55 protein-coding genes (2 of these 55 running past the window's edge) are annotated in these 56,453 nt (G+C 74.0%); 31 read left to right on the plus strand and 24 right to left on the minus strand.

From position 1 onward, the window contains the following. The 4 genes from DPM19_RS35385 to DPM19_RS22085 form a co-directional block, all read left to right on the plus strand. Positions 1 to 1,227, plus strand: partial view of a MinD/ParA family ATP-binding protein gene (locus DPM19_RS35385; protein WP_158566849.1) — the 3' portion only. It extends 423 nt beyond the left edge of the window; only the last 1,227 of its 1,650 coding nucleotides appear in the window; its start codon lies off the left edge, out of view; the stop codon is at positions 1,225 to 1,227. Between the two features lie 96 nt (positions 1,228 to 1,323). Beyond that, positions 1,324 to 5,331 carry a type VII secretion protein EccCa gene (eccCa, locus tag DPM19_RS22075; RefSeq protein ID WP_111869871.1) on the plus strand — a complete coding sequence of 1,336 codons (4,008 nt, stop codon included), beginning with the start codon at positions 1,324 to 1,326 and terminating at the stop codon, positions 5,329 to 5,331. Continuing rightward, positions 5,328 to 5,729, plus strand: a complete 402-nt coding sequence (locus tag DPM19_RS22080; RefSeq protein WP_111869872.1) for a hypothetical protein — start codon at positions 5,328 to 5,330, stop codon at positions 5,727 to 5,729. Before eccCa ends, DPM19_RS22080 begins: the two co-directional genes overlap by 4 nt. Next, positions 5,726 to 6,715: a DUF6177 family protein gene (locus tag DPM19_RS22085; protein WP_111869873.1), complete on the plus strand. Its 990-nt coding sequence runs from the start codon at positions 5,726 to 5,728 to the stop codon at positions 6,713 to 6,715. Before DPM19_RS22080 ends, DPM19_RS22085 begins: the two co-directional genes overlap by 4 nt. A 4-nt stretch (positions 6,716 to 6,719) precedes the next feature. Here DPM19_RS22085 and DPM19_RS22090 read toward each other — a convergent pair whose 3' ends face one another. The 3 genes from DPM19_RS22090 to DPM19_RS22100 form a co-directional block, all read right to left on the minus strand. Continuing rightward, complete coding sequence (locus DPM19_RS22090; protein ID WP_233510631.1) at positions 6,720 to 8,846, minus strand: SpoIIE family protein phosphatase; 2,127 nt, start codon at positions 8,844 to 8,846, stop codon at positions 6,720 to 6,722. A gap of 85 nt (positions 8,847 to 8,931) precedes the next feature. After that, positions 8,932 to 9,564 carry a TetR/AcrR family transcriptional regulator gene (locus DPM19_RS22095; RefSeq protein WP_111869875.1) on the minus strand — a complete coding sequence of 211 codons (633 nt, stop codon included), beginning with the start codon at positions 9,562 to 9,564 and terminating at the stop codon, positions 8,932 to 8,934. Positions 9,565 to 9,578: 14 nt separating this feature from the next. Further along, complete coding sequence (locus DPM19_RS22100; RefSeq protein WP_111869876.1) at positions 9,579 to 11,159, minus strand: MFS transporter; 1,581 nt, start codon at positions 11,157 to 11,159, stop codon at positions 9,579 to 9,581. A gap of 229 nt (positions 11,160 to 11,388) precedes the next feature. Between DPM19_RS22100 and panB the strand changes: the two genes are divergently transcribed. Further along, positions 11,389 to 12,258, plus strand: a complete 870-nt coding sequence (panB, locus tag DPM19_RS22105; protein ID WP_111869877.1) for a 3-methyl-2-oxobutanoate hydroxymethyltransferase — start codon at positions 11,389 to 11,391, stop codon at positions 12,256 to 12,258. A 68-nt stretch (positions 12,259 to 12,326) separates the two neighbouring features. On the opposite strand, the gene DPM19_RS22110 is transcribed toward panB, so the two are convergent. From DPM19_RS22110 to npdG, 5 genes are all read right to left on the minus strand, one after another. After that, on the minus strand, positions 12,327 to 12,605 hold the full coding sequence (locus tag DPM19_RS22110; protein ID WP_111869878.1) for a hypothetical protein: 279 nt from the start codon (positions 12,603 to 12,605) through the stop codon (positions 12,327 to 12,329). A 104-nt stretch (positions 12,606 to 12,709) separates the two neighbouring features. Continuing rightward, positions 12,710 to 13,387 carry a hypothetical protein gene (locus tag DPM19_RS22115; protein WP_111869879.1) on the minus strand — a complete coding sequence of 226 codons (678 nt, stop codon included), beginning with the start codon at positions 13,385 to 13,387 and terminating at the stop codon, positions 12,710 to 12,712. Further along, complete coding sequence (locus DPM19_RS22120; protein WP_111869880.1) at positions 13,387 to 13,728, minus strand: helix-turn-helix domain-containing protein; 342 nt, start codon at positions 13,726 to 13,728, stop codon at positions 13,387 to 13,389. The genes DPM19_RS22115 and DPM19_RS22120 overlap by 1 nt, the downstream gene beginning before the upstream one ends. A 135-nt stretch (positions 13,729 to 13,863) precedes the next feature. After that, on the minus strand, positions 13,864 to 14,895 hold the full coding sequence (locus DPM19_RS22125; protein WP_111869881.1) for a potassium channel family protein: 1,032 nt from the start codon (positions 14,893 to 14,895) through the stop codon (positions 13,864 to 13,866). Between the two features lie 14 nt (positions 14,896 to 14,909). Continuing rightward, positions 14,910 to 15,596, minus strand: coding sequence for an NADPH-dependent F420 reductase (gene npdG, locus DPM19_RS22130; protein ID WP_111869882.1), 687 nt, complete (start codon positions 15,594 to 15,596; stop codon positions 14,910 to 14,912). 97 nt (positions 15,597 to 15,693) lie between these two features. On the opposite strand from npdG, the gene DPM19_RS22135 reads away from it, so the two are divergent. Then, positions 15,694 to 16,278, plus strand: a complete 585-nt coding sequence (locus DPM19_RS22135; RefSeq protein ID WP_199485216.1) for a hypothetical protein — start codon at positions 15,694 to 15,696, stop codon at positions 16,276 to 16,278. Between the two features lie 24 nt (positions 16,279 to 16,302). On the opposite strand, the gene DPM19_RS22140 is transcribed toward DPM19_RS22135, so the two are convergent. Beyond that, positions 16,303 to 16,485 carry a hypothetical protein gene (locus tag DPM19_RS22140; RefSeq protein WP_407642566.1) on the minus strand — a complete coding sequence of 61 codons (183 nt, stop codon included), beginning with the start codon at positions 16,483 to 16,485 and terminating at the stop codon, positions 16,303 to 16,305. 43 nt (positions 16,486 to 16,528) lie between these two features. Between DPM19_RS22140 and map the strand changes: the two genes are divergently transcribed. The 4 genes from map (at position 16,529) to DPM19_RS22160 (ending at position 19,884) form a co-directional block, all read left to right on the plus strand. Then, entirely contained in the window at positions 16,529 to 17,377 is an 849-nt protein-coding gene (map, locus tag DPM19_RS22145) for a type I methionyl aminopeptidase (RefSeq protein ID WP_111869884.1), read from the plus strand. Positions 17,378 to 17,445: 68 nt separating this feature from the next. Further along, a complete protein-coding gene (locus DPM19_RS22150; RefSeq protein ID WP_111869885.1) occupies positions 17,446 to 18,150 on the plus strand; it encodes a ComEA family DNA-binding protein in 705 nt (234 codons plus the stop codon). A gap of 175 nt (positions 18,151 to 18,325) precedes the next feature. Then, positions 18,326 to 19,066: an IucA/IucC family C-terminal-domain containing protein gene (locus DPM19_RS22155; protein ID WP_111869886.1), complete on the plus strand. Its 741-nt coding sequence runs from the start codon at positions 18,326 to 18,328 to the stop codon at positions 19,064 to 19,066. A gap of 101 nt (positions 19,067 to 19,167) precedes the next feature. Further along, the gene (locus tag DPM19_RS22160) at positions 19,168 to 19,884 is read left to right on the plus strand and encodes a metal-dependent hydrolase (RefSeq protein WP_199485217.1); all 717 of its coding nucleotides are present in this window, start codon (positions 19,168 to 19,170) and stop codon (positions 19,882 to 19,884) included. A gap of 24 nt (positions 19,885 to 19,908) precedes the next feature. On the opposite strand, the gene DPM19_RS22165 is transcribed toward DPM19_RS22160, so the two are convergent. The 6 genes from DPM19_RS22165 to DPM19_RS22190 form a co-directional block, all read right to left on the minus strand. After that, positions 19,909 to 21,003, minus strand: a complete 1,095-nt coding sequence (locus DPM19_RS22165) for a baeRF3 domain-containing protein (RefSeq protein ID WP_111869887.1) — start codon at positions 21,001 to 21,003, stop codon at positions 19,909 to 19,911. 100 nt (positions 21,004 to 21,103) lie between these two features. Beyond that, entirely contained in the window at positions 21,104 to 22,819 is a 1,716-nt protein-coding gene (locus DPM19_RS22170) for an AMP-binding protein (protein ID WP_111869888.1), read from the minus strand. A gap of 132 nt (positions 22,820 to 22,951) precedes the next feature. After that, positions 22,952 to 24,949, minus strand: coding sequence for a cytochrome c oxidase assembly protein (locus DPM19_RS22175; protein WP_233510632.1), 1,998 nt, complete (start codon positions 24,947 to 24,949; stop codon positions 22,952 to 22,954). Then, positions 24,942 to 25,553, minus strand: a complete 612-nt coding sequence (locus DPM19_RS22180) for a copper resistance CopC family protein (RefSeq protein WP_111869889.1) — start codon at positions 25,551 to 25,553, stop codon at positions 24,942 to 24,944. The genes DPM19_RS22175 and DPM19_RS22180 overlap by 8 nt, the downstream gene beginning before the upstream one ends. A gap of 77 nt (positions 25,554 to 25,630) precedes the next feature. After that, on the minus strand, positions 25,631 to 26,821 hold the full coding sequence (locus DPM19_RS22185; protein ID WP_111869890.1) for a DUF5685 family protein: 1,191 nt from the start codon (positions 26,819 to 26,821) through the stop codon (positions 25,631 to 25,633). Positions 26,822 to 26,893: 72 nt separating this feature from the next. Further along, positions 26,894 to 28,156, minus strand: coding sequence for a helix-turn-helix domain-containing protein (locus DPM19_RS22190; protein WP_233510634.1), 1,263 nt, complete (start codon positions 28,154 to 28,156; stop codon positions 26,894 to 26,896). 326 nt (positions 28,157 to 28,482) lie between these two features. Here DPM19_RS22190 and uraD point away from each other — a divergent pair, with 326 nt between their 5' ends. The 13 genes from uraD (at position 28,483) to DPM19_RS22255 (ending at position 41,100) form a co-directional block, all read left to right on the plus strand. After that, the gene (gene uraD, locus DPM19_RS22195) at positions 28,483 to 28,998 is read left to right on the plus strand and encodes a 2-oxo-4-hydroxy-4-carboxy-5-ureidoimidazoline decarboxylase (protein ID WP_111869891.1); all 516 of its coding nucleotides are present in this window, start codon (positions 28,483 to 28,485) and stop codon (positions 28,996 to 28,998) included. Continuing rightward, a complete protein-coding gene (uraH, locus tag DPM19_RS22200; protein ID WP_111869892.1) occupies positions 28,995 to 29,321 on the plus strand; it encodes a hydroxyisourate hydrolase in 327 nt (108 codons plus the stop codon). The genes uraD and uraH overlap by 4 nt, the downstream gene beginning before the upstream one ends. A 3-nt stretch (positions 29,322 to 29,324) precedes the next feature. Next, the gene (gene pucL / locus DPM19_RS22205; protein ID WP_111869893.1) at positions 29,325 to 30,197 is read left to right on the plus strand and encodes a factor-independent urate hydroxylase; all 873 of its coding nucleotides are present in this window, start codon (positions 29,325 to 29,327) and stop codon (positions 30,195 to 30,197) included. Beyond that, the gene (locus DPM19_RS22210) at positions 30,194 to 31,096 is read left to right on the plus strand and encodes an FAD binding domain-containing protein (RefSeq protein WP_233510635.1); all 903 of its coding nucleotides are present in this window, start codon (positions 30,194 to 30,196) and stop codon (positions 31,094 to 31,096) included. The genes pucL and DPM19_RS22210 overlap by 4 nt, the downstream gene beginning before the upstream one ends. Then, positions 31,068 to 31,541: a (2Fe-2S)-binding protein gene (locus DPM19_RS22215; protein ID WP_111869959.1), complete on the plus strand. Its 474-nt coding sequence runs from the start codon at positions 31,068 to 31,070 to the stop codon at positions 31,539 to 31,541. The genes DPM19_RS22210 and DPM19_RS22215 overlap by 29 nt, the downstream gene beginning before the upstream one ends. Next, positions 31,538 to 32,878, plus strand: coding sequence for an 8-oxoguanine deaminase (locus DPM19_RS22220; RefSeq protein WP_111869894.1), 1,341 nt, complete (start codon positions 31,538 to 31,540; stop codon positions 32,876 to 32,878). Before DPM19_RS22215 ends, DPM19_RS22220 begins: the two co-directional genes overlap by 4 nt. Continuing rightward, positions 32,875 to 35,184, plus strand: coding sequence for a xanthine dehydrogenase subunit D (gene pucD / locus DPM19_RS22225; RefSeq protein WP_111869895.1), 2,310 nt, complete (start codon positions 32,875 to 32,877; stop codon positions 35,182 to 35,184). The genes DPM19_RS22220 and pucD overlap by 4 nt, the downstream gene beginning before the upstream one ends. A 189-nt stretch (positions 35,185 to 35,373) precedes the next feature. Beyond that, complete coding sequence (locus tag DPM19_RS22230) at positions 35,374 to 36,570, plus strand: glycerate kinase (protein ID WP_111869896.1); 1,197 nt, start codon at positions 35,374 to 35,376, stop codon at positions 36,568 to 36,570. After that, complete coding sequence (gene allB / locus DPM19_RS22235) at positions 36,567 to 37,877, plus strand: allantoinase AllB (RefSeq protein ID WP_111869897.1); 1,311 nt, start codon at positions 36,567 to 36,569, stop codon at positions 37,875 to 37,877. The genes DPM19_RS22230 and allB overlap by 4 nt, the downstream gene beginning before the upstream one ends. Then, positions 37,874 to 38,908, plus strand: coding sequence for an allantoicase (alc, locus tag DPM19_RS22240; protein ID WP_111869898.1), 1,035 nt, complete (start codon positions 37,874 to 37,876; stop codon positions 38,906 to 38,908). Before allB ends, alc begins: the two co-directional genes overlap by 4 nt. A gap of 67 nt (positions 38,909 to 38,975) precedes the next feature. After that, on the plus strand, positions 38,976 to 40,112 hold the full coding sequence (gene ald, locus DPM19_RS22245; protein WP_111869899.1) for an alanine dehydrogenase: 1,137 nt from the start codon (positions 38,976 to 38,978) through the stop codon (positions 40,110 to 40,112). Between the two features lie 11 nt (positions 40,113 to 40,123). Next, on the plus strand, positions 40,124 to 40,717 hold the full coding sequence (locus DPM19_RS22250) for a histidine phosphatase family protein (protein WP_111869900.1): 594 nt from the start codon (positions 40,124 to 40,126) through the stop codon (positions 40,715 to 40,717). Between the two features lie 65 nt (positions 40,718 to 40,782). Then, entirely contained in the window at positions 40,783 to 41,100 is a 318-nt protein-coding gene (locus tag DPM19_RS22255; protein WP_325050272.1) for a metal-sensitive transcriptional regulator, read from the plus strand. Between the two features lie 12 nt (positions 41,101 to 41,112). Here DPM19_RS22255 and DPM19_RS22260 read toward each other — a convergent pair whose 3' ends face one another. From DPM19_RS22260 to ggt, 3 genes are all read right to left on the minus strand, one after another. Then, positions 41,113 to 41,961: an oxygenase MpaB family protein gene (locus DPM19_RS22260; protein ID WP_111869901.1), complete on the minus strand. Its 849-nt coding sequence runs from the start codon at positions 41,959 to 41,961 to the stop codon at positions 41,113 to 41,115. Between the two features lie 138 nt (positions 41,962 to 42,099). Beyond that, the gene (gene cutA / locus DPM19_RS22265; RefSeq protein WP_111869902.1) at positions 42,100 to 42,441 is read right to left on the minus strand and encodes a divalent-cation tolerance protein CutA; all 342 of its coding nucleotides are present in this window, start codon (positions 42,439 to 42,441) and stop codon (positions 42,100 to 42,102) included. A 65-nt stretch (positions 42,442 to 42,506) separates the two neighbouring features. Further along, positions 42,507 to 44,339 (minus strand): gamma-glutamyltransferase, encoded by a 1,833-nt coding sequence (ggt, locus tag DPM19_RS22270; RefSeq protein WP_407642567.1) that lies wholly within the window; start codon positions 44,337 to 44,339, stop codon positions 42,507 to 42,509. Between the two features lie 169 nt (positions 44,340 to 44,508). Between ggt and DPM19_RS22275 the strand changes: the two genes are divergently transcribed. Genes DPM19_RS22275 through DPM19_RS22290 form a run of 4 tightly spaced genes read left to right on the plus strand, consistent with a single transcriptional unit; the run spans position 44,509 to position 48,593 of the window. Further along, complete coding sequence (locus DPM19_RS22275) at positions 44,509 to 45,315, plus strand: NUDIX hydrolase (RefSeq protein ID WP_111869903.1); 807 nt, start codon at positions 44,509 to 44,511, stop codon at positions 45,313 to 45,315. Continuing rightward, on the plus strand, positions 45,312 to 46,334 hold the full coding sequence (locus DPM19_RS22280) for a protein kinase family protein (protein ID WP_111869904.1): 1,023 nt from the start codon (positions 45,312 to 45,314) through the stop codon (positions 46,332 to 46,334). Before DPM19_RS22275 ends, DPM19_RS22280 begins: the two co-directional genes overlap by 4 nt. Before the next feature lie 15 nt (positions 46,335 to 46,349). Next, complete coding sequence (locus tag DPM19_RS22285; protein WP_111869905.1) at positions 46,350 to 47,312, plus strand: hypothetical protein; 963 nt, start codon at positions 46,350 to 46,352, stop codon at positions 47,310 to 47,312. Positions 47,313 to 47,318: 6 nt separating this feature from the next. Then, entirely contained in the window at positions 47,319 to 48,593 is a 1,275-nt protein-coding gene (locus DPM19_RS22290; RefSeq protein WP_111869906.1) for an adenylosuccinate synthetase, read from the plus strand. 366 nt (positions 48,594 to 48,959) lie between these two features. Here DPM19_RS22290 and atzF read toward each other — a convergent pair whose 3' ends face one another. Beyond that, complete coding sequence (atzF, locus tag DPM19_RS22295) at positions 48,960 to 50,414, minus strand: allophanate hydrolase (protein ID WP_111869907.1); 1,455 nt, start codon at positions 50,412 to 50,414, stop codon at positions 48,960 to 48,962. 238 nt (positions 50,415 to 50,652) lie between these two features. Next, positions 50,653 to 51,573, minus strand: a complete 921-nt coding sequence (locus DPM19_RS22300; protein ID WP_111869908.1) for a polysaccharide pyruvyl transferase family protein — start codon at positions 51,571 to 51,573, stop codon at positions 50,653 to 50,655. 275 nt (positions 51,574 to 51,848) lie between these two features. Here DPM19_RS22300 and DPM19_RS22305 point away from each other — a divergent pair, with 275 nt between their 5' ends. Then, a complete protein-coding gene (locus tag DPM19_RS22305) occupies positions 51,849 to 52,580 on the plus strand; it encodes a neutral zinc metallopeptidase (RefSeq protein WP_111869909.1) in 732 nt (243 codons plus the stop codon). 217 nt (positions 52,581 to 52,797) lie between these two features. Next, positions 52,798 to 53,244: a hypothetical protein gene (locus DPM19_RS22310; RefSeq protein WP_111869910.1), complete on the plus strand. Its 447-nt coding sequence runs from the start codon at positions 52,798 to 52,800 to the stop codon at positions 53,242 to 53,244. Between the two features lie 27 nt (positions 53,245 to 53,271). Here the strand turns inward: DPM19_RS22310 and DPM19_RS22315 are convergent, their stop codons facing one another. Next, a complete protein-coding gene (locus DPM19_RS22315; protein ID WP_158566850.1) occupies positions 53,272 to 53,979 on the minus strand; it encodes a class I SAM-dependent methyltransferase in 708 nt (235 codons plus the stop codon). Beyond that, positions 53,976 to 54,836, minus strand: a complete 861-nt coding sequence (locus DPM19_RS22320; protein WP_233510636.1) for a class I SAM-dependent methyltransferase — start codon at positions 54,834 to 54,836, stop codon at positions 53,976 to 53,978. Before DPM19_RS22320 ends, DPM19_RS22315 begins: the two co-directional genes overlap by 4 nt. Positions 54,837 to 54,882: 46 nt before the next feature. Between DPM19_RS22320 and DPM19_RS35390 the strand changes: the two genes are divergently transcribed. Beyond that, positions 54,883 to 55,173, plus strand: a complete 291-nt coding sequence (locus tag DPM19_RS35390) for a hypothetical protein (RefSeq protein WP_158566851.1) — start codon at positions 54,883 to 54,885, stop codon at positions 55,171 to 55,173. Positions 55,174 to 55,242: 69 nt separating this feature from the next. On the opposite strand, the gene DPM19_RS22330 is transcribed toward DPM19_RS35390, so the two are convergent. Both DPM19_RS22330 and DPM19_RS22335 read right to left on the minus strand, forming a co-directional pair. Beyond that, complete coding sequence (locus tag DPM19_RS22330; protein ID WP_111869914.1) at positions 55,243 to 55,434, minus strand: DUF397 domain-containing protein; 192 nt, start codon at positions 55,432 to 55,434, stop codon at positions 55,243 to 55,245. Then, a complete protein-coding gene (locus DPM19_RS22335; protein WP_111869915.1) occupies positions 55,425 to 56,225 on the minus strand; it encodes a helix-turn-helix domain-containing protein in 801 nt (266 codons plus the stop codon). The genes DPM19_RS22330 and DPM19_RS22335 overlap by 10 nt, the downstream gene beginning before the upstream one ends. Before the next feature lie 172 nt (positions 56,226 to 56,397). Between DPM19_RS22335 and DPM19_RS22340 the strand changes: the two genes are divergently transcribed. Next, a protein-coding gene (locus DPM19_RS22340; protein WP_111869916.1) for an ATP-binding protein crosses the window boundary here: on the plus strand, positions 56,398 to 56,453 show its 5' portion. It continues 361 nt past the right edge of the window; 56 of the gene's 417 nt are visible here — the first part of the coding sequence; the start codon lies at positions 56,398 to 56,400; the stop codon falls past the right edge of the window.

Consider the following 56,453-nt stretch of genomic DNA (forward strand, 5'->3'; position numbering starts at 1 on the left):
CCCGCGCCCGCGGAACCGCCCGCCTCCCCGGTGCCGGCACCCGCCCCTCAGGCGCGACCGGCGCCCACCGAGGCAGCCGATCCCCCGGCCACGCCGCCACCCGCGGCACCGCCCTTCCCGGCTCCCACGGTGTCCGCCGGTCCCCCGGCGACCGCACCACCGGACGCGGCCGACGTCCCGCAGGCACCGCCCGCACCACCGGAGGCACCACCTCCCCCGGCACCCCCCGGGCCAGTGGTCCACGAGCCCGTCGAAGCACCCCGCCCGCCGGCTCCTCCGGCGGCGAACGCCACGGCGGAAGGGACCCTGGAACGGCCGGGGCAGCGGCCCGTCCCCGGCGACCTGGTGCGGAGCCGGGCACACGGCGACTCGCGGCTGCGGCGGGTGGGGCACGGGATGCTGCGCGCCTTCCAGCCCTCGGCTGAGGTGCAGTCGATCGCGGAGTTCGGCGAACAGGTGCAGCGCCCCATCACCACCGGCCGCCGGATCGCCGTGATGGGGGTGCGCGGCGGCGCCGGCAAGAGCACCGTCACCGCGCTGATCGCCAGCGTGTTCGCCCACTACCGGCAGGACCGGGTGCTGGCCCTGGACGTCGATCCGGACCTGGGGTCGCTGCCCCTGCGGCTGGGTGCCGCCCCCGAGCACGCGATCGACGACCTGGCCCGCGGCGGCGTGGTCGGGGGCGGCTTCGAGGACGTGCGGCCCTACCTCGCCCAGGGCGGCGGGGAGCGGCTGTGGGTGCTCCCCGCCGCCCTGGGCGAGGTGCGCGACAGCTCCCTGGAGCCGGCCGTGTACGAGGCGGTGGCCGTCCCGCTGAGCCGTTTCTTCGGGGTCACCATCACCGACTGCGGCGCCGATCCGCTGAGTGAGCTGAACCGTACGGTGCTGGCGGGGGCGCACGCCCAGATCCTGGTCGCCCCCACCACCCCGGACGGGGCGACCGCCGTGGGCCGGGTGCTGGACTGGCAGCGGTCGCGCGGGCTGGGCGACCTGGCCGCCCGGACCCTGGTCGTGTTCACGGTCAAGAGCCCGGCGGCGAAGCAGGCCCTGGACCTGGAGGGGGCCGCCGGGATCTTGGGCGAGGCCGGCGCGGGGGTGCAGCGGCTGGGCTACGACCGCCATGTGGCCGTGGGCACCGCCCTCGACCCCCGGCTGATGGGCTACGCCACGCGCGTCACGGCCGTTCGTCTCGCCGCCGGAGCGCTTCGCCGCGCGCTGGAGGTCTGACACGCCCCACGCCGCGGCGAAAGCAATACCCTCATTCTCGGACCCCGAGATATCCAGATATGGGTGTCATTCAACTGAGATATGTCAGGAGTGGTGGTGACGACCCGCATCGTCCACCGGCCGGCGCGCACCGTCTACCCCCCGGCCGAGCGGGACCCCCGCCAGGTCGAGGCGCCGCCCACCCTGCCCGAGGCCAACGCCGGCGGCAACCAGCTGATGGCCGTCCTGCCCATGGTCGGCATGATGGGCTCGCTGACGATCATGACGGTGCTGCGCAACCCGGCCTTCCTGGTCCTCGGCGCGCTGGTCCTGGTCGTCGCCGTCGTCGCCGGCGCGGGAATGCTGCTGTCCCGGCGCGGCCAGGTGGGCCGGCAGCGGCGCGCCCAGCGCGAGCTGTACCTGGACTACCTGGAAGGGCTACGCGACGAGCTCGGCCAGGAGGAGCGCGCCGCCCGGGCCGGCGCGCGAGTGCTCGACCCGCCGCCCGAAGCGCTCTACGACGTGGTCCGCGACCCCACCCGGTTGTGGGAGCGGCGCCGCCGGCACCGCGACTTCCTGCGGGTGCGCATCGGCACCGGGCTGATGCCGGGCCGGCCCCTGGAACTCAGCGAGCAGGGCACCGCGCTGACCCCCACCGACCCGTTCATGCGGTCGGAGGCGTACGCCGTGATCCGGCGCTTCGAGACGGTGCCGGACATGCCGCTGACCGTCCCCCTGGACCTGGCGGGCGACATCAGCGTGATCGGCTCCCGCGACGACGTGATGCGGGTGATGCGGGCGCTGCTGGCCCAGTTCACCGCCTTCCACTCCGCCGAGGACGCCGCGCTCGCCGTCGCGCACGCCGCCGACCGCGCCGCCGACTGGGACTGGCTGAAGTGGCTGCCGCACGCGATCGACCCGCACCGCAGGGACGGCCGCGTCGGCGCCCGGCTGATCGCCCCCACCCCGGCCCGGCTCGGCGCGCTGCTCGCCGACGACCTGCGCGAGCGCTCCGGCTTCGCCGCCGAGGTGATGCGCGGGGTCGGCCGGCGGGACGCGCACCGGCTGATGCGGCGCCTGGTCGTGGTGCACGACACCCACGGCTCGGTGGCGCACGACCTGATGCGCCCCGACCCGGCCCTCGCCCCGGCCGACCTCGCCGCCACCGTGATCCACCTGGTGGAGAACCAGGTGGACGAGCCCGGCGACGTGAACGTCCGCATCACGGTGGACGGCGAGCGGGTGCGGGTGGAGGACCTGCGCGGCGAGACGCCGCTGACACTCACCGGCGTCCTCGACGACGTGCCCGCGCCGGCCCTCGCCGGGCTGGCCCGGATGCTCGCCCCGCTCCGGCTCTCCCGCGAGTCGATCGACGAGACCGCCGCCGAGGGCGGCAGCGTCGACTACCCCACCCTGCTGGGCATCGGGGACCCCGGCGACCTGGACGTCTCCCGGCTGTGGGCGCCGCGCGGCGAGCGGGCCTTCCTGCGGGTGCCGATCGGCGTCGACGACGCGGGCCGGCCGCTGATCCTCGACCTCAAGGAGGCGGCGCAGCTCGGCATGGGCCCGCACGGGCTGTGCGTGGGCGCCACCGGGTCCGGCAAGAGCGAGATGCTGCGGACGCTGGTGCTGGCCCTGGCCGCCGGGCACCCCCCGGAGCGGGTCAGCATGGTGCTGGTCGACTACAAGGGCGGCGCCACCTTCGCCCCGTTCGCCGACCTGCCGCACGTCGCCGGAGTGATCACCAACCTGGAGGACGACGCCGGGCTGATCGAACGGGTCTACGCCAGCCTCGCCGGAGAGGTGCAGCGGCGCCAGCAGGTGCTGCGGGACGCGGGCAACATCGCCAACATCGGCGACTACGCCTACCAGCGGGCGCACCGGCCCGAGCTGCCGCCGCTGCCGCACCTGCTGGTCATCATCGACGAGTTCGGCGAGCTGCTCACCGCCCGCCCCGACTTCATCGAGCTGTTCCTGTCCATCGGCCGGATCGGGCGCAGCATCGGCGTGCACCTGCTGCTGTCGAGCCAGCGGATCGAGGGCGGGAAGCTGCGCGGGCTCGACACCTACCTGTCCTACCGGCTGGGGCTGCGCACGTTCTCGGAGGAGGAGAGCCGCACCGTCCTGGACACCCCGGACGCCTTCCACCTGCCCGCGCTGCCGGGCTTCGGCTACCTCAAGGTCGACACCAGCGTCTACCAGCGGTTCAAGGCGGGCTACGTCTCCGGACCGTACCGCGGCCAGGTGGCCGCCGAGGAGGAGGAGCCGGCCGGACCCGTCCCGGTGCTGCCCTACACCGCCTACAACACGGCGGGCTCGGCCGGCGGGCCGGCCCCCGGCATCACGGCCGGGGGTCCCGAGGGGTCCGGGGAGGCCGAGGAGGCGCTGCCCGAGCGCACCGTCGGCCCCACCCTGCTGGACGTGATGGTCGGCGGGCTGGCCCGGCACGGGCGGCGGATCCAGAACATCTGGCTGCCGCCGCTGCCCGCCGCGACCACGCTGGACGCCGTCACCGGCCCGGTGGCGGTCACCGGGCGGGGCATGCGGCTGCCGGTCCGGCTCGCGCCGCTGCACGTCCCGATCGGGCTGCTCGACGACGCCCGCCGGCAGTGGCAGGGGACGTGGAACCTGGACCTGACGGCGGCGGGCGGCCATATCGCGATCATCGGCGGCCCGCAGACCGGCAAGACCACGCTGCTGCGCACCCTGGTGATGTCGCTGGCGCTCACCCACACGCCGGACCAGGTCGCGGTGTACGCGCTCGACCTGGTGGGCGGCGGCCTCCAGGCACTGTCGGCCCTGCCGAACGTCGGCGGGGTCGCCGGGCGCACCGACCGGGAGCGGGTCCGGCGCACCGTGGAGGAGATCCGCGGGATGCTGGAGCACCGCCAGGAGGTGTTCCGCGACCGCGGCATCGACTCCGTCCAGCGGCTGCGCGCGATGCACGCGGCGGGCGAGGTCCCCGAGCTGCCCTGCGCCGACGTGGTGCTGTGCGTGGACGGCTTCGGCTCGATCCGCAACGACTTCGAGGAGATCGACGACATGGTCTCCGACCTGATGCAGCGCGGCGGCGGGTACGGGATCCACCTCGTCGCCGGGATGCTCCGCTGGAACGACGTGCGCATCGCCATGCAGTCCAACTTCGGGCAGCGGGTCGAGTTGCGGCTCAACGACCCGTCCGACTCCACGGTGGAGCGGAAGCTGGCCGAGACGATCGGCGCCGACCAGCCCGGGCGGGCGCTCACCGACACCAAGCTCTTCGGGCACGTGGCGCTGCCCCGGGTGGACGGGGTGGCCGACGCGTCCCGGCTCGGCGAGGCCGTGGAGAAGACGGCCCGGGCGATCAGGAACGCCTGGCAGGGCGAGGCGGCGCCGCCCGTCCGGGTGCTGCCGCACCGGCTGCCCGCCGCCGCCCTGCCCGGCCCGGCCGACCAGCCCCGGCTGGTGCCGATCGGCGTGGACGAGAGCGCGCACGAGCCGGTGCTGCTCGACCTGTTCGACCGCGACCAGAACCTGCTGGTGCTGGGCGACGGCGAGTGCGGCAAGACCAACCTGCTGCGGCTGCTGGTCGGCGGGCTGATCGACCGGTACTCCCCCGGTGAACTGGTGTTCGCGGTCATGGACCCGCGCCGGACGCTGCGCGACGTCGTCCCCGAGCCCTACCTCGGCGGGTACGCCGCCAACGCCCGGCTGGCCGCGGGCCTGGCCGGCGGCGTGGCCAAGGAACTGGAGGGACGGCTGTCCGACGACCCGGAGGCCGCCACGGAACCGCCCTCGCCGCGGATCGTGGTGCTGGCCGACGACTACGACATGCTGACCAGCGCCGGGCAGCAGCCGCTGGCCCCGTTCCTGCCGTTCGTGGCCGGCGGGCCCGACATCGGCCTGCACTTCGTGCTGGCCCGGCGGGTCGCGGGCGCCGCCCGGGGCCTGTACGACCCGCTGGTGCAGGGCGTCCGGGAGAGCGGCACGGCGTCGCTGCTGATGTCCGGCGACCGCACCGAGGGGCAACTGATCGGCCGGATCTACGCCAGCCCCCAGCCGGCCGGGCGCGGCCAGTGGATCCGGCGGGGCGAGGCGGCCCGGCTCGTCCAGACCGCGCTGGCGCGATCCGAGGGAGGAACGTGACCTACGACCTGGTCGCCCTGACCGCGAAGGCCCCCAACATCCGGGCCGCCATCGACGCGATGGCGCACGCGAGCCCGGCGCTGCGGGTGCGCGGCGCCGGTTCCGGCGCCGTCATCCAGCTCTGCGACGACGAGGGCCGGCCGCTGCTCAACATCGAGGCCGCGCAGCGGGTCGACGTCGAGGGCGAGGTGGAGCGGCTGCTCGGCCCCGGCGCGGCGGACGGGCTGACCGTGCCCTACTGGTGGGTCGAGGTCCGGGCGTCCGGGGACGGGGACCGGCCCGCCGCCCTCGCCCACCGGTTCGCCGACGACCTCGTCCGGCGGCTCGGCGGCCGGGTGTGGTCGGCCCGGCCCGCCCCGGCCGACCCCGGCCCCGGCCCCGGTGAGGGGGGCCGGTGAGCGCGCATCCGGCGGTCGACATCCTCACCGCCCGCACGGCGGTGGTGATCCAGGACCGCCCGCTGGTCCCGCTGTCGTCCTGGCTGATCGACGCCATGGCCGCCTGCGCCCGCGGCGGGCTGGCGTTCCAGGTGCTCACCCCGGACGACTCCCGGATCACGCTGCCGCTGCGGATGGCGCTGAACATCTCCCGCTCCCGGTGGGTGGTGCAGGAGCCCGGCGACGCCGGCTACTACGACGGCTTCTCCGGGATGCCGCTGGAGTGGAACGGCGCGGCCTTCGCCCCCGTGGACGCCGGGACCGCCCGCTCGGCGGGCCCCTCCCCGGCCTTCACCCGGCCGGTGCCGGACCTGGGCGCGCAGCTGCTCGTCGATCTGCGGGTGCTGCATCCGGCCGCCGCCGAGCTGGAGCTCGGCCAGACGATCGAACTGCTGGCCGACCGGCTGGCCGGGACGGAGCCGACCGCCTGGGGCACCGGCGAACCCACCCTGTCGCGGTGGCTGCCCGCCGAGGTGACCGAGCTGTGCCGGCGCCGGTCACCGCAGCCGACCCGGCTGGTCTTCACCGGGCCGAACCTGATCGGCACCCACCAGGTGTCGCGGGTGACCTCGGGGGTCACGGAAGCGGTCATGTTCGTCACCGGGCGGGCCGCGGACGAGCCGTCCCCGCTCGACGACCTGGCGGAACTCGCCGGGGAGCTCGCCGCCCGGGGGACGCTGCAGACGATGACCGTCCAGCGAACCGCGGGCCCGGCCGACCTCACCTACGTCCCGCGGTGGTGCGGCGCCCCGGCTCCGGTGGGACTGGCGATCGGCCCGGCGGGTGTCGCGGAGGTCGGCCTGGAGCACGCGCTGGCCGCCCCGGTGGGCGGCCGGCCGATCGGCGACCCGGACGAGCCGGCCCTCTGGTACCCCCTGGAGGACGACGCTCCCGGCGACTGGACCGAGTTCGCCGCGCTGCTGCGGCATCTCGGCCCCGCCCAGTAGCCCGCTACTCGCGGTGGTGGCTCTCGCCGGGCCAGCTGCCGGGGGGCTCCATCGGCTCGGGGTCGATGCCGGGGATGACCTGCTCGCACCAGACGACCTTGCCGGTGGCGGTGCGGCGGGTACCCCAGCGGTGCGCGAGCTGGCTGACCACCAGCAGGCCGCGCCCGTTCTCCTCGTGGTCCTCGGCGTGCCGTAGCCGGGGCAGCGCGGCGGACCGGTCCAGCACCTCGCACACCAGGGTGCGTTCGCGCAGCAACCGCAGCTCGATCGGGCCGGGCGCGTAGCGCAGCGCGTTGGTGATGAGCTCGGAGGTCAGCAGCTCGGTGGTGTAGGACAGCGAGCCCAGCTCCCACCTGTCGAGCTGGTCGCGGACCAGGCCGCGGGCGCGGCGGACCGCCGCCGGGTCGGCGGGCAGTGTCCAGGACGCGCGGTGGTCGTCGGGCAGCCGGCGCAGCCGGGCGATGAGCACGGCGATGTCGTCGCGGTGCTGGTCGGAGTAGACGCCGTCCAGGGTGGCCTTGGCCAGGTCCTCCATCGGCCGGTCGTGCGTGTCGCCCGCGAAGATCCCGCGCAGCCGGGACAGGCCGTCGTCGATGTCGCGGCCCCGGTTCTCCACCAGCCCGTCGGTGTAGATGACGAAGAGACTGCCGTCCTCGACCTGGAACTCGCGGCTCTCGATGGTCGCGCCGCCCGCCACCCCGAGCGGGGGCGCCGGAGGGATCTGCAGGTACTCGCTGTCGCCGCCCGGCCCGGCCAGCAGCGGCGGCAGGTGTCCGGCGGAGGCGATCTCCAGGGTGCCGGTGGTGGCGTCGTACACGGCGTACACGCAGGTGGCGAAGTGCGGCTCCTGCTCGCCCAGGTCGATCATCAGCTCGTGCATCACGTGCAACGCGTCGGCCGGCGGGTACTCCAGGTTGGCCAGCGTGTGCAGCGCGGTGCGCAGCCGCCCCATGGTGACCGCCGCCTTGACCCCGTGCCCGGCCACGTCACCGACGATGAGGGCGACCCGGGCGCCGGGCAGCGCGATCGACTCGTACCAGTCGCCGCCGACCTCGACCAGCTTGCTGCCGGGCAGGTAGCGGTGCCGTACCTCCACCGAGGTGGGCGCGGTCAGCCGGTTGGGCAGCAGGCTGCGTTGCAGGGCCAGTGCGGTGGCACGTTCCCGGCTGAACTTCCGGGCGTTGTCGATGACGATCGCCGCCCGATGCGCGAAGTCCTCGCCGAGCTTGACGTCCCACGGGTCGAACCGCCGGAACCCCTGGACCCGGGTGCAGACGAGGACACCGAGCATGGTGCCGTCCGCGATCAGCGGCAGCAGCACCATCGAGACGTCGCTCAGCAGTTCGGCGACCGGCGGGCGCCGCCACACCTTGGCGATCTCGGCGGCTTCGGCCGCGTCGACCGTCGGCAGGTGCACCGGCTGGGCGGTGTCGAGGCATTCGCGGTACGGGGTGCCCTCGGGGTAGACCAGCACCTCCCCGGTGGGGAAGGTGGACTCCCACATCGGGTTGCCGTCGTCGGAGGTGACGGCCAGCCGGCGCAGCACGGTCGAGCCGCCGCGCTTCTCGCTCTGCACCTCGTCGGCGGCGACCAGGCTCTCCAGCACCAGCACGGTGGCGGTGGTGCAGAAGTGCGGGACCAGCGCGTCGATCAGCCCGCGGGCGCTCTGGTCGAGGTCGAGCGAGGCGCCCAGCCGGGGCAGGGCGTCGTCGAGCAGCGCGCGGCGCATGTGGCTGGCGTCCTGGAAGCGCTGGCTCTGTGCCAGCGGCACCCGGATGTAGAGCATCCCGGCCGGGCCGGAGCCGGTCGCCATCATCGGCTCGACGGTGGCGACGGCCCCGGTGACCGCGTCGTCGTCGCGCCCCTTGATGGTCAGCGTCTCGGAGCGTTCCTGGCCGGCGGTGATCGCCTCCAGGAGCCGGTCGACCTTCTCTCCGGCCTCCGGGCTCTCCTCGTCCACCAGCACCCGGGCCGACCTGCCGAGCAGGTCGCCGGCCTCGTAGCCGAGCAGCCCGGGGACGTTCTGCCCGCACTGGATGATCTCGCCCGAGTGGCCGATGCCGAAGACCAGGGTTCTGGACGCCGAAACGGTGGCGGGCGTCTCGCCCGCCGGCGCCATCACGGATCTCACCTGTCGCGCTCCTGACAACCGGTCGTCCTACCGCTCCCTTGGCCAAGTATGGGGTATCACAAGCCCACAAGGGGGAAGATCACGATTACCGCCGCGAGGCCGCCCCGTCACCCTCCGCGGAAATCCCCTGAAGCAGCAGGTCCACGACCCCTTCGGCGAAATCCTCCGGTGCCACGTCCCGTGCGGCGGATGCCCTCGCCTGCATGGTCATCGAGCCGACGATCACGGAGATCGTCATCTCGACGTCGATGCCGGGCCGCAGTTCGCCCGACTCGATGCCGCGGCGGAGCACCCCGCGGAACACCTCACGCCGCGGTTCGATCACCACCTGCCGGTAGCGCGCGAATAGTTCGGGGTGCTTCTCCGCGCCGCCGGCCACGTTCCAGAAGCACCGGATGTGCTTGGTGCCCTGCTCGGCGCTGAGCGCGCGGGCCAGCGCGAGCAGGTTCTCGCGCGCGGACTCCCCGGGCGGGAGGTCGGGCAGCGGCCCCTTGGCGGCGGCCAGCGCGCTGACGATCAGTTCCTCCTTGTTGGGCCAGCGCCGGTAGATCGTGGTCTTGCCGACCCCGGCCCGGGCCGCCACCGCCTCGATGGAGACGGCGGCGACCCCGGCCGCCTCGGCGAGCAGGTCCAGCGTCGCCGCCAGGATCGCCCGCTCCGCGCGCTCGCTCCGCGGCCGACCCGGCGCCCGCGTACCGCTCGTCCGCTCAACGCTCATGGCCCGTCACGCTCTCACACCTGGGCCGGTTCGCGGTCCTCGATCAGCGTGTCCTCGGCTGCCCGGGCCCGGCCCGGCATCCAGCGCAGGACGACCAGGACGCCGATGAAGGCCACCGCGGCCGAGCCGAGCGCCGCGGCGTGCATGCCGTCGAGGAACGCGGCGTGCGCGGGCTCGATCAGGCGGTTCCCGGCCGCGCCCAGCCGGGACGCCACCGCCAGGGTGCCCTCGATCGACTCCGTCGCCGTCGCGCGGGCCCCGGGGGGCAGGGCGGCCAGGTGGTCGTCCATGCCGGACCGGTAGATCGAGGCGACCACCGAGCCGAGGATCGCCACGCCCAGCGCCACCGCGACCTGCCGGGCGGTGTTGTTGATCGCGGAGCCGGCGCCGGCCTTCTCCCGCGGCAGCGCGGACATCACCGACTCGGTGGCGGGCGGCATGACGTTGGCCATGCCCGCGCCCTGGACGAAGAACATCGCGCCGATCACCCACAGCGAGGTGTCCTGGTCGATGAACCGGTAGGCGACCAGCGAGACCGCCACCAGCAGCAGGCCGACGGCGCACACCGCCTTGGTGCCGAACCGCTGGACCATCGCGGCGCTGCGCGGGGAGAAGATCAGCTGGGCGGCGGCGAAGGGCAGCAGCATCGCGCCCGACTCCGCGGGGCTGAGCCCGCGCACCGACTGCAGGTAGAAGGAGGTGAAGAAGAAGACGCCGGAGGTGGCGAAGAAGCACAGCGCGATCGAGCCGACGGCGGTCGACATCCGCGGGTCGCGGAACAGCCGCACGTCGAAGGCCGGGTGGTCGGTGCGCGCCTCGTGCCAGACGAACAGCGCCAGGACCGTCACGCCGAGCGCGATGGGGCCGAGCACGGCCGGCTCCAGCCAGGAGGCCCGGTCACCGCCCCCGATGATCCCGTACGACAGCGCGACCAGGCCGACGATCGACAGCAGCACCCCGACCGGGTCGAGCCGGCCCGGGTGCAGGTTGCGGGACTCGGGCACGAGCAGGAACATCGCGGTCACGCCGCCGATGACGATCGGCACGTTGATCAGGAAGACCGAGCCCCACCAGAAGTGGTCGAGCAGCAGGCCGCCGGTGACGGGGCCGATCGCCACCGCCAGCCCGACCGCGCCCGCCCAGATGCCGATGGCCCGGCCGCGCTCGTGCGGTTCGAAGACGTTGGTGATGATCGACAGGGTCTGCGGCATGATCGCGGCGCCGCCGAGGCCCATCAGCGCGCGGGCCCAGATGAGCTGGTCGGGGGTCTGCGCGTATGCCGACAGCAGCGAGGCGAGGCCGAAGACGACCATGCCGGCGACCAGGACGCGCTTGCGGCCCAGCCGGTCGCCGACCACGCCGAAGGTGAACAGCAGCCCGGCGAAGACCAGCGTGTAGGAGTTGATCGACCAGGCCAGCTCGCTCTGTGTGGCGCCGAGCCCCTCGCCCGGGTCGGCGATGGTCTTGAGCGCCACGTTGAGCACGGTGTTGTCGAGCACCACCACCAGCAGGCTGAAGACGAGGACGCCGAGGATGTACCAGCGCCGGGGGTGGCCTGCGGGTGGGGAGGGGGCGGGAGAGGGGGGCTGCTCCACGGTTCTCCTTCGAAGCGAGGAATGTCAGTCCATAGGTGGATGGTTGGCGAGTTCCGGGGTGAGCGTACGCCCGACACTTGCGATACGCAACGGTAGCGTTTCGATATCTGGCCGGATCAGCCGGGGCCCCGAAAACGGGAATCTCGGGGGTTTTCCATCCGTTTGGGCCGTGGGATCATCTTTCACGTCCGGGTACGCCACCGTGGCGCCTCGAGACCGGAGGTTCACCATGACCGCTGACAGCCCTGCCGTCTCCGGCCCCGCCCGCTCCAGCCGGCCCACCGCCCTGTACGGCGGCCAGGCCGGGCGCCGGGTCACCGTGCGAGACCTCGCCGCCGCCAAGGAGCGCCGCGAGAAGTGGCCCATGCTCACCGCCTACGACGCCATGACCGCCCGGGTCTTCGACGAGGCCGGCATCCCCGTCCTCCTCGTCGGCGACTCGGCCGCGATGGTCGTCTACGGCTACGACTCCACCATCCCGGTGACCGTCGACGACCTGATCCCCCTCACCGCCGCCGTGGTGCGCGGCGCCAAGCGGGCCCTCGTCGTCGCCGACCTGCCCTTCGGGTCCTACCAGAGCGGCCCCGCCGAGGCGCTGGCCACCGCGACCCGCTTCCTCAAGGAGACCGGCGCGCAGGCCGTCAAGCTGGAGGGCGGCGCCCGGGTGCTCCCCCAGGCCGAGGCGATGGTCGCCGCAGGCATCCCCGTGATGGGCCACCTCGGCCTGACCCCGCAGTCGGTCAACGTCTTCGGCGGCTACCGGGTGCAGGGCCGCGGCGAGGACGGCGAGCAGCTCATGTCCGACGCCAAGGCGCTGGAGGCCGCCGGGGCGTTCGCCGTCGTCCTGGAGTGCGTGCCCGAGGACCTGGCCGCCCGCGTCACCGCGGCCCTGTCCATTCCCACCATCGGCATCGGCGCCGGCCCCGACTGCGACGCCCAGGTGCTGGTCTGGCAGGACATGGCCGGGCTCACCCCCCACACCGCCAAGTTCGTCAAGAAGTACGCCGAGGTCGGCACCGTCCTGTCGGACGCGGCCCGCGCCTTCGCCGACGAGGTGACCGGCGGCGCCTTCCCCACCGCCGAGCACACCTACCGCTGACCCCGTCAGCGCCTCACCGGCTCGCGCGGCGCCGTGACGCCGCGCGAGCCGGTGAGAAGGCGCTGCCGTCAGTCTTCTTCGGAGTCCACTTCGCCGTGGCTGCTTCCGATCTCGGTGTGCCGGTCGTTGTCCTCGTTGTACGCATGGGGCAGGACGCTGAGGTTGACCAGGCCGCCGTTCCCGCCCCCGACGTCCTGCCCGATGGGCAGGGCGCCGGCCCGGGGGCCGCTCGAAGCGGCGGACGGCTGCGCGGTCAGCGCGAACGCGGCCACGGTGAGAGCGGCGGTCGCCAGCGCACCGCGCAGTGCACCACCGGTGCCGGCGATCGTGTTCTTGGTAGAAGGCACGTGCTTCTCCTGGGAGTCGGGGGAAGAGCAGGCACCTATCTATCACACCACGAGGTCGAACAGTTACAGAAAGTGCGCGCGGGGTCGTGTCGCCCCGAACGGTGTCAGGCCGGGAGTTCCTCGGGGCCCGCGGTGAGCCCTGCCGGCTCGACGGCGATCTCGTCGCCCAGGAGGCCGACCGCGGCCTTGACCACGGCGGGACCCGCGACGTTCATCAGCAGCAGGATGAGGTTCAACGACTTCTGCGCGTCGGTCATCTCACTGCCCGCCAGGGCGTCGACCGCGGTACGCAGGTCCGCCTGGTCCTCGGCCGAGACGTTCTGCAGCAGCGCGAGGCAGAGCGTGGGCAGCGCCAGGCGCGCCTTCTCGAACGAGATCTCGGTGAAGTTCTCGGCCTCCCGGACGCGGGTCTCGGCCTGCATCCGGTCGACCCCCCGGTCGGCGGCGGCCAGCAGCGAGGTCAGCAGCGTGCTGGGCCCCACCGCCACGTCCTCGTCGCCGACCCGGACGGTGAACAGGGCGCTGCGGAAGACCGCCATCGAGCCGAGGCTGGCCGCCACCATCTGGGCCGCCGCCGTCGTCGAAGCGGTGCGCGCACCGAGGTCCCAGCCGAAGGTGCGGATCAGCAGCAGGGCCCCCACCCCCGCCCCCGCGTTCAGCAACACGTACGCCCAGGTGCTCGGCACCCGGACCAGTGAGGCCGGCCGGTCGCGGTAGCGCGTGATCAGCTCGGCCATTCCCACCAGGCCGCCCAAAGTGGCCACGATGAGATACGCGATCATCAGTCGCGGCCCCCGGCCAGGCCCACCAGGTCCTCGCCGCCCTCCCGGCGGACGACCACCAGCCCGCGCCCGTCGAGTACGCGCACCGCGTCGGCGATCTCCAGCAGGGTCAGCCCGAGCCGGTCGTGCAACGCCTCGACGGAGAGCGGCCCGCGCGCCGCGGTCAGCGCGTCGAGCACCCGGCGGCAGGACTCGGGCAGGTCTTCAAGGTCGTCACCGGTGCCCCGCTCGCGCTCCCCGGCCAGGTACTCCTCCGGGAACCGCCGCGCCGCGGACTCCCCGGGCCGCTCCGACGGGCCCAGGAACGTACTCCACGGGTCGGTGGACCGATTCTGCCTCATGCGCACCTGCCAAGTCGTAGCCGATCTCCGGGCCGTGTGGAGCAGTTTCGATGAAATCCGGCAAACCGCCCGCCATCCACCCCCATGGCACCACTTGGACGCGCCGGAGTCATCCCGCGCTCCGGTGAGATGCCGTTATTTCTTGGCGTGCTCGGCGGAACGGACCACGATCAGCCGGTCGCCCGCGGCGAGCCGCGCGCACGCCGGGTTGTCGAACGGCAGCGTCCTCCCGTCGCGCACCAGCGCGATCACGGGAGCGCCCATCTCCTGGACCGACTTGCCGACCTCCTCAAGGCGCACCTCGCGCTCCACCAGGTCCAGGCCGCGCCCCTGCTCCAGCAGGTCCTCGATGACCTGGCTGACGCTGGGCTGGGTGGTGGACATCCCCAGCAGCCGGCCGGCCGCCTCGGAGGAGGTGATCACGTAGTCCGCGCCGCTCTGCCGCAGCAGCGGGACGTTCTCGGACTCGCGGACCGCGGCCCGGATCCCCGCCGCCGGGTTGAGCTGCCGGGCGGTGAGGGCGACGAGCACCGCGGTGTCGTCGCGCTGCACGGCGACCACGATCTCGCGGGCGCGCGCCACCTCGGCCCGGCGCAGCACGGAGCTGCGGGTGGCGTCGCCCACCACGCCGACGAAGCCCGCCTCGGCGGCCTCGGCCACCATCCGCGGGTCGGGGTCGACCACCACGATCGAGGTGCGCTCGCACCCGGTGTTCAGCAGGGTCTTGACCGCGCTGCGGCCCTTGGTGCCGTAACCGACCACCACGATGTGATCTTGCACTCGGCTCCTCCACCGGGAAAGCCGCCAGTCCTGGCGGGTGCGCGCGGCCAGTACCTCCAGGGTGGTGCCCACCAGGAGGATCAGGAACAGCACCCGGACCGGCGTGACGAAGACGACGTTGATCAGCCGCGCGCCCGGGCTGACCGGGGCGATGTCGCCGTAGCCCGTGGTCGACATGGTGACCGTGGCGTAGTAGAAGGCGTCGAGCAGGGAGATCGGCCCGCCGGCGGAGTCGCGGTAGCCGGCGCGGCCGATGTACACCACGAGGACCGTCGCGAACAGCAGCGTGAACGCCAACCCGATCCGGGTGGCCACCGAACGCAGCGGCCCCACCACCGGTGTGGGCAGCAGGACCCTCGCCTGACGCCCGGATCCTTCATCGACCACGGATCGACGGTAGCTCAGACGTCGGTCACCCGCAGCCCGGCGTGGGCTTTGTACCGCCGGTTGATGGAAATCAGGTTGGCGGTGAACGCCTCCACCTGGTGGGCGTTGCGCAGCCGGCCGCCGTAGATGCCGCGCATCCCGGGGATCCGCGCCGCCAGCGCCCGCACCATGTCGGACGCCTCCCGGTCGTCGCCGACCACCAGGATGTCCAGGTCCATCTCGGCGACCCCGGGGTCCAGCAGCAGCACCGCGGAGACGTGGTGGAACGCGCCGATCACCCGGCTGTCCGGCAGCACGGCGGCGGCCTGCTGGGCGGCGCTGCCCTCCTCGACGGGCAGCGCGTACGCGCCCTGCTTGTCGAACCCCAGCGGGTTGACGCAGTCGACCACGATCTTGCCTTCGAGTTCGGCGCGCAGCGACTCCAGCGTGGCCCGGTGGCCGTCCCAGGGCACCGCCACGATCACGACGTCGGCCTCGCGCGCCACGGTGGCGTTGTCGGCCCCGCGCACCGGCAGCCCCGGGTCCAGGTCGGCGGCGGCGCGGGCGGCCCGTTCGGCGTCGCGGGAGCCGATGAGCACCTGGTGGCCGGCCAGCGCGAACCGCCGGGCCAATCCCTTGCCCTGGTCTCCGGTGCCGCCGAGGATGCCGAGGGTCAGCCCGGCGACATCGGGGAGGTCGTGCGGCGAGGTCTGCTGAGTCATGTGACAAATCCTGCCAGGCCGCACTTACCCCATGACGATCGGGGCTCCCGGCCCGGAAACCCGGTGGCCACGGCCCCGGATGGGGCACCATGGGCGGGTGGACAACGACCAGGTGGCGATGTTGCGCGAGGTGCTGTCCGCCACGGGATGGCTGGAGCGCACCGGCGAGTTCGCCCGCGCCCTGCGGGTCTCGGCCCGGCGGCCGGGCGGGCTGCTGCTGGTGGGCACCCCAGGGGACGATCCCTGGCACCTGGCCGCCCACCTCGACGACGAGAGCCGCCACAACGACGTCCCCGGGCTGGCGCCGACGCTGGTGCGCTGGGAGCCGCCGCCGGACGCGCCCCCGCACCTGCGGGTCGGGCTCGACCGGTTGGCCGCGGCACGGCGCGGCGAGACCCTGTTCGTGGTCGCCGAGGAGGACGCTCCGGCACCGCTGCTGGAACGCGTGGACGACGCCCGGCGCACCGGGGCGGTGGTGCTGGCGCTGGAGGGCGGCGACCGCGAGCTGGCCGGGCTCGCCCACGAGGCGCTGACCGTACCGCCCGCCGACGGGCTGGTCTCCTTCGACGGCGCGCAGCACCTGGTCAGCGCCGCGGCGGGCCGGCCGGTGGAGCCGCGGCGCGGCCTGCGCGACCGGCTCGCCCGGGTGCTCGCGACCATCAGCGGCCCGGTGGTCGACTAAATCGTGTCGACCGGACCGGGCCGGCTAGCCCCACTCCTTGTCCTGCTCGCGCCAGTCCTCGTTGCGGCGGCGGGCCAGCTCCAGCGCGCCGGCCGCCTCCTGTTCCGAGCCGTACGGGCCCATCCGGTCCTTGCCGGGGCAGCCGACGCCGTGCTCGACCTTCATGTGCTTGAGACAGAACCACCAGTCACCATCGTCCTCTTTCACGGCTGACATCGTGCCCAGGATGGGCCAACTACACTCGCAGAACATGACAACCCAACTCCGGCCCGGCCGCGTCTCGCCGCTGCGCAAAGTCCCCGCGCACATCCCGCGGCCCGAATACGTGGGCAAGAAGCGGCCGCGTACCGGCGAGCCCGATGTCAAGACGCCCGAAATCATCGAGGCGATGCGGGTGGCCGGCCGGATCGCGGCCCAGGCGCTGCAGGAGGTGGGCCGGCACGTGCGGCCGGGCATCACCACCGACGAGCTCGACCGCATCGGCCACGAGTTCCTGCTCGACCACGACGCCTACCCCTCGACGCTCGGCTACCGCGGCTACCCCAAGTCGCTGTGCACCTCCATCAACGAGGTGATCTGCCACGGCATCCCCGACGACACCGAGTTGCGCGACGGCGACATCGTCAACGTCGACATCACCGCCTTCATCGGCGGGGTGCACGGCGACACCGACGCCACCTTCCTGGTCGGCGACGTCGACGAGGAGTCCCGGCTGCTGGTGGAGCGCACCCGGGAGGCCGCAGACCGGGCGATCCGCGCGGTGGCGCCGGGCCGGGCGATGAACGTGATCGGCCGGGTCATCGAGTCCTACGCCCGGCGGTTCGGCTACGGGGTGGTGCGCGACTTCACCGGCCACGGCATCGGCACCACGTTCCACTCCGGGCTGATCGTGCCGCACTACGACGACCCGCAGGCCGGCACGACCATGGAGCCGGGGATGACGTTCACGATCGAGCCGATGCTCACCCTGGGCACGATCGACTACGACATCTGGAAGGACGGCTGGACGGTCGTCACCAAGGACCGCAAGCGCACCGCGCAGTTCGAGCACACCATTCTGGTGACCGATGATGGCCACGAGATCCTGACGCTTCCCTGACCCGCCCGGCGGGTACGACGACGCTTGATCCACGTCCATAACCCCTCCGGCCGGAGGCAGCCCTCGCCATGAACGTCCCGGCGCCGTACGAACCGCGGGTCCCCTCCGACAGCATGCCCCCGGGGCGGGCGGCGCTGAGCGTGACCTGGGCGGCGTTGCCGTTCCTCACGTTCGGCCTCGCGACGCCGTTCACCTTCGCCGCGGCGGCGCTGTGGCGGCGCACCTGGCACCTGCTGCTGGCGGCCCTGGTCTACTCGGGCGTCTTCGCACTCCAGGTGCTGGCCGCGCCCGAGTTGGAAATCGCGCAGGAGGCCGGGGAGTCCGGCTGGAGCACCGCGGGCCTGCTGGCCGGCTTCCAGGCGATCGTGGGCTGCGCGCACGCGTTCATCGTCCGCCGCCGGGTGTTCGACCCCAGCGGGGCGGCCGGGCTGGCCGGCAACGAGAAGGCGATCGAGCGGGTGCGGCGGCAGCGGCTGATGCGGCAGAAGGCCAGGGAGTTGGCGGCCGCCGATCCGGGGCTGGCGCGCGAGCTGCGGATCGGCCGGCCTGACCTGCCCCGGCAGTACGACGACGGCGGCCTGATCGACTTCAACCACGCGCCCGCCGAGGCGTTGACCCTGCTGCCCGGGCTGACCCCCGAGTTGGCCGCGCGGATCGTGCGGGTGCGCGAGGACACCGGCGGGTTCATGTCCGCGGAGGAGCTGTCGGCGCTGGCCGAGCTGCCGCCCGCCCTCACCGCCGACCTGGCCGAGTACGGGCTCTTCCTGCGCTGACGCCCGGAACACCGCCCCCAAAAAAGCGACAAAGACTCCGATATAGGGTGAGCCTACCGAACTTAGGGAAGGCTTACTTAACCTATGGCTCAACCAGCGGAGATCGCGGCAGGCACCCCGAAGCTCGACGATCCGGCCGGCGCGGCCGGCCCCCTCCCAGCCTGGACCGCCTGACATGGCCGCCCCGACAGGCGAGGAACTGCTGCCCGAACCGCTCAGTGCCCTGCTGGACGCCGCCGCCGGCGTGCCGGCGGGGTTGCGGGCCGGCGCCGAGCCCGGCTGGCGGCCCGCCGACCGGCTGCCCGAGCTGATCGAGGCCGAGGCGCGGCGCTGGGACGCCCCACCGCACGTCGCAGCGGCGCTGCTGTGGAAGTCCTACTCCTACTGGGCGGTCCTGCCGGTGACGCTCGGCTGGGCGCTCGGCCGCCGGGTCCCGCTGGGCGGGCCGCCGATGCTGCTCCCGCTGGACGACGAGCCGCACCTGCTCGTGGGGCCGCGGGACCTGACGGTGGCCGTCACCGCCACGGACCCGGTCGCGGGACGGCCCGGCACCGTGGTGGCAGCCGACGAGACCGCGCTGCTGGCGATGGTCCGCCGGACCCTGCTGGAGGACCACCTCGCGCCGCTGATCCGCGCCCTGCACGCGCGCACCCGGGTGGGCGAGCGCACGCTGTGGGGGTCGGTGGCCGAGGCCTTCGCCTACCCGCTGGCGGCCCATGCGGAGTCGCTGCCCGAGCCGGCCGAGACCGTCGTGCCCGCCCTGCTGGACGGGCTCGGCCCGCCGGTCGCCGGGCTGGTCCGTCCCCTCCCGGGGCCGCCGGGGCTACGCCGGCGGACCTGCTGCCTGTGGGTGACGCTGCCGGGCGCGGAAGCCTGCCCCACCTGCTGCCTGATCCGGGAACCCGGCGAGCGGTAGCGGCGTCCCATCCCACACGGGGGTCCGGCGCGCCGTCGCGCCCGGGGAAGCAAGATCAGGCTAAAGTCCGGCCATACCGACCAACCCCGGGGGAAATTCTCATGATGGGTCAAAGCCACGCGCTTTCCGGTGCCGCCGCCTGGCTGGCCTCCGTGCCGCTGCTGACCCACGAGCCCCTGCTGGGTTCCTACGCCGTGTCGCTGACCCCGGCCCAGATCGCCGGCGGGGCCGTGGTCTGCGCGGGAGCGGCGATGCTGCCCGACATCGACCACCACAAGGGCACGATCTCCAACACCCTCGGCCCGATCACTCGGGTGCTGACCAAGGCGGTCGCCAAGGCGTCCGGCGGCCACCGGCAGGCCACCCACTCGATCCTGTTCGCGGTCGCCATGGGCATCGCCAGCGAGCTGCTGGCCACCCACTTCGTGTACGGCTGGTGGGTGCTGCTGTTCCTCATCGTGGCACTGGGGCTGCGCGGCGCCGGGATCGACTTCAAGGTGCGGGGCCGCGAGGTCTACGCCGAGACGCTGGACGCCCTGCTGGCCGCCGGAGTGGTCTTCCTGCTGCACGGTGTGGACATGCGGTTCGTGGGCTACGCCGTGTTCCTGGGCTGCATCGCGCACGTGGCCGGTGACTGCCTCACCCCGCGCGGCTGCCCGGTGTTCTGGCCGGTGAAGAAGCGGATCGGCGTCCCGCTCATCCCCCGTACCGACGGCAAGGTCGAGCGCTGGGTGATCGCCCCGCTGCTCACCCTCGCGATCGTGGTGCTGTCCCTGCGCTCCGCGCTGGGCGACCGGGCCACCGACTGGCTGACCTGAGGCCCGGCCGCGCGGCGGCGCCCTTCAGTAGCGGACGACCATGGCGATCCGGTCGTGGTCGATCAGGAAGCCGTCGGACACGAAGGTGACGTCACCGCCGTAGTCCAGCACCGTCTCGATGACGTGGTCGACCACGTCGTCGATCACGTCCCCGTGGTAGAGGCTCGCGTCACCCTCGATGAGGATCAGGGTGTCTCCGTCCCGCAGCGCCGGGGCGTAGTAGCCGCGCTCGACCACCAGGTGCGCCGCCCGGCCCTCCTCGGCCAGCCGGGTCGTCTCGTCCAGCCCGGCGGCGTAGCGGCGGGCGTTGCGGGCCGCCTCCAGTTCGGCCAGGACGGCCACCTCGCGCAGATCCTCGTAGGCCGCCAGCACCGGCCGGGCGAGCACCGCGAGGTCGTGCGGCGAGGTGGTCTCGTGGCAGCCCTCGATCCGGCCGGCGACCGTCACCGCCGGGCCGGCCACCTCGTCGAAGAAGGCGTGGTGGCGGGTCACCCCGGCGACCACCACGGGCCGCCGGTCCTCGGCGAGCACCCGGTCGAGGGCGGTGCCGACCTCCCGGAAGAACTGGCGCTGCCGCTCGTCGGGCGACGTGCGCGGCGGCCGGTCGAGCTTGCCCGCCCCCTCGGCGGCGTCCTCGGGCAGCCGGTGGCGCATCGGGAAGCCGTACAGGGAGATCTCGGCGAGCTCGTCGTCGAAGCCGTCCAGCAGCCGAACACGGCGGTCCGACAGCGCCAGCACCCAGTAGCGGCGGCTCCGGGTGTACTCGGCCACCAGGTCGCGGGTGACGAACGTGGTGTCCACCACCACCCGCTCGTCGACCGGCTGGGCCAGCATGAAGGCGTGGTGCTCGGCCGGTGCGGCGAGCAGCACCAGCGCGTCGCCGGCATGGGCCAGGTCCACCTCCCCGGCGGCGGCCTCCAGCCCGTGCACCACCTCGTCGGCGGTGCCCGGGCTGATCCGCCCGTCGGCGCGGAGCCTGCGGCGGACCTCCGCCAGCAGGTTGCGCAGCCGGATGGGGTCCTGCTGGTTCTCCGGAGCGTGGCGGCTGGTCGGCATCAGCACCGAGACCGCCGGGAAGGTGCGCGGTTTGCGAAGCTGGGACAGGGTTACGGCGTCCATGATCCCCCGATCAGATGGCATACTCCCCCGTTGCCACCTTTGTAACGGACAACCGGTAAACGAGGTATAAGGCGGAGTCATTCCACCTTATAACCCCTGTTCAGAGCCGATCACGCAGGTCGCGCTTGAGCACCTTGCCGGCCGCCGACACCGGGATCTCGTCGGTGAAGATGACCTCGCGGAGCTTCTTGTAGGGCACGACCTTCTCGTTCACGAAGGCCAGCAGTTCCTCCGCCGTCACCTCGCCCGAGCGCACCACGAACGCGGTGGGCAGCTCGCCGGCCTTCTCGTCCGGCCGGCCGATCACGGCCGCGTTGGCTACCGCCGGGTGGGAGAACAGGATCTCCTCCAGTTCCCGGGGGTACACGTTGTAGCCGTTGTAGAGCAGCATGTCCTTCTTGCGGTCGACGATGAACAGGTAGCCGTCTTCGTCGATGACGCCGATGTCGCCGGTGCGCAGCCAGCCGTCGGCGCCCAGCACCTCGGCGGTCGCCTCCGGCCGGTTCAGGTAGCCGGCCATCACCTGCGGGCCCTTGCCGCACACCTCGCCCTCCTGCCCGGCCGGCAGCGCGGGGGTGGCGTCGTCGACGGTCGCGGCCTCCACCGGGACCACCTTGATCTGGGTGTCGAAGACCGGGACGCCGACGCTGCCGGCCTTGCGCAGCCCCGAGACGTTCGACGGGTTGGCGGTCAGGCCCATGGTGACCTCGGTGAGCCCGTACCCCTCGCCGATGACCGCGTCGGGGAACCTCTCCTGCAGCCGGTTGAGCATCTCCACCGACAGCGGGGCCGCACCCGAGGAGATGCCGCGCACCGCGGACAGGTCGAGGGTCTCGAAGGAGGGGTCGGCGAACAGCGCGGAGAACAGCGCCGGGGCGCCGCCCAGGTTGGTGGCCTGGAACTTCTCCATGTCGGCGAGGAAGGCCGGCACGTCCAGCCGCGGGTGGATGATCACGGTGTTGCCGGAGAGCAGCTGGATGTTGAGGTAGGCGATGGTGCCCATGGCATGGAACCAGGGGGCGACGTTGACGAGCACGCCGGTGCCGAGCCGGGTCGGGTACTCCTCCAGGGCGCCGACCTGGTCGAGGATCAGCCCGCCGGCCTCGTCCAGAGCGGGCACCGAGCCCGCGGCCCAGCAGCCGTACTGGAGCGAGCAGAGCACCGCGTTGCGGTGCGGGATCATGACGCCCTTGGAGCGCCCGGTGGTCCCGCCGGTGTAGGCGATGTGCGCCAGGTCGGCGGTGTCGATCTCCACCTCGGGCGGGGTGTCGGGACGGCCCGCGCCGATCTCGGCGAAGGCGACGCCGCACTCGGCGAAGGCTCCGTCGCACAGGCCCGGCACGTCCGGCTCCCCGAGCAGCCCTGTGATGATCACGGTCTTGATCTTGGTCCGGCCGAGCGCCTGGGCGACCGGGGCCGCCACGAAGTCCAGCGTCACCACCGCGATAGCCCCGCAGTCGTCGAGCTGGTGGGCCAGGTCGTCCGGCGGCAGCAGCGGGTTGCAGGGCGAGAAGGTGGCGCCGGCCAGCAGGGTCCCGTAGTAGGCGATCGGGAACTCCGGCAGGTTGGGCAGGTGCAGGGCGACCACGTCGCCGCGGCCGATGCCGCGCTCCCGCAGCCCGTGGGCGAAGCGCGCCGCGGCGGCGGCGAGTTCGGTGAAGGAGAGGTCCTGTCCGGCGTAGTGGAAGGCCGTGCGCGCGCCGAACCGGCGGGCCGCGCCGGCCAGGATCGCGCCCACCGGCACGTCCGGGTACTCCAGCGAGCGCGGCAGCCCGGCCGGCCAGTGTGCGAGGTGTGTCCCGGACGTCGCGCCCATGGTTATCGCCCTTCCACGAGTTTCGGACCTGCGTCGGTGTGAGGATCCTCACCGTACGCCAAATAGAACCGCGTTCGGGTGTTTCGTACAAGGGGTGATCGTCAACGAGGACCGAGCACCGCGGGCACGGTGTCAGCGCTCGCGCGCGTCGCGATCGGCGAGGGCCGCCAGCTGGGCGTTGTACCGGGCCAGCTCGTCGTCCTCCTGCCCGGCCCCGGCTCGGTCCGCCTTGCGATCCTGCCGGCGGGCCTGCCGCTGGTCGTCCAGGAACCACTGGGCGCCGATGACGATCAGCACGATGAGGGTCGGGATCTCACCGAACCCCCAGGCGATCGCGCCGCCCGCGTGCTGGTCTTCGAGCACGGACGTACCCCAGGGCGGCCGGACCACGTTGTACCAGCCCGCGGCGATCGGCTGGCTGAGGTTCATCAGCGCGATCCCGAAGAAGGCGTGGAACGGCATCGTGACGAACAGCAGCAGCAGCCGGCCGACGTGCGGCAGCCGGCGCGGCGCCGGGTCCACCCCGATGAGCACCCAGAAGAACAGCGCCCCGGAGGCCAGGAAGTGGACCTCCATCGCGATGTGCCCGAGATGGTCGCGCATCGCGCTCTCGAACAGCGGGGTGAAGTACAGCGCGAAGGTGCTCGTCACGAAGATCGCCGTGGCCACGCCGGGATGCGCCACCACGGCGATGACCCGGCTGTGCAGGATCGCCGTCAGCCACTCGCGCGGCCCCCGGTCGCCCCGGACCTTCGCGGGCTTCAGCGCCCGCAGCGCCAGGGTGAGCGGCGCGCCCAGCACCAGGAAGATCGGCGTGATCATCGAGAGCACCATGTGCTGGGCCATGTGCACGCTGAACAGGATCGGCGCGTACGTGGCCACCCCGGTCTGGGTCACCGCGACGAGCGTGATCAGGCCCAGGAACCAGGCGACGGTGCGCCCGACCGGCCAGCGGTCGCCCCGCCGGTACAGCCGGACCAGCCCCGCCACGTACAGCCCGGCGAGGACCACGACGACCAGTGCGAAGAAGAAGTCCAGCCGCCACAGGCCGAGCAGCCGGCCGACCGTGAGCGGCGGGGGCATGCCGTAGCCGAGCAGCGAGCGGACCGGGTCCTCCTCCAGCGCGACGACGGGCGGGGCGGTGCGGGCCAGACCCACCGCCAGGCCCATCACCGCGCCCATCACCGCCACCTCGACCGTGGCCAGTCGGATGAACGCGCGCGGCTTCCGGTCGGCCACCGCGGGCAGCGTCCGGCGGCGGTGCCACCAGCCGAACCAGCCGAGCACCGCGAACGCGACCGCCTTCGCCAGCACCAGCCGCCCGTACGCGCTGGTGAACAGCTCGGCCGGCTCGGGCAGCCGGGCCGCGACGTTGGCCAGCCCGCTGAACCCGACGAGGACGTAGCACCCCAGCGCCATCCGGCTGAAGCGGTCGGCCATGACGCCGAGCCCGTCGGCGTCGCGGCGGGCATGCAACCCGAGCATGACCAGCCCGCCCACCCACAGGACGACCGCCACCACGTGCAGGGCCAGCGCGGTGACCGCGGCGCCGTGGTTGGCGGCGGAGGCGGAGTGGCCGGTCAGCGGCGGCGGCAGCAGCGCGATCCCGGCCACCAGGAGCAGGCCGCCCGCCCCGTTCGGGGTGACCGTGGTGCGGGCCAGCAGGGCGACGACCACGGTGAGCAGGATGACGAGCAACAGCCCGGTGCCCTGCGGCAGCGAGCCGATGTAGCTGCTCAGCTCGTTGCCGGCGAGGACCTTGCCGGGCGGTTCGCCGAGCACGTCGGAGACGGTGAGCACCAGGGTGGTCCCGGCGGCGGCCGCCCAGAGCACGGCGGTCCAGGAGGCCGCCCGCAGGTAGCCCGTGGCGGCGGGGCCGAGCCGCCCCTGCGGCAGTGGCAGCAGCGCCGCCGCCGCCAGCAGCGCGCCCACGGTCAGGACGGCGCCCACGTCCATCACGAGCCGGGCCGCGGGCAGCCCCCAGCGGGTCGTCGCACCCGCGTCGCCCAATCCGGGGATGACCTTCTCGGTGACCGCCCCGCCCGCGACCAGCGTCGCGACGAGGGCGGCCAGGGCGGCGGCCGCGGCGATGGCCGCGGCCCGCGCGATCCCGAGGGCCTGCTTATTCACCGCTGTTCCCCGCCGGGTCGCGGCGGCGCAGGACGACCCAGGCGAACCCGATCCCGACGCCCAGCAGCAGCCCGCCGCCGATCACGAGCGGCGTGTTCGAGCCGCCGTCGTCGGCCTTCTGCGCGCCGGCGGGAGAGGCCGGCGCACCGGCGGGCTCCGCGCCCGGCGGGAGGGTGGGCGTGGTGCCCGGCGCCGGCGTCGCCCCGGCGTCGCTGGTCGGTGTGTCGCCGCCGGTCACGGTGAAGTCCAGGGTGCCGGGGATCGGGTGCCCGTCCTCGCCGACCACCCGGTAGGCGACGGTGTAGGAGCCGGCCGGCAGCGCGCCGCTGAGCGACTGCGTCACCCGGGGCCCGTCACGGCGTGCCTCGCCGGTCTGGAACTCCTTGCCCGCGGTGTCCTTGACCAGGACCTTCGCGTGCTGGATCCGGTCGCTGAAAACTAGCAGCACCTCGCTCGGCGGGGCCACCTTCGCGTTCTTGGCGGGGTTGCTGCTGATCAGCCGGGTGTGCGCGGCGGCCGGAGAGGCCAGGAGGACGCCCGCGCCCAGGGCCAGCAGGAGGGCCACGGCGAACGTGCGGGTGCGGGTCATGATGGTGCGCGGCATTGCGCGATCTCCAGGTAGGGGCGGGGTAACCCCTCAACGATAGTGACTGCCTGTGGTGCCCGGTACCCAGGCGGGGTTCAGGAGCAGTCGCAGCAGTCGCACTTGCAGCAGGAACCGGAGCAGTCGCAGCAGTTCGCGCAGGAGTCGCCGGAGCCGCCGTCCCCCCGGCGCCGAGTGCAGTGGCAGCGGTCACGACAGCGCCTGCCGTGCCACCTGCTCCACGGCGGCTGCCAGATCCCGCAGCTGGCGCAGGACAGCGTCCCGGAGAAGCAGGGCACCGGGAACGGCGGCCGGGGCGGGCGGCCCGGCGGGTACTGCGGCGGCGGGTACCCGCCCGGACCGTAGGGCTGCTGCGGCGGGTACCCGCCGGGGCCGTAGGGCTGTCCCGGCGGGTATCCGCCGGGCCCGTGCGGCGGGTACCCGGCGAAGACGCGGTCGACGGAGCGGCGCGCCTCACGGTCGAGCAGGGCGTGCACCAGCCGGGGTTCCGCCAGCTCCAGTTCGGCCAGGGCCAGCCGCAGCCCGTGCAGCGCGTCGTCGCAGTGCCGGCGCGCCTCCCCGGCCGTGGTGCCGGTGGCCAGCAGCGGGTTGAAGGCGCCCGCCGCCCGGTCGTCGTGGTAGTCCTCGACCGCGTCGAGCAGGTGGGCGAGCCGGCCGAAGAACCGGCCGGCCTCGGCGAGCGGTTCGGCGTTGCCCGGCCGGCCCGCCAGCACCGCGGTGTGCGCGAAGGCCGCCGCCACCGCCAGCTCGGTCGGCTCGGTGAGCTCCAGCAGGCCCAGCCCGGGGGTCGCCTCCAGTTCGGCCTGGCGCAGTGCCGCGGAGCGCAGCGGGCCGGGGTCGAAGCCCACGGCCGCGCCGGTCCGTTCCCCGGCCGCGTCCCAGCGGCCAGCCAGCCGGCCGGCCACGGCCGCCACCGGCCGGCGGGCGTGGGCGCCGTCGCCGTCCGCCAGGTGGTCGCGGGTCTTGCCCGCGGCCAGCAGCAGGGAGACCGCGGCGGCCAGCCGGGCGCCCTCGTCCCGGGCGTCGACCACGTCCGCGGTGCGCATTCCGCGCAGCGCGCACGGCCCGGCGGTGCGGTGCGCCGAACCGCCCGGCCGCTGGGCCTCGACGAGCACCGACACCAGCAGGCCGTCGTAGTTGGTGACCAGGCGCGCGGCCTGGCCGTGTTCCCTGCGCAGGGTCAGGCACAGGCCGCAGAGGTGGGCCATCCATTCCTTGAAGAGCGATGTACACATACCGTGCTGGCATGGGCGGATGACACCGAACATCTGCTGTGTTCTCCCCTCGGCCCCGTCCGGCGCATTATGACCGCATCACCTGGGTTCTGGGTTCGGGCGAGATCACAATCCGGCACAGGCGAGCGCCCTCCGGTAGGCGGCCAGCCGGGGCTCCTCCCCCGCTTCGGTCTCTCCCAGCAGTTCCGCCAGGTCGAACCAGGTCTGCGCCGCGTCCCGGGTCGCCTCCATCTCCTCCAGGTGGGTCGCCGCGCGGGTCAGCGCGGACACCGCCTCGTCGCGCCGGCCCAGCCGGACCAGCGCCTCCCCCAACACGGTGAGCGCCCATGCGGTGGCCCGCCGGGGCGCCTCGCCGAGCAGTTCGATCGCCTCTCCGGCGAGTTCGGCGGCGGCGGCCGGGCGGCCGAGCGCGGTCTCGGCGCGGGCCAGCTCGGTCAGGCACCAGGCCACGTCGATCTCGCCGGCGGCGCTGGCCGCGATCTCGCGGCGCACCCGCACCAGCAGCTCCCGGGCCTGCGCGGCCTCCTCGGGACGGGCGCGCAGCAGCAGGCTGGCGTAGGCGGTGCGGAGCCGGTTGAGGTTGCGCCGGTCCTCCTCCTCGCCGAGCAGCAGCAGGGCCCGCTCGGCGAGCGCGGCGCCGACCTCGTACTCGCCGCGGATCTCGGCGACGTAGGCCGCCTCCCAGTACGCGGCCATCCGCGCCTTGGGGCTGCCGAGCCGCTCGGCCCGGTCGATCAGCTGGTCGGCGAGCTGGTGGGCGCGGACGAGGTCGCCCCGCTCGATGAAGGCGGCCAGCAGCATGGCGCCCAGATGCACCGCGGCGTCGGTGTGCTCGGACCCGATGGTGGCGAGCTGCCGCAGCGCCTCCTCGGCGACCTGGACGCTGGCGCTCAGGTCGCCGCGCTCGCGCAGGCAGCGGCTCAGCGCCACGTGCACCCTGGCCCAGTGGTCGAGGTCGGCCTCGGCGGATGCCTCGGTGGTGAGCTGCCGCAGCTCGGCGATGGCCGCCTCCAGCTCTCCGGTGGCCTCCAGCGCCAGGGCGTGCCCCCAGCGGGCCTGGTGCAGCAGGTCCGGCAGCGCCACCGCGTCCTTGTTGTCCAGCACCTCGGCGAACCGGGCGCGGGCCTCGGCCGCCGCCCCGTTCTGCAAGGCGATCTCGGCGTAGTCGAGGGTCACCCGCAGCTCGTCGACGACCTCTTCGCTGACCCCGCTGACCAGATAGGTCGCCGAGCAGTTGAGCTTGCCGGCCAGCAGCTCGATCACGCTCGGCGCCGGAACGCGCTTGTCGCTCTCGATCAGCGAGATGTAGCTGTCGGACAGCTCGGGGAAGGCGAGCTGTGCCTGACTGATCCCCTGTCGGATGCGCAACGTCCGGATCCGCTGCCCAAGGGATTCTTGACCGACCATCACGAACTCACCGCCACCTTCAACGCACGGCCCGAATCCTTCCAGTGTGTCGAGATCGCATGCCGAAGGCTTCTCGTTTCACCGGATCCGGTACGAAGCGTAATCATCCGTGGTCGACCAGCGCGAGATGGCCCACCAGAAAAATCTTGCGTACCTGACTAGACAGGCGGGATCACCCGGAAGCATGTCAAAACCGGGCGAGAATGGTGAAGCCTGACGACGATCGGGCCGCCGGTTCATCGAATCCGCCGGTACGGGGCCCGCCCGAACCCTGTTGTACTGGGGGAATGACCGACGACAACGGGGTGCGGTGGCTGAACGGGCTGCCGCCTCCCGACGCCGAGCGCGAGTTGCTGGCCTGCTGCGGCGCGCCGGCCTGGGCGCGCGCGGTCGCGGCGGCCCGGCCGTTCGCCGACCCGGCCGCGCCGCTCGCCGCGGCCGAGGCCGCGTCCGCCGCCCTGGCCTGGCCGGACGTGGCCGAGGCGCTGGCCCGCCATCCGCGGATCGGCGACCGGCCCGCGGGAGACGACCGCGAGTCGGCCTGGTCGCGGGGCGAGCAGTCGGGAACCGCCACCGCCGGCCACCGGGTGGCACGCGACCTGCACGCGGGGAACCTGGCCTACGAGGAGCGGTTCGGCCACGTCTTCCTGATCTGCGCCACGGGGCTGTCCGCCGCCGACATGCTCGCCGCGCTGCGCCGGCGGCTGGACAACGCCCCCGCCGCCGAGCGTGAGATCGTCCGGAACGAACTGCACAAGATCGCGCGCCTGCGCCTGGAGAAACTGCTGGAGCATTACCGGTGACGCTGTCCACCCACGTCCTCGACACCCATCTCGGCCGGCCCGCCGCCGGCGTGCCGGTCCGGCTCGACCGGCACATGGGGGACACCTGGAGCCCGCTGGCCGAGGACGTGACCGACGCCGACGGGCGGCTGTCCGGGTTGCCGGCCCCGGAGCCGGGCACCTACCGGCTGCGGTTCGGCACCGGCCCCTACTTCGCGGGGCTGGGCACCGCGACTTTCTATCCGGAGGTGAGCGTCGTCTTCACCGTCGCCGACCCGGGTGAACACCACCACGTACCGCTGCTGGTGAGCCCGTTCGGCTACTCGACCTACCGGGGGAGCTGACCGATGGCGATCGTCCTGGGGGACAACCGGTACGGCAAGGCCGAGGTGCGGGTGGTGCGGGTCGACCGGAGCGGCGACACCCACACCCTGCGCGACCTCAACGTGTCCGTGGCGCTGTCGGGCGAGTTCGCCGCGGTGCACCTGACCGGCGACAACGCGGCGGTGCTGACCACCGACGCGCAGAAGAACACCGTGTTCGCGTTCGCCCGCGAGCACGGCGTCGCCTCGCCCGAGGAGTTCGGGCTGCGGCTCGCCCGGCACTTCGTCGGTTCGCAGCCGGCGGTGCGGCGGGCCCGGGTGACGGTCGAGGAGTACGCCTGGGACCGCGTCCCGGTCACCGGCCACTCGTTCGTCCGGCGCGGCGGCGAGATCCGCACCGTACGGGTGACGCACGACGGGTCCGCAACGCACGTGGTGGCGGGCCTGCGCGGGCTGACCGTGCTGAACTCCACCGGCTCGGAGTTCCGCGGGTACGTCAAGGACGCCTACACGACCCTGCCCGAAACCCTCGACCGGGTGCTCGCCACCGAGGTCCACGCCGAATGGCGGCACCTCTCCCCCACGGCGTCCCCCGAGGCGCCCTGGGACGCCTCGTTCACCGAGGTCCGGCGGCTGCTGCTGGAGACGTTCGCCGGCACCTACAGCCGCTCCCTCCAGCAGACGCTGTACGCGATGGGCCGCCGGGTGCTGGAGGAATGCCCGGGGCTGGGCGAGATCCGGCTGTCGATGCCCAACCGGCATCACTTCCTGGCCGACCTGGAGCCGTTCGGCCTGGACAACCCCGGCGCGGTCTTCTACGCCGCCGACCGCCCCTACGGCCTGATCGAGGGCACCGTCCTGCGCGACGACGCCCCGCCCGCCGAGGAGGCCTGGTGAGAACGGACCCCGCGGTGTTCCTGCGCCCGGCCACCTGGGCCGAGGCGCTGGCGGCGAAGGCCGAGCACCCGGCAGCGCGGCCGATCATGGGCGGCACCGACGTGATGGTCGAGCTGAACTTCGACCGGCCGCGCCCGCCCGCGCTGCTCGACCTGACCGCGATCCCCGAGCTCGCCGGGTGGGAGCGGACGGGCGGCCTGATCCGGCTGGGCGCCGGAGTGCCCTACACCCGGATCATCACCGAACTCGGGGACGCGCTGCCGGGCCTGGCGGGCGCCGCCCGCACGGTCGGGTCGCCGCAGATCCGCAACCGGGGCACGGTCGGCGGCAACCTGGGCTCGGCCTCTCCCGCCGGGGACGCCCACCCGCCGCTGCTGGCGACCGGCGCCGCGGTGGAGGTCGCGTCGGCGCGCGGGACGCGCGAGATCCCGATCGGCGACTTCTTCACCGGGCCCAAGCGCAGCGCGCTGCTGCCGGACGAACTGATCCGCGCGGTCCGGGTGCCGGCGGCAGCCGGACCGCAGCAGTTCGCCAAGGTCGGCACCCGGAACGCGATGGTGATCGCGGTCTGCTCGTTCGCGCTGGCCCTGCGGCCCGCGGACCGGGCGGCCGGCACCGGGATCGGCTCGGCGGGACCCGTCCCGCTGCAAGCTCCCGAGGCCGAGGAGTTCCTGGCCGGCGAGCTGGACTGGACCTCCCCCGAGGCGCTGGACGAGCGGGTGGCGCGGCGGTTCGGGGAGCTGGTGGCCGCCGCGGCGCGGCCGATCGACGACGTGCGGGGCCATGCGGCGTACCGGCGGCACGCGCTGGCGGTGCTGGCCCGCCGCACGCTGACCTGGGCCTGGGACGACTACCGGAGGGAGACCGCGGGTGCGGGTGACGTTGACGGTCAACGGTGAACGGCGGGTCGCCGACGACGTGTGGCCGGGCGAGTCGCTGCTGTACGTGCTGCGGGAGCGGCTGGGCCTGCCCGGCGCCAAGAACGCCTGCGAGCAGGGCGAGTGCGGTTCGTGCACGGTCTACCTGGACGACGTGCCGGTCTGCTCGTGCCTGGTCGCCGCCGGGCAGGCGCAGGGCCGCGAGGTCCGCACGGTGGAGGGCCTGGCCGACGGCGGCCGGCTCGATCCGGTGCAGGCGGCGTTCGCCGAGGCGGGCGCGGTGCAGTGCGGTTTCTGCACGCCCGGCCTGATCGTCCAGACGCACGCCCTGCTGCGGGACGACCCGGACCCGGCCGACGCCGACATCCGCGAGGCCCTGGCCGGCAACCTCTGCCGCTGCACCGGCTACGAAAAGATCATCGAAGCCGTCAAGCTCGCCGCCGCCCGCACCGGGGGGTCGCAATGATCGTCGTCGAGAACGGGCACGTCGTGACCGTGGGCGGGGACGAGTATCCCGCCGGGCACGTGGTGATCGACGGCGACCGGATCGTCGCCGTGGGGCCCGGCGCCGCGCCGCCCGGGGAGTACTCCGAGCGGATCGACGCGGGCGGGTGCCTGGTGACGCCGGGGCTGGTGAACACGCACCACCACCTGTACCAGTGGGCCACCCAGGGCTTCGTCCCGGACGGCACCCTGTTCGAGTGGCTGACCGGGCTGTACGACATCTGGGCCGGGATGGACGCCGAGGTGGTCGCCGACGCAGCCGCGGCGGGGCTGGCCTGGCTGGCGCTGTCGGGGTGCACGACCACCACCGACCACCACTACGTGTTCCCCCGCGGGCGGGGCGACCTGTTCGCCGCCGAGGTGGCCGCGGCCCGCCGGATCGGGCTGCGCTTCCACCCGTGCCGCGGCTCGATGGACCGGGGCCGCTCCCAGGGCGGCCTGCCGCCGGACGAGGTCGTCGAGGACACCGAGGCCGCGCTGCTCGCCACCGAGGCGGCGATCGACGCCTACCACGACCCGGCGCCCGGCTCGATGCTGCGGGTGGCGGTGGCGCCCTGCTCCCCCTTCTCGGTGACCGAAAAGCTGATGACCGAGGCGGCGGCGCTGGCCCGGCGGCGGGGCGTCCGGCTGCACACCCACCTGGCCGAGACGCTGGACGAGGACGAGCACTGCCGCGCGCAGTTCGGCTGCACGCCGGGCGAGTACATGGAGCGGCTGGGCTGGCTGGGCGACGACGTGTGGTTCGCGCACTGCGTGCACCTGGACGACGCCGACATCGCCCGGTTCGCCGCCACCGGCACCGGAACCGCGCACTGCCCCAGCTCCAACGGCCGGCTCGGCGCGGGCATCGCCCGGGTCGCGGAACTGCTGGCGGCGGGGGCTCCGGTGGGGCTGGGCGTGGACGGCGCGGCCTCCAGCGAGCTGACCCCACTGGCCGGCGAGTTGCGGCAGGCGCTGCTGTTCCAGCGCGCCCGGTCCGGCCCCCGGGCGCTCACCGCCCGGCAGGCCCTGGAGCTCGGCACCCTGGGCGGCGCCCGCTGCCTGGGCCGGCAGGACGAGATCGGCACGCTGGCGCCGGGGAAGCTGGCCGACCTCGCGATCTGGCGGCTCGGCGGCTTCCACGCCGCGGTCGCCGACCCGGTGACCGCCCTGGTCTTCGGCCCCACCCCGCCACTGGCCCGGCTGCTGGTCGCCGGGCGGACCGTCGTCGCGGACGGCGAGCTGCGCACCGCCCCGCAGGACGCGGTGGCCGCCGGCGGCGTCCGGGCCCGTGACCGCCTGCTGGGAGGACGCCCATGACACCGCCCATGACACCGCCGGTGGCACCGTCGCGCGTCGAGTCCCGCACCGTCCCCGGCGGGGTGGGTGACAGCGCCGCCCGGCCCGACGGCGTCCTCAAGGTGACCGGGGAGTTCGCCTACTCCTCGGACCTGTGGGCCGACGACATGCTGTGGGGCGTCACGCTGCGCGCCCCGCACCCCCGGGCGCTGATCAAAAGCATCGACCTCGGCCCGGCGCTGGCCGTGCCGGGCGTGCACGCGGTGCTCACCCACGAGGACGTGCCCGGCGAGAAGCACTACGGCCTCGACCGCCGCGACCAGCCGGTGCTGGCCGTCGACCAGGTGCGCTACCAGGGCGAGCCGGTGGCGCTGGTGGCCGCCGACCACCCGGAGACCGCGCGCCGGGCGCGCGACCGGATCCGGGTGGAGTACGAGGTGCTGGAGCCGGTGACCGACGCGCGCCGGGCCGCCCTGGACCCTGGCTGCCCGAAGGTGCACGAGTCGGGTAACGTCGTCCGGCACCAGCCGATCCGGCGGGGCGACCCGGAGACGTCCGGCGCCGAGGTGGTGGTGACCGGCGAGTACGAGGTCGGCATGCAGGATCAGGCGTTCCTGGGCCCGGAGTCGGGGTTGGCGGTGCCCGCCGAGGACGGCGGGGTGGACCTGTTCGTCGCCACCCAGTGGCTGCACGTCGACCAGGAGCAGATCGCCCCCTGCCTGGGGCTGCCGCCGGAGAAGGTGCGGCTCACCCTGGCCGGGGTGGGCGGCGCGTTCGGTGCCCGCGAGGACCTGTCGATGCAGGTGCACGCCTGCCTGCTGGCGCTGCGCACCGGCCGCCCGGTCAAGATCGTGTACGGCCGGGAGGAGTCGTTCTTCGGGCACGTGCACCGGCATCCGGCCACGCTGCGGTACGAGCACGGCGCCACCCGGGACGGCCGGCTGGTGCACGTCAAGGCCGAGATCGTCCTGGACGGCGGGGCGTACGCCTCCTCCACCACGGCCGTGGTGGGCAACGCCGCGTCCCTGGGCGCCGGCCCGTACGAGGTGCCGAACGTGGCGATCGACGCCTACGGCGTCTACACCAACAACCCGCCGTGCGGGGCGATGCGCGGCTTCGGCGCCGTGCAGGCGTGCTTCGCCTACGAGTCGCAGATGGACCGGCTGGCGCAGGCGTGCGGGCTGGACCCGGTGGAGATCCGCGTCCGCAACGCGCTGTCGGAGGGGTCCACGCTGGCCACCGGCCAGGTGGTGGACATGCCCGCCCCGCTGACCGACCTGCTGGAACGCGCCCGGGCGTTCCCCGCTCCCCCGCCGCCGGACCGCTCGGACGCGCGGAACCTGCCGGGCGGGGTGGCGAACACCACCCGCGGCGAGGGCGTGGTGCGCGGAGTCGGCTACGGCATCGGGATCAAGAACATCTGCTACTCGGAGGGGTTCGACGACTTCTCCACCGCCCGGGTCCGGCTGGAGCTGGTCGGCGGCGAACCGGCGGCGCTGGTGCACACCGCCGCCGCCGAGGTGGGCCAGGGCCTGGTGACGTTGCAGGCGCAGATCGCCCGCACCGAGCTGGGCGTGGCGCGGGTGACGGTGGCCCCGGCAGACACCGCCGTCGGCTCGGCGGGCTCCTCCAGCGCGTCCCGCCAGTCGTACATGACCGGCGGCGCGGTCAAGGCGGCCTGCGCGGCGGTGCGGGAGCAGGTGGTGAAGCTGGCGGAGGCCCGGCTCGGCCGGACGCTCGGCGAGGTCACGCTGCGCGACGGCGAGCTGCGGGCCGATGGCGTGGCCGTGCCGCTGGCCGAGATCCTCGCCGGCGAGGCGGTCGAGGAGACCCGGGAGTACCGGCACCGGCGCACCTTCCCGCTGGACCCGGTGACCGGGCAGGGGAACTCGCACGTGCAGTTCGCGTTCTGCGTGCACCGGGCGGTGGTGGACGTGGACGTGGAGCTGGGCCTGGTCAAGGTGGTGGAGCTGGCCGCGGTGCAGGACGTGGGCAAGATCCTCAACCCGGTCTCGCTGGCGGGGCAGATCCACGGCGGCACCGCGCAGGGTCTGGGACTGGCCCTGATGGAGGAGGTCCAGGTCTCCGGCGGGGAGATCCGCAACCCCTCCTTCACCGACTACCTGATCCCCACCATCCTCGACATGCCGCCGATGCGGCTGGAGATCCTGGAGCACCCCGACCCGTTCGCCCCGTACGGGCTGCGCGGGGCGGGCGAGCCTCCCACGCTGTCCTCGACCCCGGCGATCGTGGCGGCGGTGCGGGACGCCGCCGGGCTCCCGCTCACCCGGATCCCGATCCGGCCGGAACACATTACCGGAACGTAATATGCACGTAGAGTAACGACCCATGCTCACTGATCCGCCAGGCCGGCCGCCCGCCCCGCGCCGCGGCGCTCCGGAGCCGCCCGCGAGTTGTCCCAATCGTGTTCTTCCGGCGGCCGCGTCTGCCCGCGGCGGGCCTGGTGCGGGGTGTCAAATAGTCCCGTTGTGTCATCCCCACAGGTCCCCCCAGGCATGAAGGACGTCGACGTGGTCTCCGCCCAGTCCCCCGCCGAGCTTCCTCCGACCGGCCACGTGCTCGTGGCCCCGGACAAGTTCAAGGGGTCGCTGACCGCGTCCGAGGCCGCCCGGCATCTGACCGCGGGGTTGCGCCGGGCCAGACCCGCGATACCGGTGGTGGAACTGCCCATCGCCGACGGCGGGGACGGTACCGCCGACGCCGCCGTCGCGGCGGGCTGGCGGCGGGTGAGCGTCGAGGTCACCGGCCCCACCGGCCGGCCCGTCACCGCCGCGCTGGCCGTCGCCGGCGACACCGCGCTGGTCGAGCTGGCCGAGGCGTCCGGGCTGCGGCTGCTCCCCGAGGGGCGCCTCCAGCCGCTCACCGCGACCAGCACGGGCACCGGGCAACTACTCGGCCACGCCGTCCGGCTGGGCGCCCGCCGCATCGTGCTCGGGCTGGGCGGCAGCGCCTGCACCGACGGCGGCGCGGGGATGATCCAGGGGCTGGGCGGCCGGCTGCTGGACGCCATGGGCAACGACCTCCCGCCGGGCGGCGCCGCGCTGCGCGGGCTGCACGCGCTCGACCTGCGCGGGCTGCCCGACCTGTCGGGAATCGAGGTGATCGTGGCCGGCGACGTCGACAACCCGCTGCTGGGCCGTACCGGCGCCACCGCCGTCTACGGGCCGCAGAAGGGCGCCGGCCGGGAGGAGCAGCGGGTGCTGGAGGCGGGGCTGCGCCGGTGGGCCGACCTCGCCGAGGCCGCGTCCCGCCGCCCGGCCCGCGACCTGCCCGGCGCGGGCGCGGCCGGCGGGGTCGGCTTCGCTGCGCTGGCCTTCCTCGGCGCCCGGTTCGAGCCGGGCATCAACTTCCTGCTGGACCTGCTGGGCTTCTCCGCCCGGGCCCGCGGCGCCCGGCTGATCATCACCGGTGAGGGCTCGCTCGACACCCAGACCCTGCGCGGCAAGGCCCCGGTCGGGGTGGCCAGGGCGGGCGCCCGCGCCGGGGTGCCGGTGGTCGCGGTGGCCGGGCGGCGCGGGCTGACCGGCGAGCAGCTGCGCCGGGCCCGGATCCAGGCCGCCTACGCGCTGACCGACATCGAGCCGGACGTGGAACGCTGCATGCGCCAGGCGGGCCCGCTGCTCGAACAGCTCACCGTGGCGATCGCCGACGAGTGGCTGCCGCCGCACCAGCCCGGCCGGGAGGTCCCATGACACACGATCTGGTCGTCCGCTCGCGGCGGGTGGTCACACCGGGCGGCGAGGGGCCGGGCGCGGTCTGCGTCCGGGGCGGGCTGATCACGGCGCTCGCCGGCTACGACGAGCCCGTCACGGCGCAGGAGTCCGTCGATCTGGGCGAGGTGGCGTTGCTGCCGGGCCTGGTCGACAGCCACGTGCACGTGAACGAGCCGGGCCGGACCGGCTGGGAGGGCTTCGCCACCGCCACCCGCGCGGCGGTGGCGGGCGGCGTCACCACGATCGTCGACATGCCGCTCAACGCGATCCCGCCGACCGTCTCGGTGGCGGCGCTGGCGGCCAAGCGGGCCGCGGCGGCCGGCCGGGTCCACGCCGACGTCGCCTTCTGGGGCGGGGCGATCCCGGGGAACGTCCCGGCGCTGCGCGAGCTGCACGAGGCGGGCGTCACCGGGTTCAAGTGCTTCACCTCCCCCTCCGGGGTCGAGGAGTTCCCCGCCCTGGACGAGGCCGGGATCCGCTCCGCGATGACCGAGATCGCCACCTTCGGCGGGCTGCTGATCGTGCACGCGGAGGACCCCGGGTGCCTGTCGGAGCCCACCGGGCCCGGCTATCCGGAGTTCCTGGCGTCCCGCCCGCCCGACGCCGAGGGCGCCGCCATCGCCATGATCGCCGGGCTGAGCGAGGAGACCGGCTGCCGGGCGCACATCGTGCACCTGTCGGACGCGGGCTCGCTGCGGACGCTGCGCGACCTGCGGGAGCGCGGCGTCCCCATCAGCGCGGAGACCTGCCCGCACTATCTGACCCTGTGCGCCGAGGAGGTCCCGCCGGAGGCCACCGAGTTCAAGTGCTGCCCGCCGATCCGCGCGGCCGCCAACCGGGAGCGGCTGTGGGACGGGCTGGCCCGGGGCACGATCTCCTGCGTGGTGTCCGACCACTCCCCTTGCCCGCCGGAACTCAAGCGCGGCGGGTTCGACACCGCCTGGGGCGGGGTCTCCTCGGTCCAGCTCGGCCTGCCGCTGGTGTGGACGGCCGCCCGGGAGCGCGGCCACTCCCTCGCCGACGTGGTGCGCTGGACGGCGACCGCACCGGCCGGCCTGGCGGGCCTGCGGCGCAAGGGGCGGATCGCGGTCGGCCACGACGCCGACCTGGTGGCGTTCGACCCGGCCGGGACCTTCACGGTCGACCCGGCGGCGCTGCACCACCGGCACCCGATCACCCCGTACGCGGGCCGCACGCTGACCGGCGTGGTCCGGCAGGTCTGGCTGCGCGGCCTCCCGGCCGGCGACGAACCGCGCGGCCGGCTACTCGACCGGAGTACCGCATGACCGACTTCACCCGCCTGCCCGACCTGGCCGTGCGCCCGCTGGGCGGCTCGGTGGTCGCCGCCAGCGACGAGTTCTTCGCCGAGAAGGAGAACCTGATCAACCCCGACCCGCCGGTGTTCGTCCCGCGCACCTTCGGGGCCAAGGGCCAGGTCTACGACGGCTGGGAGACCCGGCGGCGGCGCGAGCCGGGCCATGACTGGGCGGTCGTCCGGCTCGGCCTGCCCGGGGTGATCCGCGGGGTGGTCGTCGACACCGCGCACTTCACCGGTAACTTCCCCGCGCACGCCGCGGTCGAGGCGTGCGCCGCGGACGGGTACCCCACTCCGGAGGAGCTGACCGGCTGGGTGGAGATCGTGCCGCGCGCCCCGCTGTCCGGCGACGCCGCGCACGCCTTCCCGGTCACCGACGGGCGGCGATTCACCCACGTCCGGCTGGTGATCCACCCCGACGGCGGGGTGGCCCGGCTGCGGGTGCACGGCGAGGTGGTGCCCGACCCCCGGCTGTGGGCGGGGCTGCCGATCGACCTGGCCGCGCTGGAGAACGGCGCCGTGGTGGCGGACTGCTCGAACCGGTTCTACTCCTCCCCCGCCAACCTGATCTCGCCCGGCCTGGCCCGGGTGATGGGCGAGGGGTGGGAGACCGCCCGGCGCCGGTTCACCGGCGCGTGGGGCGAGAGCAACGACTGGGTGACCGTCCGGCTGGCCGGGGCGGGGACGGTCCGGCTGGCCGAACTGGACACCACGCACTTCCGCGGCAACGCGCCGGGCGCGGCGGCGCTGCGCGGCCTGCCGCCCGGCGCGGACCCCGCGGACGCCGGCGCCTGGTTCGCGCTGCTGCCGCGCACCCGGTTGCAGCCCGACACCCGGCACCGCTTCGTGCTCGCCGACCCGCGCCCGGCCGAGCAGGTCCGGCTCGACGTCTTCCCGGACGGCGGGATGGCCCGGCTCCGGCTGTTCGGCGAGCTCGCCCCGGCGGGGCTGGCCGCGGCCGAGCGCCGGTGGGCCGAGACCACCGGCCCTTACACGGTGTAAACATTCGGCCTGCGGATCCGACGACTCGCCCGTGCCAAGGTGGCCGCCGGTGCAGCACCCTGGAGGCGTGAAAATCGGTGTTCCCCGCGAACTCAAAGTCCACGAATACCGGGTGGCGATCACGCCCGCCGGTGTCCACGAGCTCACCCGGCACGGCCACCGCGTGTTCGTCGAACGCGGTGCCGGCGAGGGCTCCTCGATCCCCGACGCGGACTACGTCGCCGCCGGGGCGCAGACGCTCGACCACGCCGACGACGTGTGGGACGCGGCCGAGCTGATCCTCAAGGTCAAGGAGCCCGTCCCCGCCGAGTACCACCGGCTGCGCCGGGACCAGGTCCTCTTCACCTACCTGCACCTGGCCGCCTCCCGCGAGTGCACCGACGCGCTGCTGGCCGCCGGGACGACCGCGATCGCCTACGAGACGGTCCAGTCGGCGAGCGGCGCGCTGCCGCTGCTCGCACCGATGTCGGAGGTGGCCGGCCGGCTCGCCCCGCAGGTCGGCGCGTACTACCTGATGCGCTTCAACGGCGGCCGGGGCGTGCTGCCCGGCGGGGTGCCCGGGGTGGCCCCCGCCGAGGTGGTGGTGATCGGCGCCGGCACGGCGGGCCTCAACGCCGCGCAGATCGCGGTGGGCCTGGGCGCGGACGTGACCATCCTGGACGTGGACGCCGAGCGGCTGCGCCGGATCGACGCGATCCACCAGGGCCGGATCCGCACCCTGATGTCGAACTCCTACGCCGTCGAGCAGGCCGCGCTGCGCGCCGACCTGGTGATCGGCGCGGTGCTGCTGCCGGGCGCCCTGGCGCCGACGCTGATCTCCAACGCGCTCGTCGCCCGGATGCGGCCGGGCTCGGTGCTCGTCGACATCGCCATCGACCAGGGCGGCTGCTTCGAGGACTCGCGGCCGACCACCCACGCCGACCCCGTCTACCAGGTGCACGACTCGGTGTTCTACTGCGTGGCCAACATGCCCGGCTCGGTACCGCACACCTCGACCTACGCGCTGACCAACGCGACCCTGCCGTACGCGGTGGCGATCGCGGAGCAGGGCTGGCGGAACGCGCTGCGCACCGACCCGGCCCTCGCCCGGGGCCTCAACGCGCACGAGGGGGCGCTCACCAACGAGCCGGTGGCGCACGCCCACGGGCTGGGCCACGTCCCGGTCGGCAAGGTGCTCGACGGGGCGGTGCGGGCGAGCGCCTAGGGTGAGGTCCCATGGGCGAGCTGATCATCCTGCGGCACGGCGAGACCGAGTGGAGCAAGGCCCGCCGGCACACCGGCCGGACCGACCTCCGGCTGACCGACCGGGGCGAGGAGCAGGCGCGGTCGCTGGCGCCGGCCGTCGCCGCCCGGCGACCCGTCCACGCGGTCGTCAGCCCGGCGGTCCGCGCCCGGCGCACCGCCGAGCTGGCCGGTCTGCCGGACGCCGAGGTGGACCCCGACCTGTGGGAGTGGGACTACGGCGGCTACGAGGGCATCACCAGCGCCGAGATCCGCGAGCGGCGGCCGGGGTTCTACCTCTGGCGGGACGGCGTGATCCCCGGTGACGCCGAGCATCCCGGCGAGACGGTCGAGCAGGTCGGCGCCCGCGTCGACGCGGTGCTCGACCGGCTCCGGCCGCTCCTGGGGCGGGGCGACGTGGCGGTGGTCGCGCACGGGCACGTGCTGCGCGTCCTGACCGCCCGGTGGCTGGAACTTCCTCCATCCGACGGGCGCCTGTTCGCCCTCGACACCGGTACCGTGTCGGTATTGGGCACCGAACACGGCCATCCCGTGATCACTTCCTGGAACACGCCTCCGGTCTGCTGACCGCGGGTTCCGGTGGGCCGGGAGGCGATCCGGTCACGGCCGGCGGACGGCCCTGGAACACCGGAATGCGAGGCGCGACGATGGCGACCGGCCAGACGACTCCCACCCGCGGCTACACCGCGACCAAAGACCAGTTGCAGACGCGGTTGCGCCGGATCGAGGGGCAGGTCCGGGGCGTCGAGCGCATGGTCGAGGACGACCGCTACTGCATCGACGTCCTCACCCAGATCAGCGCGATCCGGGCCGCGCTCGACAAGGTGGCGCTCGGCCTGCTCGACGGCCACGTCCGGCACTGCGTGCAGGAGGGCGCCGAGGCGGGCAAGGCCGACGAGATGGCGACCGAGCTCATGGCCGCGGTCGGCCGCCTGATGGGGCGCGGCTGACCCCGGCCTCGGCTAGGAGGCCAGCGCCCAGGACGAGAGCCCCGTCTCGTACCGCTCGATGAGCTCGCGGGCGCGCCGGACCTCCGGCGTGTACCGGTACTGCTCCGGGATCAGGTGCGTGGTCCGATACAGCCCCTTGAGCGTCAGCGTGGCGGCCAGGTCCGAGGTCGGCAGCGCGGGCAGCCCGTACATCCGGCGGGCCCAGCGCGGCAGGGTCGAGATCACCAGTACCGCGATCCCGGGCGCGGCGAGCTTGAGCGGCAGGAACTGCCGGGGCACCGCGGGGTTGAACAGCCGGCGCAGCCCGTCCTGGGCCTCCTTGCAGGCCCAGATGTCCGGCCGCATTCCGGCGTAGTAGTCCTTCATCTCGGCCACCGAGGCGGGCACGGTCGCCGGGTCCAGGCCGACCACTTCGGCGGCCCGGCGCTGCTCGTCGACGAACCGGTCGGCGTCCTCGCCGGTGAGCGGCACCCCGGCGCGGCGCGCGATGTCGAGGTAGGACTCGACCTCGCCCATGTGCACCCAGAGCAGGTTCTCCGGGTCGTCCACCTGGAAGGTCTCGCCGGTGACCATGTCGAGCCCGTTCAGCTTGGCGTGCAGCTTGCGCACCCGGCGGCCGACGCGCTCGACCTCCGGGGTGGTGCCCCAGGTGCGCACCCCGACGAACTCGATCGTGCGGCCCAGCCGCTGCCAGGAGGCGCTGGGGTCCATCAGTTCGGAGTTCTGCGCGGTGCCCCACATCGTGCGCGGGTGCAGGGCCTGGAGCAGCAGCGCCCGGAAGCCGCCCACCATCAGCACCGGCTCGCCCATCACCCGCCAGGTCACCGACCGGGGACCGAAGAGTCCGTAGTCGACGCTCATGTGCACCGCCTCCCCACCGAACGGCGTTCCACCGCGAGGAAACCACACGCAGCCGAGTAACTGAAGACTTATGCCCCGATATGACGGCCGTCACACCACCGTAACGCGGGTGTCATCTCACCGAAACATCAGGGTCGGTCACTCTCCGGTCTCCTCCAGCTCGGCGGTCTGGTCGGTGATCCATTGCAGGTAGTCGGTGCTGCCCGCGACCACCGGGGTGGCGATGATCTCCGGGGTGTCGTAGGAGTGCAGCTCGGTGATCAGGTCCGCGAGCTCCTCGAAGCTCTCGGCGGTCGTCTTGAAGAAGATCATCCATTCCTCGGCCGACTCGATCTCACCCTCCCACCAGTACGTGCTGGCGATCGGGCCGACGAGCTGCGCGCAGGCGGCGAGCCGTTCCTGGACGGCCGACTTGGCGATCCCGGCCGCCTCCTGCCGCGAGTCGGTGGTCGTGGTCACCTGTAGGTACGCCTGGGCCATCGCGGGCTCCCTTCCCCCATGGGATCGTAGTCGCGCGGGCCCCCGCGCGGCGGGAAAGCACCCGGTCACCGCGCCGGACCGACGACCGGGTGGACCACTCGCGCGCTGCCGCCGTGCCGGCGGACGGGCTCGGCCACCGCCTGGACGAGCCCGGGGCGCAGGAACTCCAGCGCCGCAGCAGCGCCGATCTGCCCCGCCGGCGGCCCGGGGAAGACCGCGAGATCGTGCCCGAGCGCGCGCAGCCCGGCCCCGTACCGCTCGATGAACGCGAGCTCGGCGAGGGTCTGCGGGGTGTTGCGCTGGGTGGCCCGGGGGGCGGCCACCGCGGCGGGCAGGTCCATGCCGAGGTCGATCCGGTTCAGCAGGATCTGCAGCACGGTGGTGATGATGGTGGAGCCGCCGGGCGAGCCGAGCGCCAGCCAGGGCCGGCCGTCGCGCAGCACGATCGTCGGGGCCATGCTGCTGCGCGGTCGCTTGCCGGGCGCGGGCAGGTTGGGGTCGCCCGGGGTGGGCTCCAGGGTGAAGTCGGTCAGCTCGTTGTTGAGCAGGAAGCCGCGGCCCGGCACGGTGATGCCGCTGCCGCCGAACTGCTCGATCGTCACCGTGTAGGAGACGACGTTCCCCCAGCGGTCGGCCACCACCAGGTGGGTGGTCTGCGGGCCCTCGGCGGTGAGCGGCCGGCCGGCGGCGGCCGGGACGGGGCAGCCCGCGTACCGGCCGTCCGGCGAGCCGGGCGGCACCGGGCTCGCCGCCGCCCGCCCGGTGACCAGGCAGCGGCGCTCGGCGGCGAAACCGGGCGACAGCAGTTCCCGCAGCGGGACGTCGACGTACGCCGGGTCCCCGATGTAGCGGCCCCGGTCGGCGTAGGCGAGCCGGGACGCCTCCAGGTAGCGGTGCAGGGCGGGCACCGGGTCCGCGCCGGGCCGGGGCAGGCCGGCCAGGATGTTCAGGACCTCCCCGACGGTGGATCCACCCGACGACGGCGGCGCCATGCCGTAGACCTCCAGGCCCCGGTAGCGCACCCGGGTCGGCGGGCGGGAGAGCGCCCGGTAGCGGGCCAGGTCCCCCTCGGCCAGCAGCCCGGGCCGGACCCGGCGGGTCGCCGCCGGGTCGACCGGCGGCCGGCGGACCGCGGCGACGACCTCCCGGCCGAGCCCGCCGCCGTACAGCCAGTCCGGCCCCCGCTCGGCGAGGGTCCGGTAGGTGCGGGCCAGGTCGGGGTTGCGGAACGTCGAGCCGACCGGCGGCGGCGCCCCGCCGGGCAGGAAGAGCCGACGGGTCGGCACGATGTCGCGGAAGCGGGCGGCGTTCACCGCGGTCTGGTCGTGGAACTCCTGGTCGACCGTGAAGCCCCGCTCGGCCACCCCGATCGCCGGCTTGAGCAGGGTGCCGAGCGGCCGGCTGCCGAACCGGCGCAGCGCCAGGTCCCACTGGGCCAGGGTGCCGGGGACGCCCACCGACAGCCCGCTGGTCACCGCCTCCTCGAACGGGATGGCCCGGCCCGTGGCGGGATCCACGAACGAGCGCTCCCCCATCTTCGCCGGGGCGGTCTCGCGCCCGTCCACGGTCTGCACCCGGCCGGTACGCGCGTCGTAGTGCAGCAGGAACCCGCCGCCACCCAGGGCCGCCACGTACGGCTCGGTCACGCCCAGCGTGGCGACGGCGGCCACCGCGGCGTCCATCGCGTTGCCGCCGGAGCGCAGCACCTCGATCGCGGTGCGCGAGGCGTCGGCGTCCACCGTGGCCACCGCCCCGCCCCAGCCGGTGGCGACCGGAGCGGGCGGGGCGGCCGGTGCGGCGGCGACGCGGCCGGGGGCGAGCAGGGCGAGTCCGGTGGCGAGTCCGGTGAACAGGCTGATCGAGAAGATCGCCGGGCGGCGGCGGGGCGGGCGGGACACGGAACCTCCACGGCGGCGGGCGCTGAGCACGCCCCTCAGGGTTCCCTCCGGTTGATCGATCACACCGGCCGATTCCGGCCGGACGGAAAAGTCTGGACTTCGTCAGTGACAGGAGATATGTTCTACTCAGGTCGAGATTAACTCAATTTGAGAACAACCAAGGGATGCGATGACCGACGACGAGCGCGACTTCCTCGCCGGCTACGACCCCCGGGCCTACGACCCGGTGGCCGTGACCGTGGACGTGGTGGCGCTGACCATCCGGGACGGCGAACTGCACGTCCTGCTGGTGCGCCGCGGCGGGCCGCCGCACGCCGGCCGGTGGGCGCTCCCCGGCGGTTTCGTCCGCGGCGTGCGCGACGCCGAGGACCTGCCCGCGGCCGCCGCCCGCGAACTGGCCGAGGAAACCGGGCTACAGGCCGGCACGGAGGCCCTGGGCCGGGTGCACATCGAGCAGCTGGGCACCTACGGGGCCCCGGGCCGCGACCCCCGGATGCGCGTCATCTCGGTGGCCTACCTGGCGTTCGCCCCGCGGCTGCCCGACCCGACCGCCGGCAGCGACGCGGCCGACGCCGGGTGGTGCCCGGTGCGCGCGCTCGGCCTCACCGCGTCGGGCGCACAGCGGCCGGGCACCACCCGCGAGCTGGCGTTCGACCACGCACAGATCCTGTCGGACGGGCTGGAACGGGCCCGCTCCAAGCTCGAGTACACCCCGCTGGCCACCGCGTTCTGCGCGGCCGAATTCACCGTCCCGGAGCTGCGCGCGGTCTACGAGGCGGTGTGGGGCGAGGAACTGCACGCCGGCAACTTCCACCGCAAGGTGCTCTCGGTGCCGGGCTTCGTGGAGAGCACCGGCGCCAGCACCGACCAGGGCGGGCGGCGCGGCGGCCCGCGGGCCCGGCTCTACCGGGCCGGCGACGCCCGGCTGCTGCATCCGGCGCTGCTGCGTCCCGGCCGCGAGGAGGAGGTCCGGTGACCGGCACCGCGGAGGCGATCGCCCTGATCACCCGGGCGCGTACCGCCCGGGAGCTGTTCGGCGACGACCCCGCGCAGGCGGCCCGCCGCTACCGGCGGCTGGCCCGGCTGGTCCACCCCGACAGTACTGGTGACGGGGCTGGTGACGGGGCCCGCGCCGCCTTCGACCGGCTGGCGGAGCTGTGGCGCGAGCACCGCGGCCCGGCCCGCACCACGATCGTCACCCGGCGGCACTCCTACGAGCTCTCCGGCGACCCGATCCACGGCGACCTGGCCAACCTGTACCCCGCGGTCCACGACATGACCCGGCAGGTGCTGGTCAAGATGCCGCGCGACCCCGCCGACGGCGACCTGCTGGAGCGGGAGGCCGAGGCGCTGCGGCGGCTGGCCGCCGAGGGCGACCCCCGGTACCTGCCGTACGTCCCCCGGCTGGTCGAGTCGTTCACCCACCACGACGCCGGCACGGGGGTGCGGCGCCGGAGCAACGTGATCAGCCGGTTCGACGGTTTCTTCAACCTGGCCGAGGTGCGCGCCGCCCACCCCGGCGGGCTCGACCCCAGGGACGCGGCGTGGATGTGGCGGCGGCTGCTGGTGGCGATCGGCCTCGCGCACCGTGCGGGCGTGGTGCACGGCGCGGTACTGCCGGAACACGTGCTGATCCACCCCGGCGACCACGGGCTGGGCCTGGTCGGCTGGTGCGCCTCGGTGATCGGTGGCGGCCGGGTCCCGGCCCTGGTCGGCGCGTACGCCGACTGGTACCCGCCCGAGGTCCCGGCCCGGCAAAAGGCGGGCCCGGGCACCGACGTCTTCCTGGCCACCCGGTGCATGGAGCACCTGATGGGCGACCGGGCGCCGAAGGCGATGCGCTCGTTCGCCCGGGGCTGCACCCTGCCCGCCCCGGGCCGGCGGCCCGCCGACGCCTGGCGGCTGCTGGCCGAACTCGACGACCTGCTCGAACGGCTGTACGGCCCGCGCCATTTCCGCCCGTTCACCATGCCGAGCCGTGCGCGCACGGCCTGAAAGAAGGAGATGCCCATGGGCAGCGGACACTGGTCCACCGACGTCTACACCGCCGCCGCGGACTACCGCGCCGCCACCGGCCGCAGCGCGTTCGCGCACACCGACGGCGGCGCCACCACCACCCACCCCGACCTCGACCCCCGCGGCGTGACCAGGCGGGAGAGCCGCGACTCCGACGAGCACCCCGAGTCGCTGGCCGTCGCCGTCCTCTTCGACGTGACCGGCTCGATGGGCTCTGTGCCGCGGACCCTGCAGACCAAGCTGCCCGACCTGCTCGGGCTGCTGCTGCGCAAGGGCTACGTGGAGCACCCGCAGATCCTGTTCGGCGGCATCGGCGACGCGACCTGCGACCGGGCCCCGTTGCAGGTCGGGCAGTTCGAGTCCGACAACCGGATGGACGACGACCTCGGCAAGGTCCTGCTGGAGGGCGGCGGCGGGGGCCAGATGACCGAGTCCTACGAGCTGGCGATGTACTTCATGGCCCGGCACACCGCGCTCGACTGCTTCGAGAAGCGGGGCCGGCGCGGCTACCTGTTCATGATCGGCGACGAGCTCGCCTACCCGAAGGTGGACCGCCGGCGGGTGCGCGACCTGATCGGCGACGAGCTGGCGGCCGACATCCCGACCGCCGACATCATGGCCGAGCTCAGGCGGATGTACGACGTGTACTTCATCATCCCGGACGGGGCGTACAACGCCGGGGACCCGCGGCTGCGCGGCTTCTGGCGCGACCTGCTCGGCCAGCACGTCCTGTACCTCGACGACCTCGGCGCGGTCTGCGAAACCATCGCGCTCACCATCGGGCTGGCCGAGGACGCCATCGACCTGGCCGAGGGCCTGGACCACCTGCGCGAGTTCGGTTCGGACGCGGGCCCGTCGGTGTCGCGGGCGCTGGCCCGGCTCGACGTCTCCCCGGCGGCGGTCGCCGCGGCCCCGCCCGGCCTGGCCGCGGGCCCGTCCGGCACCACCCGGCTGTAGCCGCCGGTGGACGAGCACGTCGTCGTGGTGGACCTGGGGTACGGGGACGCCGGCAAGGGCACCGTGGTCGACTGGCTCTGCGCCCGGGGCCCGGCCCGGACGGTGGTGCGGTTCAACGGCGGCGCCCAGGCGGCGCACAACGTCGTCGCCCCGGACGGCCGGCACCACACCTTCGCCCAGTTCGGCTCGGGCACGCTGACCCCCGGAGTCCGCACCCACCTGTCGCGGTTCATGCTGGTGGACCCGCTGGCGCTGGCCGCCGAGGCCCGGCACCTGGCCGCCCTGGGCGTGCCGGACGCCCTCGACCGGCTCACCGTCGACCGGGACGCGCTGCTGACCACCCCCTACCACCGCGCCGCGGGCCGGGCCCGGGAGGCGGCCCGCGGCGCCGGCCGGCACGGCTCGTGCGGGATGGGCATCGGCGAGACGGCCGCGTACGCGCTGGAGCACCCGGCCGACGCCCCCCGGGCGGGCGACTGCGCGTCGCCCGCCCGGCTGCGCAGGCTGCTCGTCCGGCTGCGCGACCGGTGCGCCGCCGTGCCCGGCTGCGGCCCGCTGCCGGACGTCGCCGACTGCGCGGACGCGTTCGCCGCGTTCGCCGCCCGGGTCCGGCTGGTCGGCGGCGAGCACCTGGCCCGGCTGCTGCGCTCCGGCCCGGTGGTCTTCGAGGGGGCGCAGGGCGTGCTGCTCGACGAGTGGCACGGGTTCCACCCGCACACCACCTGGTCGACCACCACCTTCGCCAACGCCGCGACGCTGCTCGCCGAGGCCGGCGCCGCGGCGGTCCGGCTGGGCGTGCTGCGCACGTACACCACCCGGCACGGACCGGGCCCGTTCGTCACCGAGGACCCCGCACTGACCGAGGACCTGCCCGACCGGCACAACCGGTACGGCCGCTGGCAGGGCGCCTTCCGGGTCGGCCACCTGGACCTGGTGGCGCTGCGCTACGCCCTGGAGGTGGCGGGCGGCGCCGACGCACTGGCCCTCACCCACCTGGACGTGGCCCAGGCCCGGACCGACCTGCGGATCTGCACCGCCTACGAGATGGCCGGGCAACGGGTGGAGCGGCTGCCCGCGGGCCCGCCCGGCGACCTCGACCGCCAGGCCGCGCTGACCCGCGCCCTGTCGGCGGCCCGCCCCGTCTACACCGCCGCCCCCGCCGACTGGCCGGCCGCCATCGGCACCGCGCTGGGCCCACCCGTCACCCTGGTCTCCACCGGCCCCACCCGAACCGACAAGCACCTCGTACGCCCGGCCGCCCGCCCCCGGAGCGCCGGGTAACGGCGGAAACACCGGATGCACCCAGCTTTCGGGGTGCTACGGCACCCCGGAAGCTGAAGGATCAGCCGTCCTCCGCCTGCGGCGCGGGATCCTCCGGGATCCAAGGCGCCATGGAACGCTGAAGGATCAGCCGGGCCAGGGCCTTGGCTTGCTGATCCTTCAGCATCCGAGGCGTCACAGCGCCCTGGATGCTGAAGGATCAGTGTGCGTCCGCCTTCTGGAACGTGATCCTTCAGCTTTCAGGGCGCCATGGCGCACCGGATGCTGAAGGATCACGTTCCAGTAGGCGGGCGGGGCGCACGCTGATCCTTCGGCTTTCGTGGCGCTGTGGCCCCTCGGATCCAGAAGGGGCATATGGGTGGGCGGTCAGTTGCGGGCCGGGAGGCGGCCCGGTTCCTCCTCGCGGACCGGGGTGTGCGGTTCCAGGGGTTCGCCGGTGGCGCCGGCGAACAGTTCGGTGCGGGCGTGGAAGGCGGCGGCCACGCCGGCGACCAGGGCGTCGCCGCCCGCGGGGGCCAGCAGGGTGAGGCCGTGCGGGCGGCCGACCGCCGTGGTGCCGCCGGGTACCGCCACCGCCGCCAGGTCCAGCAGGTTGGCGAAGGAGGCGTACCGGCCGAGCGTCCGGTCGTGGCCGATCGGGTCGTAGGCCACTTCGGCCAGCGTGAACGTGGTCGGCACGGTCGGTACCGCCAGCACGTCGATCTCGGACCAGACGCGGTCGGCGCGGGCCCGCAACCCGCGCAGCCGGTGCATCCCGGCGAACGCGTCAACGGCGCTGTAGTTGCGGCCGTCGCGCAGCACCCGGCGGGTGACGGGGTGGACGTCGTCGGGACGGTCGGCCACGAACCCGCCGATCGCGGTGAGCCGCTCGGCCAGCCAGGGCCCGCCGTACAGCAGCCGCCCGGCGGCCAGGAACGGCTCCATGTCGATCGGGACCGGCCGGTGGCCGAGTTCGGCGAGCTGCCCCGTCGCCTCGGCGAAGGCCGCCGCGGCGGCGGCGTCGCCGGAGAAGTCGGGCCGGGCGGGCACCCCGACGCGCAGCGGACCGGTGTCGACCGGCTCGGGGTCGGGCACGGGCAGCGGGCGCGACCAGGGGTCGGCGGGCTCCGGGCCGGCCATGACGGCGAGCACGGCGAGGGCGTCGGCGGTCGACAGCGCGAACACGCTCGGGCAGTCGAGCGAGGCGCAGGCCGGGACCAGGCCGAGGGTGCTGACCAGCCCCGGGCTGGGCTTGAGGCCGACGGTGCCGGTGAGCGCCGCGGGCACCCGGCCCGACCCGCCGGTGTCGGTGCCGATCGCGAAGCCCACCAGCCCGGCGGCGACGGCGACCGCCGACCCGGAACTGGAGCCGCCGGAGATCAGCCCGGGCACCAGCGGCGACTCGCACGCGCCGTACGGGCTGCGGGTGCCCGACAGCCCGGTGGCGAACTGGTCGAGGTTGGTCTTGCCGACCAGCAGCGCCCCGGCGGCGACCAGCCGCTCGACCAGCGGGGCGCCCTGCTCGGGGGTGCGCGCGTAGGCGGGGCAGCCCGCGGTGGTGGGCAGCCCGGCGACGTCGATGTTGTCCTTGACCGCGAACGGAACGCCGTACAGCGGTGGCCGGTGGGCGGGGTCGGGCCAGCGCAGCGCCAGCTCGGCGGCCTCGTCGCGCAGCGCGGCGGGGTCGCGCAGGGTGATCCAGACGTGGTCGTCGCCGCGGGCGTCGATGCGGCGCAGCACGGCGTCGACGACGTCGAGGGGGGTCAGCGTGCCCGCGGCGTAGCGCCGGGACAGCGCGGCGAACTGAAGCGATCCGACAACGGAGTCAGACGGCGGGTTCATCGCTCTCCTTCGGGTGCTACGGCCAGTTCACCATCGAGCGCGCTGCCGTGGGCTCGTTTCCGGAAGAGCCGTCCGGCCCAATCCCCCGGACGCTAGGCGGGCCGGGTTTCAGCGGGCCGCACACCGCGTTACGGAGCCGTGTTCAGACCCTCACCGCCGGGCCCGGCTCAGCCGGTCAGGTCGTCGGGTTGCGACGTCGTCGTCCGTTCGCGGTTCGCGGGTCGAACCGGGGCCCGGCTCAGCCGGTCAGGTCGGGCTGCAACCCGAGGGCGTCGAGCAGGTCGGCGCTGAGCGACACCGGATCGGCCGCCGATTCGGACGGGCCCGCGCACTCCCACGCCCGGGCCGCGGCCCCGCCGGACAGGCACCAGTCCCAGTAGCGGCCGAGCGCGTCGACGTCCAGCGCGGGCGTGCCCGGACCGGCGACGACCACGGCGGGCCAGTCCCACGCCCGGGCTTGCGCGCCGACTTTGGCGCCGCCCTCGACGGGGTCGATCGCCAGCGCCGGGACGCCGTTCTTGAGCGCCAGCACCAGCCCGTGCAGCCGGGTGGTGACGACCAGGTCCATCCGGCGGACGATCGCCTCGAACTGGGCGGGGGTGGCGGCGTTCAGCCCGGGCCGGCCGTCCAGCCGGGTGTCGAGTGGCACCGGCGCGCAGTCGCGCTCGGCGAGCCAGGAGATGATCTCGCTCTCGACGCGCTCGTGCCGGCGGCGCGGCCCGTACTCCGGCTGGCGGGGGGCGAACAGCACCCCGACCACCGGGACGTCCGGCACCGACGGCTCGGCGGCCAGGTCACGGCGGGGTTCGGTGCCGTCTCCGTCCCGGGCCAGCACGGTGTGGAAGCCCTGCACGGCGGAGTCGGAAGGGTCGATGACGGAGACACCCACGGCGATGCGCCGGCAGTGCCGGTACCGCTCGTGCAGGCGCCGTATCTGCTCCCCCTGGACGGGACCGCAGGCGAACACCAGGTGGGTGTAGCGGTCGGGCGAGGCGTCCGCCAGGCTCGGGCCGGCGGGTCGGAACACCGGGCTCCAGGCCGCGTCGCAGGGCACCCCCGTGGTGGCGATGGCCCGGTGCACCGCCTCCATGGCCAGCACGTCGCCCGCCGTCGCCTCGCCGTCGAGGAAGCTCGGCCATCCCGTTATCAGCACTCGCATGAATCCCGCCTACCCCGCTGGCCTGGTCCAAACGGATCCCACCATGCCGATCAACGATCGTTGACCGCGCTCCGGTTCCCCGACTTCGCGTGATCTGGGGCTACACGTTCGGCAAAAGGTTTGATGACCCCCAGGGAAGCATCTGTTCGGGCAAAGCAGGGTAGTTATCTTCACACAGCCACAATCGTCTCGAACGAAACCTCCCATCGTTTCGCCCCCCGTCAGGCGGCCACCCGCGCGCCCAGCGCGACCTCGGACATCGACGGAGAGGCACGATGCGTTTCACTTCCCACCTGCCCTTGGCCGCCCTGGCCCTCGGCGTGGTCCTGCTCGCCGGCAGCGGCTGCGCGGCCACCCTGGGCGACCTGCGGAGCGCCGAGGGCACCCGGACCCCTGGTGCCCGGCCCGGCCCGGCGGGGGGCGCGACGCCTGTCTACTCCGAGACCGAGTTCCAGGAGGACATCCGCACCGCCCAGCAGATCGTGGACGGCTACTGGCGGCAGCACTGGAACGAGTACTTCACCGGCGTCTACAACTCCCCGACCGTGCGCGGCGGCTACGACGGGAACAACCTGGCCACCGCCCCCACCTGCGGGGGGCAGCCGGCGACCAAGAACAACGCCTTCTACTGCAACCCCGAGGACTACATCGCCTGGGACACCAACCTGATGCGCATGGGTTACGCCGAGGGCGACGCCTGGGTGTACCTGATCATCGCCCACGAGTGGGGCCACGCGGTGCAGAAGCGGCTCCAGGACCGGTACGTGGCGGCAGCCAAGGAGTTGCAGGCCGACTGCCTCGCCGGGGCGACCCTCTTCGGAGCGACCGAGGACGGCACCCTGCGGATCGAGCCCGGCGACGTGAACGAACTGGTGGACAGCTTCAAGGCGGTGGGCGACAACACCCCCTGGACCAATCCCAACGACCACGGCGACTCGCTCCAGCGCATCGAGGCCTTCGGCAAGGGCCGCACCGGCGGGGTGAAGGCCTGCTTCGCGTCCTCCTGACGCACCCATGACGCACCCCTGACGCGCCTGCGCCCGGCCCGGCGGGGACAGCGGCAGTCCCGCCCACGCCGCGCAGGCGCCCGGACTCACCGGGCCCGGCCGGATCTCACCGCCGGCGCCGGAACGCCGCCGGGGATACACCGCGCGCTACCGCACCGATATACCGCCCGAAACGTCGAATGCGGCAAAGACGGTCGAGCGTGGACGGAGACCGACGGTGGAGATGAACGAGATCCTGCTCAGGCACTGGGAGGACCAGCGGGCCAAGGCCCGCCACTCGGAGGATCAGCGGTCGTCGCTGACGAACATGATCCTGGTGATCTCGTCGGTGGGGCTGGGATTCGTCGCGCAGCGGGGCCTGCAGAACTCGATGCTCGCCGTGACCCTCCCCCTGATCGTGATCGGCCTGTACGGCGCGATCGGCACGGCTAAGCTCGCCGAGCGCGCCTCCTACCACAACGCCCACGCCCGCGCGCTCTCCCGCCGGCTCGACGGCCTCGTTCCGGACCTGCGCCTGCGCGAGACGTACTCCGACGCGCGCAGCCGGCACAGCGCACGGCACGGCCTGGTGGAGAAGGTCCGGCTCAGGTACGTCTGGGTGACCCTCCACCTCGGCATCGCCCTGACCGGCCTCTTCCTCAGCCTGGCCATCCTGCTCGGCTGAGCGGTTTCGTCCCGGCCGGCGCCCGTCTCATCCGTCGCCCGGCGCGCTCCCGGGCGGGGCGGCGAAATCGAGGCGTGTGCCGACGTAGCGGAGGCCGGTGGCCTGGATGCGGCCGGAGTCGATGGCCGCCTGCTCGTCGGCGGCGGTGACACCGTCCAGGTCTGCGAAGAAGTACGGCCCCTCCTCCGACAGCCGGGTGCGGAAGCGCCCGTGGAGCCCGGCCACGATCCGCCGGCCGTCGTACAGGCTCCCCTGGTGCGCCCGCGCCGCCCGGTGGTCGTCCCACGGCAGGCCCGACTCCTTCCAGCGGTCCCGGCGCCGGTGCAGCCAGTTCGGCTCGCCGGTGCCGGCCAGCCGGTCGAAGCACCAGGTCGCCGTCCGCTCGTCGAACCGCTCGTGCGCCCACTCGACGACGATCACGACCCCGCCGGGGGCGAGGGCGGCGGCCATCCGGTCGAGGACGCCGTCCGGGTCGGCGGCGTGGTGCAACGAGATGCAGGCCACGATCGCGTCCGCCGGAACGTCCACCGGGTGCTCCTCGAACGGGACCTGCCGGTAGTCCGGCCCGCCGGGCGCGGCAGGGTCGATCCCGACGGCGTCGTACCCGGCGGATAGCAGGGCCGGGACGAACCCGCCCGCGGGCCCGCAGCCCACCTCCAGCACGCGGCCGGGCGCGGGCGGCAGGTGCTCGCGGACGAAGGGCCAGATCGTGGTGAGCCAGCGTTCGTCGCTCACAGGCGGACCTCCCCCGGCCACACCGCGCCGACCAACCACTGCCCGCCGGGCAGGAGCACGCCGCCGGGTCCGGCATAGGCCTCCAGCACGGCCGTGAGCTTGGTGTGCGCCCGCTCCCGGGTCAGCCCGGCGTCCTGCTCGACGATGTAGCGGGTCGGCCCGCTGGCCAGGAAACCGTCGGCGGCCTGGGCCGGTGTCCGGCCGAAGAGGTGCGGCACGTGGACCGGTTCGATCGACACGTCGCCGAAACCGGCGCCGGCGAGCACCCGGCCGAGCCGCGCCCGGTCCGACAGCGAGAACATCGCCGGCTCGGGACCCGGATAGGCGTCGACCGCGGCCTGCGGTGGAACGTCCAGCAGCGCCGCGACGGGGATCACGTACCACGCGCAGTCCGCGGGCGGCTGCGGGCAGACGAAGGCCAGCCGCCCACCTGGCCGCAGCGCCCGCCCGATGTTGGTGAGCGCGGCGACCGGGTCCGCGAAGAACATGACGCCGTACATGCTGACGGCCGCGTCGAAGCCGTCCTCCGGCAGCGCACACGTCTGCGCGTCGGCCTGCTCGAAGGCGACGTTGCCGAGGCCGGCCCCGGCCGCGGCCCGGCGCGCCCGGCTGAGCATCGGCGCCGAGAGGTCGATCCCGAGCACGTGACCGTCGGGCGCGCGCCGGGCGGCCAGGGCGGAGAGGTCGCCCGTGCCGCAGCCGACGTCGAGCACCCGGTCCCGCCCGCCGACGCGGGCCGCCGCCAGCAGCAGGCGGTGCAGTTCGGCCTCGGGGCCGTCCCCGGTGTCCTGCACCTTGGCGGCCCAGGCCGCTCCTTCGGCTCCGTTCCACGCCTCGAACTGCTCCGTGTTGAGCACGACCACCAACCCCTATGAACAATGTTCATGAACTTTGTTCATACTGATGGTAGGACAACCCCGCGTCAACCCCGCCCCGGCCCGCGGCCGCGTTGATCGCGGCGTCGCGCCCGGCCGCGCGGGCGGCGACGTCCGCCGCGTCGGTGACGCCGCCGGCGGTGATCCGCGCGCCGGCAGCCGCCTGCGCCTGCGCGAGACGTACTCCGACGCGCGCAGCCGGCACAGCGCACGGCACGGCCGGATCGAGAAGGTCCGGCTCAGGTACGTCTGGGTGACCCTCCACCTCGGCATCGCCCTGACCGGCCTCTCCCTCAGCCTGGCCATCCTGCTCGGCTGAGCGCACCGTTCCGGGCACGGCTCACCGCCGCGCCCGGAACGGTGCGCCGCAACGCCGATCGGCCGGCCCTCACAGGGCTCCGGACTTGATCCGCTCGATGAGCACGGCCAGGTCGGCACGGGCGAGCGTCAGGTGCCCGGCGGACGGCGCCTTGCTGTCCCGGACGCCGACCTCGCCGCCCAGGGCGGCGAGTTCCACGCAGTCGCCGCCGTTGTCACCACTGCGGGTGCTCTTGCGCCATACGGCGCCCTTCACGTCCATCGTTCCTCCATCACCTTGCGTATGAGGTCGCGTGACTGGTCCACGGGGAGCACTCGCGACCGGATCCTGTCGAAGGCATCCGAAAGAGCACGAATATCCTCGGTCTCCCCCATTGTCAGGCCGCGAGCGGCCGTCTCCACGTAGGCCACCTCGGTCCGGTCCTCCAGGGTGGCGATGGCGAAGGCCCCGAGCACTCCGCCGGGGTGGAGCGGACCGGTGAGGATCTGGACCGTCACCAGCTCCTGGGGCGCGGCCAGCAGGTGTTCGAGCTGAGCGCGCATGGTCTCCTTGCCGCCCACCTGGTGGTACAGCACGGTCTCGGCGAGGACGACGGTGAGGCGGGGCGGCTCCGGGTCCTTCCGGGTCAGGATCTCCGCCCGGCTCAGCCGGGCCTTGACCGCCTCCTCGTCGCCGCCCAGCAGGGCCCGTGCGTAATCCTCATGCTGGAGCAGGCCGGGCATCACCAGACACTGGTAGGTCTGGAGGTGTGTGGCCTGGCCTTCGATCGTGGGCCAGTCGAACCAGGTGGGGTAGGCGGCGTCCATGACCAGGTCGTCCCAGAGGGTGACCAGGATGCCGTTGGCGCCGAGCGCCTTGTCGAGGGTGACCGCCATCTCGCGGCGGCAGCGGGTCTTGCCCTGTTCGACCATGCCGATGTAGCTGCCGCTGACGGGCACCTTGGCGCCCGCCTGGTCCTGGGACAGCCCCGTGGACTCCCTGATGCGCTTGAGGGCGTTGCCGAACGCCCGCAGGGCCGGGGAGATCCGGTTCCGGTCGCGCTTGGGGGGCATGTGCGCATCCTCTCTCAAGCGGGCGCAACCGTCCACAAGTAATGGCTCGGTTCCCCGCAATTGCGGTCGTCGCTTCGTGTGCTTGCCGGCACACAGTGTCACCCTTAGTGGAAGATCAAATCAAAGGTTTCGCGCTGGAAATTCAGCGAATTGATGCATCAACGGAGGCGACATGACGACGACGGCCGAGAGCGCGGCACCCCCGCACTTCACCCAGCAATTTCTGGC

Origin of the sequence: Actinomadura craniellae, assembly GCF_003289645.1 — a bacterium.
GTDB lineage: Bacteria > Actinomycetota > Actinomycetes > Streptosporangiales > Streptosporangiaceae > Actinomadura_D > Actinomadura_D craniellae.

Coding starts and splice junctions, on each gene's coding strand:
- DPM19_RS22095 (WP_111869875.1), bottom strand. CDS start 9,564: ATGAGCGTTGAGCGGACGAGCGGTACGCGGGCGCCGGGTCGGCCGCGG.
- panB (WP_111869877.1), top strand. CDS start 11,389: ATGACCGCTGACAGCCCTGCCGTCTCCGGCCCCGCCCGCTCCAGCCGG.
- DPM19_RS22115 (WP_111869879.1), bottom strand. CDS start 13,387: ATGATCGCGTATCTCATCGTGGCCACTTTGGGCGGCCTGGTGGGAATG.
- DPM19_RS22120 (WP_111869880.1), bottom strand. CDS start 13,728: ATGAGGCAGAATCGGTCCACCGACCCGTGGAGTACGTTCCTGGGCCCG.
- npdG (WP_111869882.1), bottom strand. CDS start 15,596: ATGACTCAGCAGACCTCGCCGCACGACCTCCCCGATGTCGCCGGGCTG.
- map (WP_111869884.1), top strand. CDS start 16,529: ATGACAACCCAACTCCGGCCCGGCCGCGTCTCGCCGCTGCGCAAAGTC.
- DPM19_RS22150 (WP_111869885.1), top strand. CDS start 17,446: ATGAACGTCCCGGCGCCGTACGAACCGCGGGTCCCCTCCGACAGCATG.
- DPM19_RS22155 (WP_111869886.1), top strand. CDS start 18,326: ATGGCCGCCCCGACAGGCGAGGAACTGCTGCCCGAACCGCTCAGTGCC.
- DPM19_RS22160 (WP_199485217.1), top strand. CDS start 19,168: ATGATGGGTCAAAGCCACGCGCTTTCCGGTGCCGCCGCCTGGCTGGCC.
- DPM19_RS22165 (WP_111869887.1), bottom strand. CDS start 21,003: ATGGACGCCGTAACCCTGTCCCAGCTTCGCAAACCGCGCACCTTCCCG.
- DPM19_RS22170 (WP_111869888.1), bottom strand. CDS start 22,819: ATGGGCGCGACGTCCGGGACACACCTCGCACACTGGCCGGCCGGGCTG.
- DPM19_RS22180 (WP_111869889.1), bottom strand. CDS start 25,553: ATGCCGCGCACCATCATGACCCGCACCCGCACGTTCGCCGTGGCCCTC.
- DPM19_RS22185 (WP_111869890.1), bottom strand. CDS start 26,821: ATGTTCGGTGTCATCCGCCCATGCCAGCACGGTATGTGTACATCGCTC.
- uraD (WP_111869891.1), top strand. CDS start 28,483: ATGACCGACGACAACGGGGTGCGGTGGCTGAACGGGCTGCCGCCTCCC.
- pucL (WP_111869893.1), top strand. CDS start 29,325: ATGGCGATCGTCCTGGGGGACAACCGGTACGGCAAGGCCGAGGTGCGG.
- DPM19_RS22220 (WP_111869894.1), top strand. CDS start 31,538: ATGATCGTCGTCGAGAACGGGCACGTCGTGACCGTGGGCGGGGACGAG.
- pucD (WP_111869895.1), top strand. CDS start 32,875: ATGACACCGCCCATGACACCGCCGGTGGCACCGTCGCGCGTCGAGTCC.
- DPM19_RS22230 (WP_111869896.1), top strand. CDS start 35,374: ATGAAGGACGTCGACGTGGTCTCCGCCCAGTCCCCCGCCGAGCTTCCT.
- allB (WP_111869897.1), top strand. CDS start 36,567: ATGACACACGATCTGGTCGTCCGCTCGCGGCGGGTGGTCACACCGGGC.
- alc (WP_111869898.1), top strand. CDS start 37,874: ATGACCGACTTCACCCGCCTGCCCGACCTGGCCGTGCGCCCGCTGGGC.
- DPM19_RS22250 (WP_111869900.1), top strand. CDS start 40,124: ATGGGCGAGCTGATCATCCTGCGGCACGGCGAGACCGAGTGGAGCAAG.
- DPM19_RS22255 (WP_325050272.1), top strand. CDS start 40,783: ATGCGAGGCGCGACGATGGCGACCGGCCAGACGACTCCCACCCGCGGC.
- DPM19_RS22260 (WP_111869901.1), bottom strand. CDS start 41,961: ATGAGCGTCGACTACGGACTCTTCGGTCCCCGGTCGGTGACCTGGCGG.
- cutA (WP_111869902.1), bottom strand. CDS start 42,441: ATGGCCCAGGCGTACCTACAGGTGACCACGACCACCGACTCGCGGCAG.
- DPM19_RS22275 (WP_111869903.1), top strand. CDS start 44,509: ATGACCGACGACGAGCGCGACTTCCTCGCCGGCTACGACCCCCGGGCC.
- DPM19_RS22285 (WP_111869905.1), top strand. CDS start 46,350: ATGGGCAGCGGACACTGGTCCACCGACGTCTACACCGCCGCCGCGGAC.
- atzF (WP_111869907.1), bottom strand. CDS start 50,414: ATGAACCCGCCGTCTGACTCCGTTGTCGGATCGCTTCAGTTCGCCGCG.
- DPM19_RS22300 (WP_111869908.1), bottom strand. CDS start 51,573: ATGCGAGTGCTGATAACGGGATGGCCGAGCTTCCTCGACGGCGAGGCG.
- DPM19_RS22305 (WP_111869909.1), top strand. CDS start 51,849: ATGCGTTTCACTTCCCACCTGCCCTTGGCCGCCCTGGCCCTCGGCGTG.
- DPM19_RS35390 (WP_158566851.1), top strand. CDS start 54,883: ATGGTAGGACAACCCCGCGTCAACCCCGCCCCGGCCCGCGGCCGCGTT.
- DPM19_RS22330 (WP_111869914.1), bottom strand. CDS start 55,434: ATGGACGTGAAGGGCGCCGTATGGCGCAAGAGCACCCGCAGTGGTGAC.
- DPM19_RS22335 (WP_111869915.1), bottom strand. CDS start 56,225: ATGCCCCCCAAGCGCGACCGGAACCGGATCTCCCCGGCCCTGCGGGCG.